At 71.1% G+C, this 57,048-nt stretch carries 48 protein-coding genes and 1 pseudogene; 24 read left to right on the top strand and 25 right to left on the bottom strand.

Annotated features, from left to right (window positions below; genetic code table 11):
• Positions 1-25 precede the first annotated feature (25 nt).
• From ACIP79_RS21185 to ACIP79_RS21170, 4 genes are all read right to left on the bottom strand, one after another.
• Entirely contained in the window at positions 26-295 is a 270-nt protein-coding gene (locus ACIP79_RS21185; protein ID WP_401225453.1) for a hypothetical protein, read from the bottom strand.
• Positions 288-647, bottom strand: a complete 360-nt coding sequence (locus ACIP79_RS21180; RefSeq protein ID WP_401225451.1) for a hypothetical protein — start codon at positions 645-647, stop codon at positions 288-290. Before ACIP79_RS21180 ends, ACIP79_RS21185 begins: the two co-directional genes overlap by 8 nt.
• A 132-nt stretch (positions 648-779) precedes the next feature.
• Positions 780-980 (bottom strand): DUF397 domain-containing protein, encoded by a 201-nt coding sequence (locus ACIP79_RS21175; RefSeq protein WP_401225449.1) that lies wholly within the window; start codon positions 978-980, stop codon positions 780-782.
• Positions 961-1,812: a helix-turn-helix domain-containing protein gene (locus ACIP79_RS21170; protein WP_401225446.1), complete on the bottom strand. Its 852-nt coding sequence runs from the start codon at positions 1,810-1,812 to the stop codon at positions 961-963. Before ACIP79_RS21170 ends, ACIP79_RS21175 begins: the two co-directional genes overlap by 20 nt.
• 239 nt (positions 1,813-2,051) lie before the next feature.
• On the opposite strand from ACIP79_RS21170, the gene ACIP79_RS21165 reads away from it, so the two are divergent.
• A complete protein-coding gene (locus ACIP79_RS21165) occupies positions 2,052-2,426 on the top strand; it encodes an ATP-binding protein (protein WP_401225444.1) in 375 nt (124 codons plus the stop codon).
• 152 nt (positions 2,427-2,578) lie between these two features.
• Here the strand turns inward: ACIP79_RS21165 and ACIP79_RS21160 are convergent, their stop codons facing one another.
• Together ACIP79_RS21160 and ACIP79_RS21155 are read right to left on the bottom strand one after the other, a co-directional pair.
• The gene (locus ACIP79_RS21160) at positions 2,579-2,755 is read right to left on the bottom strand and encodes a hypothetical protein (RefSeq protein ID WP_383678164.1); all 177 of its coding nucleotides are present in this window, start codon (positions 2,753-2,755) and stop codon (positions 2,579-2,581) included.
• Positions 2,756-2,970: 215 nt separating this feature from the next.
• Entirely contained in the window at positions 2,971-5,925 is a 2,955-nt protein-coding gene (locus ACIP79_RS21155) for a BTAD domain-containing putative transcriptional regulator (RefSeq protein ID WP_401225442.1), read from the bottom strand.
• 202 nt (positions 5,926-6,127) lie between these two features.
• Between ACIP79_RS21155 and ACIP79_RS21150 the strand changes: the two genes are divergently transcribed.
• A complete protein-coding gene (locus tag ACIP79_RS21150) occupies positions 6,128-7,354 on the top strand; it encodes an amidohydrolase family protein (protein WP_401225439.1) in 1,227 nt (408 codons plus the stop codon).
• A 441-nt stretch (positions 7,355-7,795) separates the two neighbouring features.
• Here ACIP79_RS21150 and ACIP79_RS21145 read toward each other — a convergent pair whose 3' ends face one another.
• Positions 7,796-8,734, bottom strand: a complete 939-nt coding sequence (locus ACIP79_RS21145; protein WP_401225437.1) for a hypothetical protein — start codon at positions 8,732-8,734, stop codon at positions 7,796-7,798.
• A gap of 315 nt (positions 8,735-9,049) precedes the next feature.
• Here ACIP79_RS21145 and ACIP79_RS21140 point away from each other — a divergent pair, with 315 nt between their 5' ends.
• The 9 genes from ACIP79_RS21140 to ACIP79_RS21100 all read left to right on the top strand — a co-directional run bounded on the left by ACIP79_RS21140 (position 9,050) and on the right by ACIP79_RS21100 (position 18,902).
• The gene (locus ACIP79_RS21140; protein ID WP_401225435.1) at positions 9,050-9,991 is read left to right on the top strand and encodes an LLM class F420-dependent oxidoreductase; all 942 of its coding nucleotides are present in this window, start codon (positions 9,050-9,052) and stop codon (positions 9,989-9,991) included.
• Between the two features lie 9 nt (positions 9,992-10,000).
• Positions 10,001-10,786, top strand: a complete 786-nt coding sequence (locus tag ACIP79_RS21135; RefSeq protein ID WP_401225432.1) for an SDR family NAD(P)-dependent oxidoreductase — start codon at positions 10,001-10,003, stop codon at positions 10,784-10,786.
• 152 nt (positions 10,787-10,938) lie between these two features.
• Positions 10,939-12,060, top strand: coding sequence for an LLM class flavin-dependent oxidoreductase (locus tag ACIP79_RS21130; protein WP_401225430.1), 1,122 nt, complete (start codon positions 10,939-10,941; stop codon positions 12,058-12,060).
• A gap of 14 nt (positions 12,061-12,074) precedes the next feature.
• On the top strand, positions 12,075-13,808 hold the full coding sequence (locus tag ACIP79_RS21125) for an amidohydrolase family protein (protein ID WP_401225429.1): 1,734 nt from the start codon (positions 12,075-12,077) through the stop codon (positions 13,806-13,808).
• Positions 13,805-15,268: an aldehyde dehydrogenase family protein gene (locus tag ACIP79_RS21120; protein WP_401225428.1), complete on the top strand. Its 1,464-nt coding sequence runs from the start codon at positions 13,805-13,807 to the stop codon at positions 15,266-15,268. The genes ACIP79_RS21125 and ACIP79_RS21120 overlap by 4 nt, the downstream gene beginning before the upstream one ends.
• 203 nt (positions 15,269-15,471) lie before the next feature.
• Positions 15,472-16,224, top strand: coding sequence for an SDR family oxidoreductase (locus tag ACIP79_RS21115; protein WP_401225425.1), 753 nt, complete (start codon positions 15,472-15,474; stop codon positions 16,222-16,224).
• Between the two features lie 48 nt (positions 16,225-16,272).
• The gene (locus ACIP79_RS21110) at positions 16,273-17,205 is read left to right on the top strand and encodes an SDR family NAD(P)-dependent oxidoreductase (RefSeq protein WP_401225423.1); all 933 of its coding nucleotides are present in this window, start codon (positions 16,273-16,275) and stop codon (positions 17,203-17,205) included.
• 28 nt (positions 17,206-17,233) lie between these two features.
• Complete coding sequence (locus ACIP79_RS21105) at positions 17,234-18,007, top strand: TetR/AcrR family transcriptional regulator (protein WP_401225422.1); 774 nt, start codon at positions 17,234-17,236, stop codon at positions 18,005-18,007.
• A 22-nt stretch (positions 18,008-18,029) separates the two neighbouring features.
• Positions 18,030-18,902: an aldo/keto reductase gene (locus ACIP79_RS21100; RefSeq protein WP_401225419.1), complete on the top strand. Its 873-nt coding sequence runs from the start codon at positions 18,030-18,032 to the stop codon at positions 18,900-18,902.
• A gap of 177 nt (positions 18,903-19,079) precedes the next feature.
• On the opposite strand, the gene ACIP79_RS21095 is transcribed toward ACIP79_RS21100, so the two are convergent.
• Genes ACIP79_RS21095 through ACIP79_RS21085 form a run of 3 tightly spaced genes read right to left on the bottom strand, consistent with a single transcriptional unit; the run spans position 19,080 to position 20,578 of the window.
• Positions 19,080-19,496, bottom strand: a complete 417-nt coding sequence (locus ACIP79_RS21095; protein WP_401225417.1) for a nitroreductase/quinone reductase family protein — start codon at positions 19,494-19,496, stop codon at positions 19,080-19,082.
• A gap of 36 nt (positions 19,497-19,532) precedes the next feature.
• The gene (locus ACIP79_RS21090; RefSeq protein ID WP_401225415.1) at positions 19,533-19,715 is read right to left on the bottom strand and encodes a DUF397 domain-containing protein; all 183 of its coding nucleotides are present in this window, start codon (positions 19,713-19,715) and stop codon (positions 19,533-19,535) included.
• A gap of 11 nt (positions 19,716-19,726) precedes the next feature.
• Positions 19,727-20,578, bottom strand: coding sequence for a helix-turn-helix domain-containing protein (locus tag ACIP79_RS21085; protein WP_401225412.1), 852 nt, complete (start codon positions 20,576-20,578; stop codon positions 19,727-19,729).
• A 212-nt stretch (positions 20,579-20,790) separates the two neighbouring features.
• Here ACIP79_RS21085 and ACIP79_RS21080 point away from each other — a divergent pair, with 212 nt between their 5' ends.
• Entirely contained in the window at positions 20,791-21,228 is a 438-nt protein-coding gene (locus ACIP79_RS21080) for an ATP-binding protein (RefSeq protein ID WP_401225410.1), read from the top strand.
• 176 nt (positions 21,229-21,404) lie between these two features.
• On the opposite strand, the gene ACIP79_RS21075 is transcribed toward ACIP79_RS21080, so the two are convergent.
• Positions 21,405-22,937, bottom strand: coding sequence for a CehA/McbA family metallohydrolase (locus ACIP79_RS21075; protein ID WP_401225409.1), 1,533 nt, complete (start codon positions 22,935-22,937; stop codon positions 21,405-21,407).
• Between the two features lie 588 nt (positions 22,938-23,525).
• On the opposite strand from ACIP79_RS21075, the gene ACIP79_RS21070 reads away from it, so the two are divergent.
• Entirely contained in the window at positions 23,526-26,111 is a 2,586-nt protein-coding gene (locus tag ACIP79_RS21070; protein ID WP_401225407.1) for a bifunctional FO biosynthesis protein CofGH, read from the top strand.
• A 22-nt stretch (positions 26,112-26,133) separates the two neighbouring features.
• Here the strand turns inward: ACIP79_RS21070 and ACIP79_RS21065 are convergent, their stop codons facing one another.
• On the bottom strand, positions 26,134-27,159 hold the full coding sequence (locus ACIP79_RS21065) for a saccharopine dehydrogenase family protein (protein WP_401225405.1): 1,026 nt from the start codon (positions 27,157-27,159) through the stop codon (positions 26,134-26,136).
• Between the two features lie 52 nt (positions 27,160-27,211).
• On the opposite strand from ACIP79_RS21065, the gene ACIP79_RS21060 reads away from it, so the two are divergent.
• Positions 27,212-28,186, top strand: a complete 975-nt coding sequence (locus ACIP79_RS21060; RefSeq protein WP_401225404.1) for a helix-turn-helix domain-containing protein — start codon at positions 27,212-27,214, stop codon at positions 28,184-28,186.
• A gap of 34 nt (positions 28,187-28,220) precedes the next feature.
• Here ACIP79_RS21060 and ACIP79_RS21055 read toward each other — a convergent pair whose 3' ends face one another.
• Positions 28,221-28,745 (bottom strand): DUF2165 domain-containing protein, encoded by a 525-nt coding sequence (locus ACIP79_RS21055; RefSeq protein ID WP_401225401.1) that lies wholly within the window; start codon positions 28,743-28,745, stop codon positions 28,221-28,223.
• Positions 28,746-28,851: 106 nt separating this feature from the next.
• On the opposite strand from ACIP79_RS21055, the gene ACIP79_RS21050 reads away from it, so the two are divergent.
• Together ACIP79_RS21050 and ACIP79_RS21045 are read left to right on the top strand one after the other, a co-directional pair.
• On the top strand, positions 28,852-31,482 hold the full coding sequence (locus ACIP79_RS21050; RefSeq protein WP_401225399.1) for a tetratricopeptide repeat protein: 2,631 nt from the start codon (positions 28,852-28,854) through the stop codon (positions 31,480-31,482).
• A 206-nt stretch (positions 31,483-31,688) separates the two neighbouring features.
• Positions 31,689-32,804, top strand: a complete 1,116-nt coding sequence (locus ACIP79_RS21045; protein ID WP_401225397.1) for an ADP-ribosylglycohydrolase family protein — start codon at positions 31,689-31,691, stop codon at positions 32,802-32,804.
• A gap of 110 nt (positions 32,805-32,914) precedes the next feature.
• Here ACIP79_RS21045 and ACIP79_RS21040 read toward each other — a convergent pair whose 3' ends face one another.
• Together ACIP79_RS21040 and ACIP79_RS21035 are read right to left on the bottom strand one after the other, a co-directional pair.
• Complete coding sequence (locus ACIP79_RS21040) at positions 32,915-34,471, bottom strand: sodium:solute symporter family protein (protein WP_401225394.1); 1,557 nt, start codon at positions 34,469-34,471, stop codon at positions 32,915-32,917.
• Positions 34,472-34,680: 209 nt separating this feature from the next.
• Positions 34,681-35,469 carry an SDR family oxidoreductase gene (locus ACIP79_RS21035; RefSeq protein WP_401225392.1) on the bottom strand — a complete coding sequence of 263 codons (789 nt, stop codon included), beginning with the start codon at positions 35,467-35,469 and terminating at the stop codon, positions 34,681-34,683.
• 81 nt (positions 35,470-35,550) lie between these two features.
• Between ACIP79_RS21035 and ACIP79_RS21030 the strand changes: the two genes are divergently transcribed.
• Positions 35,551-36,390, top strand: coding sequence for a hypothetical protein (locus ACIP79_RS21030; RefSeq protein WP_401225389.1), 840 nt, complete (start codon positions 35,551-35,553; stop codon positions 36,388-36,390).
• A 133-nt stretch (positions 36,391-36,523) separates the two neighbouring features.
• Here the strand turns inward: ACIP79_RS21030 and ACIP79_RS21025 are convergent, their stop codons facing one another.
• The 3 genes from ACIP79_RS21025 to ACIP79_RS21015 all read right to left on the bottom strand — a co-directional run bounded on the left by ACIP79_RS21025 (position 36,524) and on the right by ACIP79_RS21015 (position 39,178).
• The gene (locus ACIP79_RS21025; RefSeq protein WP_401225386.1) at positions 36,524-36,733 is read right to left on the bottom strand and encodes a DUF397 domain-containing protein; all 210 of its coding nucleotides are present in this window, start codon (positions 36,731-36,733) and stop codon (positions 36,524-36,526) included.
• A 248-nt stretch (positions 36,734-36,981) separates the two neighbouring features.
• Complete coding sequence (locus tag ACIP79_RS21020) at positions 36,982-37,839, bottom strand: helix-turn-helix domain-containing protein (protein ID WP_383678215.1); 858 nt, start codon at positions 37,837-37,839, stop codon at positions 36,982-36,984.
• A gap of 583 nt (positions 37,840-38,422) precedes the next feature.
• A complete protein-coding gene (locus ACIP79_RS21015; RefSeq protein ID WP_383678217.1) occupies positions 38,423-39,178 on the bottom strand; it encodes a GPP34 family phosphoprotein in 756 nt (251 codons plus the stop codon).
• A gap of 239 nt (positions 39,179-39,417) precedes the next feature.
• Here ACIP79_RS21015 and ACIP79_RS21010 point away from each other — a divergent pair, with 239 nt between their 5' ends.
• Both ACIP79_RS21010 and ACIP79_RS21005 read left to right on the top strand, forming a co-directional pair.
• Positions 39,418-42,159: a serine hydrolase gene (locus tag ACIP79_RS21010; protein WP_401225383.1), complete on the top strand. Its 2,742-nt coding sequence runs from the start codon at positions 39,418-39,420 to the stop codon at positions 42,157-42,159.
• Between the two features lie 195 nt (positions 42,160-42,354).
• Entirely contained in the window at positions 42,355-44,211 is a 1,857-nt protein-coding gene (locus ACIP79_RS21005) for an MFS transporter (RefSeq protein ID WP_401225382.1), read from the top strand.
• A 155-nt stretch (positions 44,212-44,366) separates the two neighbouring features.
• On the opposite strand, the gene ACIP79_RS21000 is transcribed toward ACIP79_RS21005, so the two are convergent.
• From ACIP79_RS21000 to ACIP79_RS20990, 3 genes are all read right to left on the bottom strand, one after another.
• A complete protein-coding gene (locus ACIP79_RS21000; protein ID WP_401225379.1) occupies positions 44,367-45,215 on the bottom strand; it encodes a MerR family transcriptional regulator in 849 nt (282 codons plus the stop codon).
• A 109-nt stretch (positions 45,216-45,324) separates the two neighbouring features.
• On the bottom strand, positions 45,325-45,825 hold the full coding sequence (locus tag ACIP79_RS20995) for a glutathione peroxidase (RefSeq protein WP_401225376.1): 501 nt from the start codon (positions 45,823-45,825) through the stop codon (positions 45,325-45,327).
• A 10-nt stretch (positions 45,826-45,835) separates the two neighbouring features.
• Positions 45,836-46,840, bottom strand: a complete 1,005-nt coding sequence (locus ACIP79_RS20990; protein ID WP_401225374.1) for an ArsR family transcriptional regulator — start codon at positions 46,838-46,840, stop codon at positions 45,836-45,838.
• A 116-nt stretch (positions 46,841-46,956) separates the two neighbouring features.
• On the opposite strand from ACIP79_RS20990, the gene ACIP79_RS20985 reads away from it, so the two are divergent.
• Positions 46,957-48,198, top strand: coding sequence for an MFS transporter (locus ACIP79_RS20985; RefSeq protein WP_401225372.1), 1,242 nt, complete (start codon positions 46,957-46,959; stop codon positions 48,196-48,198).
• Here the strand turns inward: ACIP79_RS20985 and ACIP79_RS20980 are convergent.
• From ACIP79_RS20980 to ACIP79_RS20970, 3 genes and pseudogenes are all read right to left on the bottom strand, one after another.
• Positions 48,091-48,366: a DUF397 domain-containing protein gene (locus ACIP79_RS20980; protein ID WP_401225657.1), complete on the bottom strand. Its 276-nt coding sequence runs from the start codon at positions 48,364-48,366 to the stop codon at positions 48,091-48,093. The two genes, ACIP79_RS20985 and ACIP79_RS20980, sit on opposite strands and share 108 nt — an antisense overlap.
• A pseudogene (locus ACIP79_RS20975) lies at positions 48,270-49,053 on the bottom strand (helix-turn-helix domain-containing protein). Before ACIP79_RS20975 ends, ACIP79_RS20980 begins: the two are co-directional and overlap by 97 nt.
• A 130-nt stretch (positions 49,054-49,183) precedes the next feature.
• On the bottom strand, positions 49,184-51,253 hold the full coding sequence (locus tag ACIP79_RS20970) for a glycosyltransferase family 39 protein (RefSeq protein WP_401225371.1): 2,070 nt from the start codon (positions 51,251-51,253) through the stop codon (positions 49,184-49,186).
• A 248-nt stretch (positions 51,254-51,501) separates the two neighbouring features.
• Between ACIP79_RS20970 and ACIP79_RS20965 the strand changes: the two genes are divergently transcribed.
• The 4 genes from ACIP79_RS20965 to ACIP79_RS20950 all read left to right on the top strand — a co-directional run bounded on the left by ACIP79_RS20965 (position 51,502) and on the right by ACIP79_RS20950 (position 55,900).
• Positions 51,502-52,050, top strand: a complete 549-nt coding sequence (locus ACIP79_RS20965) for an isochorismatase family protein (RefSeq protein WP_401225368.1) — start codon at positions 51,502-51,504, stop codon at positions 52,048-52,050.
• A 232-nt stretch (positions 52,051-52,282) separates the two neighbouring features.
• A complete protein-coding gene (locus tag ACIP79_RS20960; RefSeq protein WP_401225366.1) occupies positions 52,283-53,500 on the top strand; it encodes a GNAT family N-acetyltransferase in 1,218 nt (405 codons plus the stop codon).
• A gap of 138 nt (positions 53,501-53,638) precedes the next feature.
• A complete protein-coding gene (locus ACIP79_RS20955) occupies positions 53,639-54,847 on the top strand; it encodes a DegT/DnrJ/EryC1/StrS family aminotransferase (protein ID WP_401225363.1) in 1,209 nt (402 codons plus the stop codon).
• 141 nt (positions 54,848-54,988) lie between these two features.
• On the top strand, positions 54,989-55,900 hold the full coding sequence (locus tag ACIP79_RS20950) for a MerR family transcriptional regulator (protein ID WP_401225360.1): 912 nt from the start codon (positions 54,989-54,991) through the stop codon (positions 55,898-55,900).
• A gap of 26 nt (positions 55,901-55,926) precedes the next feature.
• Here the strand turns inward: ACIP79_RS20950 and ACIP79_RS20945 are convergent, their stop codons facing one another.
• A complete protein-coding gene (locus ACIP79_RS20945; protein ID WP_401225358.1) occupies positions 55,927-56,862 on the bottom strand; it encodes a pentapeptide repeat-containing protein in 936 nt (311 codons plus the stop codon).
• Positions 56,863-57,048 lie beyond the last annotated feature (186 nt).

The following is a 57,048-nucleotide window of genomic DNA, read 5'->3' as shown; positions in this document are numbered from 1 at the left end:
GAGGAGATCGATGAGACTCTGGCGGTCAGGCCGACCAGGGGGTGACCTGAAGGACGTACACGCACTCGTGGCGGGCGATCGTGAGGTACAGAAACATCCCGCCAGGCACATACGCGGTCTGCACACCTTCGCCTGTGCCTTGGTACCTGGTGCCGTCGAGGTGTAGGGCCTCGGAGGCCCGCACGATCTCGTCGGCGTGCTTCTCCACTTCGGCGACAAATGCGGGCGCTGCCGGGGTGTCACCGCCGATGACGTGAGTTTCGTCGGGGTCGTACTCCCCGTGCCAGTTACTCACGAGTGAGTGACTCCTGTGCGGAGGAGTGAAGGGTGCGGATTTCGTCCATCGCGCCCCGCCATGCGGGGTCTTCCGGTCCGAGGGTCTGCGCCGTGTACTCCGCTGCCCGCAGTCGGGCGGCTGCGGACGGAATCCTGGCGATCTCGATCGTTACAGCCCACGTTTCGAGAAACTGCGTGATCGGTCCGAGGCTGCCCGTGCGAGCTGCGAGAGTGATGGCCTCGTCCTTCTGCCGTTCCATCTCGGCCAGCCGATGGGGGGCGACCTGGGCCAGGGCCACGCGGAGTGCGCCAGGAGTTCGCTCGGGCCGCCGGATGAGGGGTCCGCCGGGCTCGATGTGCTGTGCGGTCATCCTGATCCTTTCCTGGGGCCGTGCCATGCTCACGATACGGCAGGAATCTCCGGTGACGCAGGGTGTTCAGGCGGAACGTCTGGGTAGGCTCCGCTGCTCCGGCCTTCCCGTGGGGAGTGGACCAGCCGACGGTCAGCGCCGCAGGTCGGACACGAAGGCTGCCCAGGCAGTGGCTCGGATCACCAGGACGGGGCCGTCCTGCACCTTTGAGTCGCGGACGGGGATGACTCCGGGGACGCCGGGGGCTACCTCGACGCAATCACCGCCGGTGCCGTTGCTGTAGCTGCTCTTGCGCCACTTCGCGGCGCTCAAGTCAGTCTCGTGGCTTGCCATTTCGATAGTCCTCTGCCGCTGCCTCGATCATGGTGAGGGACGCCTCAGGCGACAGTGCGGCGGCCCTGAGCAGATCGTACGACTCCCGGTACTGCTTCACGAGCGCCGGATAGTCGATGAGTTGTCCGCTGTGCAGACTCTCGGCGTACATCACCGGAGGGGCGTCCGCGAAGGTCATGAACTTGGTCATGCCCATCATGAACGGATGGGCGGCGGCGGTTTCCGGAACGATCTGCAGAATGGAGCGCGTGGTCCTGACCAGCTCCGCGATGTGCTCCAGCAGCTCCGCCATCCGCTCGTTCGTGAGGGCCGGGCGACGGATCAGCGATTCGTCGAGGATCGCCCAGAACCTCGGCGGGTTCTCCGAGCCGAAGAGTTCCGCCCGCGCCATCCGGGCACTCACCTTCTTCTCGACCTCCTCGTCCGAGGCCCGTGGCATGGCCGCTCGTACGATCGCCCGCGCATACGCCGCTGTTTGCAGCAGCCCAGGCACCAGCATCGGCGCCCATTCCTCAACCGACTCCGCATGCCGCTCCATCTCGGCGACATCCGCGAAGTACTCCGCATGCCCCGACTGCTTCGCCCTGCGCGCATCTTCACAGCGGCGCTCGAAAAAGCCGTCCGTGCCGAGCTTCTCGTCGACGTGTCGGGCCAGATCCATCGGCATACGCCGCTCCCCCCGCTCGATCTGGCTCAGGAACGGGACACCACGGAAGCTTCCCTCGGCCAGCTGTTCGAGGGTCAGGCCCGCAAGCTCCCGCTGGTAGCGCAACTCGGCGCCGTAGAAGGAGGGAACGTTCGCCGACGCGTCGGGATCCTTGCGAGAGGGCATAACTCATCACCGCCATTTGCCGATTGCCGTGCGCAACCCAAACCCCTTTCACGGTACGCAACTTCGCGTCAGCGTGTGACTGAATCATCACGGAACGTACGGACGCACGCACCGGAGGCGTACCCCATGCAGGACCCCCGACCCGCCGATCCCCCCACCGCCGACGACGTGGAACTCCGCGTGGACGAACTCCGCGCCGCGCGCAGGCTCACCGCCGTGCTCCGGACGGCGGCCGGACAGTGAACGCACCGGAGCAACTTGAGGTCGAGCTGCTCGCCTTCCCCAAGGCGGTGCCGGACTTGCGACGGGCCGCGCGTCAGCACCTCGGCGCACCCTGCGCGGACGTTCAGCTCTGTGCCACCGAGCTGGTCGCCAACGTCATCCGGCACGTGGGCGAGGGCACTCCCGTCCGGGTGAGGGTTGCCCGCAGCGGTGGCCGTACCCGGGTCGAGGTCACCGATCCCGACCCTCGCGCTCTTCCCGTTCTCCTGCAAGCCGCGGGCGACGACGAGTCGGGGCGGGGGCTGGCCCTGCTCGACGCGGTGGCGCTTCGGTGGGGCGTGGACCAGGGGGCGGCGGGCAAGACGGTGTGGTGCGAGCTGGGGGAGCGGTAGCGGCGGTGCTTCTGTCGTCTGCGAGAGGGCGCTTGTCCGAGGGGGTCGAACGCTTCCCGCCGGGAATCGCCCGCACCTTGGACAGAACGCACGACGGCCGCGACGGCTCCCCCTCCGCGCCGTCGCGGCCGATCCCCGTGCGGTGTTACGTACTAGACGGGCTCACCCGTGGCGTGGACGTTGTCCGTGGTCGCCTCGCCGGTGTCCTCACCGGGAGCGATCGGGGTCTTCTTCGGCTTGAGCGGCTCGCTGGTGGCGTGCACGTTCTCGGTGCCGTCGACGGGCTCGTCGGTGGCGTGGACGTTCTCGGTGCTGTTCTCGTCAGTCATGACTGGCTCCCCTGGCAGTTTTCGATGCACTAGCGATATGTCGGGGAAGGACTCGCCCGGCGACTCCCCCGAGGGTCGCCGGGCGGGCACTCCTGGGCCGGTACACCCTAGAGGTGCGGCCAACCGCCATCCCGTCTGCCCCCCGACGCGACGGATTGACAAGACGAGAGTGACGCGCGGCGATAAACGAATGATGAACGCCCGTCCGCTTCGGCTCAGGCGACGGCGAGCGGGTTGAGCAGGGCCCGTACCTCGGAGCTCTCGGGGGCGTCCAGCGACTCGAAGACGTCCAGCGCCTCGTGCCAGCAGACCTGCGCGCGACCGCTCTGCCCGATCCCGCTCAGGGCCCGGCCGAGCACGGTGAGGACGTTGGCGCGGCGCCAGTCCCCGCCGATCCCGCGGAGCACGGTCAGGGCCAGTTCGGCGTTGGCGGCGGCCTGCGCGGGCTTGCGGGCGGCGAGGTCGGCCTCCGCGAGGCGGAACAACGTCATGCCCTCCCACAGCCGTTGGCGGCTGTCCCGGAACACCTCAAGGGCCTCCTCCAGACGGTCCACGGCCTCGGAGAGCCGGCCGCTCTCGGTGAGCGCCAGCCCGAGGGCGTACCTGCCGTTGGCACCCTTCAGCGCGTGGTCCATGTCGTCGTACATGTCCGTGCCCTGCTGGGCCAGGGCGACCGCGCTCTGGGTGCGGCCGGTGGCCAGGTGGATCCGCGAGAGGTTGCACAGCGCGCTCGCCTCGCCTGGCCGGTCCTCGCACGCGCGGAAGTTCTCGATGGCCCGCGTCAGGTGGGCCTCGCCGTCCTCGTGCCGGTTCTGGTAGAGCGCGATCACGCCCAGGATGTTGGAGGACCAGCAGCTCGTCAGCGGATCGTCCGCGGCCAGGGCCAGTTCGAGCGCGCGGGCCGCCGCCTGGTCCGCCGGATCGAAGCGGCCGGTGATGTGGTTCACGAAGGCAAGCGTCGTCAGCGCCCGTGCCTCGGCGCGGATGGCGCCGGTCTCCCGCGCGGCGGAGCGCGCGGCGGCGGCGATGGTCTCGTACTCCTTCGAGTTGGCCCCGGACTCGGCCAGGTCGCACGCCGCCCACAGCAGGTCGACGGCGCGCGGCAGGGTGTCGGGACCCGTCGACTGCCGTACGCAGGCCAGGGTGCTGACGGCCTCCGCGTACAGCCAGTCCTGCGCCTGGTGCCGGTCCGCGAAGGTGAGACCGGGGTACTGGGTGGTCTCCAGGTGGTCGACCAGCCGGTCTCCGGGCCGGTCGATCGCGTACACCCCGGCCGTGGTGGCCAGGTAGAAGTCCAGCAGCCTGGACAGCGCCCCGGCCCGCAGGCTGGTCGGCTGCTCGTCGCGCTCCGCACATGCGCGCGCGTAGAGGCGTACGAGGTCGTGGTAGCGGTAGCGGCCGGGAGCCGCCGACTCCAGCAACGAGGTGTCGACCAGGGACTCCAGGAGGTCCTCGGTGGCCTCGACCGGCAGGTCGATGACCGCGGCGGCGGCCGCCAGGGAGATGTCGGGGCCGTCGGCCAGGCCCAGCAGGCGGAAGGCGCGGGCCTGGGCGGGCTCCAGCTGGCCGTAGCCGAGCTCGAAGGTCGCCTTCACCGCGAGGTCGCCCGCCTGGAGTTCGTCGAGGCGGCGGCGTTCGTCGCCGAGCTTGGCGGCCAGCACGGACACCGTCCAGGTGCGGCGCGCGGACAGCCGGGAGGCCGCGATGCGGATCGCCAGGGGCAGGAACCCGCAGGCCGCCACCACGTCGAGCGCGGCCTCGCGCTCCGACTCGACCCGCTCGCGGCCCACGATCCTCGTGAAGAGCTGGAGGGCCTCCTCCGGGGACATCACGTCCAGGTCGATCAGATGCGCGCCGGCCAGGTCCACCATCCGCACCCGGGAGGTGACCAGCGCGGCGCAGCCCTCCGTGCCGGGGAGCAGCGGACGCACCTGGGCAGCGTCGCGGGCGTTGTCCAGCAGCACCAGCACCCTGCGTCCGTCCAGCACCGACCGGTACAGCGCCGAGCGCTCCTCCAGGGAGTCCGGAATGGCCGAATCGGCCGTCCCGAGGGCGCGCAGGAACGCGCCGAGCACCGTCTGCGGCTCGGCCGACCGCGCTCCGGCCCCCTGGAGGTCGACGTACAGCTGCCCGTCGGGGAAGGCGGCGCGGGCCTGGTGCGCCACGTGCACGGCGAGCGTGGTCTTCCCCACGCCCCCGATGCCCGCCAGCGCGGAGACGGCCATGACCCGGCCGGTGTCCGAGGAGGCGGCGGCGAGGACGTCGCTCAGTTCGTTCACGAAGGAGAGCCGGCCGGTGAAGTCGGTGACCGTGGCCGGAAGTTGGTGGGGGCGCACCGGTGCCGTGGCGGGCTCGGCGGCCGGCGCGGACGGTTCGGCCAGGCCCGGGTCCGCCTGGAGGATCCGCTGCTGGAGTTCCTTCAGGCCCGCTCGCGGGTCCACGCCCAGCTCGTCGGCGAGCAGGCGCCGGGTGTCGGCGTAGACGGCGAGGGCCTCGGCCTGCCGCCCGCTGCGGTACAGCGCGAGCATCAGCAGCTCGCGCAGCCGCTCCCGCAGCGGATGCGCCGCCGTGAGCGCGGTCAGCTCGGACACCGCCTCCGCGTGGCAGCCCTGCTCCAGGTCCATGTCCAGGCAGGATTCGAGGAGTTGGAGCCTGAACTCCTCAAGGCGGGCGCGCTGGGTGTCCGCGGAGGGGCCCGGCATGTTCGCCAGCGGTTCCCCCTCCCACAGGTCCAGCGCCCGCCTCAGCACATCGCGGGCGTGGCACAGGTCACCGGCGCCGCGGGCCTTCTCGGCGTCGGAGGCGAGTTCCTGGGCGACGGTGACGTCGAGCGTTCCGCCGCCGCCGGACAGCCGGATCGCGTAGCCGCCCGCTTCGCTGACCAGGATCTCCGGGCCCAGCGTCTTCCTGAGCCGGGACGCGTACGTACGGACGGTGGCCAGCGCCTGCGCCGGGGGCTCGTCGCCCCACAGGGCGTCGATCAGCTCCCCGGCCGTGGCCGTCCGGCCCTCGCGCAGCAACAGGACCGCCAGCAGGGCTCGTTGCTGCGGAGACCCCGCGGGCAGGGGTTCCTCCCCGCGCCAGGCGCGCACCGGGCCGAGCACAGCGAAGCGCAACGCCGCCGATTTGGCGCGGCCCCCCTGCTCCGGTACTCGCGGCACACCGTCCATCGCTGTCCCCCTGCCGAACCGTTGGTACTAGGACGCCAGTTTGCCTTGTTCACGGCGGATGCGTCAGCTGTGGGAGACAGCCATCACAGGCCACGTTGCGGAGCCTCGCGGACTCTCACAGGGCCCACACGCGCTCCCCGCAATCGTACGGGCTCCGACCAGGTAGCTGACGGACCGTCAGTTCGGCGCTACCGTACAGAACATGGAGACCTTCCCGAAGATCATCTCGGTGGACGACCACACGGTGGAGCCCCCCAACGTCTGGCGGGACCGGCTCCCGTCGAAGTACCAGGACCGAGGCCCGCGCATTCTGCGGGCACCGCTGAGGGAGATGACCTTCCTCGGCGGCAAGTTCGCACCCGTCATGGGCAACCCGGGCGACGACGGACCGATCGGCGACTGGTGGGTGTACGAGGACCTGCACCGGCCCCTCACCCGCCTCGACACCGCGGTCGGCTACGACAGGGACGAGATCAAGCTCGAGGTCATCACCTACGAGCAGATGCGGCCCGGTTCGTACGACGTGCCGCAGCGACTCGCGGACATGGACGTCAACCACGTCCAGTCCGCCCTCTGTTTCCCCACCTTCCCCCGCTTCTGCGGACAGACCTTCACCGAGGCCAAGGACCACGATCTGGGCCTGTTGTGCGTGCGGGCCTACAACGACTGGACGGTGGAGGAGTGGTGCGGTCCCGCCGCCGAGGGGCGCCTGATACCGCTCACCCTCATCCCGCTGTGGGATCCGGAGCTGGCGGCGGCCGAGGTGCGCCGCAACGCCGCCCGCGGGGTACGGGCGGTCGCCTTCTCCGAGATCCCCCCGCACCTGGGTCTGCCGTCCGTCCACACCGACGCCTGGGACCCCTTCCTCGCCGCCTGCGACGAGACCGGCACGGTCGTCGCCATGCACATCGGGTCCAGCAGCCGGATGCCGTCCACCTCCGCCGACGCGCCGCCCGCCGTCGGCTCCACCATCACCTTCGCCAACTGCTGTTTCTCGATGGTGGACTGGCTGATGAGCGGAAAGTTCGAGCGCTTCCCGAACCTGAAGGTCATGTACGCCGAGGGCCAGATCGGCTGGATCCCGTACATCCTCGAACGCGCCGACGTCGTGTGGGAGGAGAACCGAGGGTGGGGCGGGGTCGCCGACAAGGTCCACCGTCCGCCGTCCGAACTCTTCACCGAGCACGTCTACGGCTGCTTCTTCGACGACGCCTTCGGGCTCAGGAACCTCGACGACATCGGGGTGGGCAACGTCCTGTACGAGACCGACTATCCGCACTCCGACTCCACCTGGCCCAAGTCCCGTGAGGTCGGCGAGGCCCAGATGGGACACCTGGACGCGGACGTGGTGGAGCAGATCGTGCGACGGAACGCGATCGACCTGCTGGGCCTCACGGACGAGGGGCTGTGGGCGGGGGAGGGCGGGTAGGCACGACCGGGGAGGGCGGGCCGGACACGACGGGCCGGACACGGCGGGGGCCGTGCTCCCCAGCCGGGGGGAGCACGGCCTTGCGGCACCGTTTCCTGCGGGGGTGCGGCCCGGCGACACCGTTTCCTGCGGGGCGCGGCCTTGCGGCACCGTTTCCCGCAGGGGTGCGGCCTGGGACACCGTTTCCCGCGGGGGCACGGCCTTGCGACCCCGCTTCCCGCGGAGGTACGGCCTGCGGCACCGTTTCCTGTGGGGGCGCGGCCTGGGACACCGTTTCCCGCGGGGGTGCGGCCCGGCGGCACCGTTTCCCGCAGGGGCACGGCCCGGCGGCACCGCTGCCTGCGGGGGTGCGGCCTTGCGACCCCGCTCCCCGCGGGGGCACGGCCTGCGACACCGCTTCCTGCGGAGCACGGCCTTCAACACCGTTCCCCGCGAGGGGACTCAGCCGAAGAACACCGACGACACGTCGTTGTCGAAGCCGATCGTGCTCAGGTCCGCCACGTCACCGTCGATCACCTTGGACTGGCCCTCGCAGTCGGCCTCCGACCAGATCTTCAGGGAGCCCTCCGCCTGTATGGAGGAGGCGACGTCGTCGCGGAAGACGTTCTGGCAGCCCTCGCCCGCGAGGCCCTGGGAGCCGTTGTCGGCGAAGGCGGGGTCGTCGAAGAGGACGGCGCTGGTGGCGGCTTCGCCCTGGCCGTCACCCTGGTCGTCGCCCTCGTTCTCCCCCGGAGCGGCCGGCTCCTCGGAAGGTACGCCCGCCTTCTGGCCGTCGGGCGTCACGCCGAACCAGGTTCCGCCCACACCCTGCCCGTTGGTGTCACCCGGCTTGAGGTCCTTGCTGAAGCGGTAGACCGGCCAGCCGCCGAGCGTGACCTGGAGGGTGCCGTCGGTGCGCTCGACCACACCGACGTCGGACTTGTCCACGCCGTCGATGAAGATCCTGCCGCCGGGGGCGATGAGGACGGGCGGCCAGGTGGTGGCGCAGTCGCCGTCGCAGTTGGACCTGGAGGGGTCGGCGGTGTCCTTGTCGAAGCGGTAGAGGGTGAAGCCGGCGCCGTTGACGACCACCGGGTCGAGGGCGCCCGCGCGGGAGGCGCTGAGCTGTACCCACCTGCGCGCCACCGGCCTGGAGGCGGGCTTGCCGGGCGAGTTCGCCCAGTCACCGGTGCCGGGCTTGGCGCTGTTCTGCTCGGCGGTGCCGCTCAGGAGGTTCAGGCTGCGCGCGGCGGCGGCGGCGGCGCCCGCGACCTCCTTGCCCGTCGAGGTGGCGGCGTCGGTGCCGGTTCCGTCGCAGGCGGTCAGCAGCATGGCGCCGGCGGCGGCGGACGCGGCGATCATCGCGAAGCGGTTGCGGGTGCGGTTGCCGTTGCGGAACATCGGGCTCTCCTCGGGTCGTCGGCCCCGGACCCCCCGGAACCTTCACCGGGCAGTACGGGCCCCTCTCCGGGCCGCCCTCACCCGGTTACGCCCCTGGGACGCGACCGCGACGAGCCCCGGCAATTACGTGCCGGACGCGGACAGTCCGGAGGCCGTTGTGGAGGCCAGGACGGGATCCGGCCTGGTGACGGCGACGGCCCGGCCACTGCCTCCCCGCAGCCGACCCTTCCCCACCCCTTGTCTGATGCTCCGTCAGCTACGACTATGGCCGGTGTGTCCATGACTTGACGGACCGTCAGTATCCAAGGGGCGCCAATGCACGTACTGCCGGAAGGGCGACTCGCGTACGGGATGCAGCTCCCGATCCAGTCGCAGAGCACCATCTATGCCGAGCCGTGGGAGGCGGGCGCGGGCCCGCCGGACCTCGTCGAGATCGCCAGGGCCGCCGAGCAAGCGGGCTTCGCGTACCTGGCGAGCTGCGACCACGTCGCGATCCCGCGCCGGCTGGCCGACGCCATGAGCACCGTCTGGTACGACCCCGTGGCCACCCTCGCCCACCTCGCGGCCGTGACCGAGCGCGTACGGCTGCTCAGCCACGTCGCGATCGTCGGGCTGCGGCACCCGCTGGCCGCCGCCAAGCAGTACGCGACCCTGGACCACCTGAGCGGGGGGCGGCTGATCCTCGGCGTCGGGGCCGGGCACGTACCGGAGGAGTTCGAGGCGCTGGGGGTGGACTTCGCGCGGCGGGGGGCGGTCCTGGACGAGTCGATCGACGCGCTCAGGGCGGCGCTCGGACCGAACGAATACCCGGTGCACCACGGCAAGTTGTACGACTTCGAGGGGTTGGGCCAGCTTCCCCGGCCGGCACAGGAGCGCGTGCCCGTCTGGGTCGGCGGGTCCTCGCCCGCCGCCGTGCGCAGGGCCGCGCTGCGCGGTGACGGCTGGCTGCCGCAGGGCGATCCGCGCGACCGGCTGCCGGAGCAGATCGCCAAGCTGCACAGGATCAGGCGGGAGGCGGGCGTCACGGACCCCGTCACCGTCGGCGCCATCACGGAGCCGCTGTACGTCGGCACGCCCGGCTGGGGGGTCGGGCGGCGCACGCTGCACGGGTCGCCCGAGGCCCTCGCCGAGTCGCTGCGGGCGTACGGCGCGATGGGTGTGCACCAGATACAGGTGCGGTTCCGCAGCCGGGGGCGTACCGAACTCACCGACCAAATAACGGCGTTCGGCGCCGACGTCGCTCCGCTACTCGACTGAGGGAGAGCCATGGGCAAGCTGGACGGACGGGTCGTCCTCGTCACCGGGGCGGCGCGCGGGCAGGGTGAGCAGGAGGCGCGGCTCTTCGTGGCGGAGGGCGCCGAGGTCCTCGTCGCGGACGTGCTCGACGACCAGGGAGAGGCCCTGGCCAAGGAGATCGGCGCGCGGTACGTGCATCTCGACGTGAGCCTGGAGGAGGACTGGCTGGCCGCGGTCGCGGCCGCCACGAGCGCGTACGGGCGGATCGACGGGCTTGTCAACAACGCCGGGATCCTGCGCTTCAACGAGCTCGTCGACACCCCGCTGGAGGAGTTCCAGCGGGTCGTGCAGGTCAACCAGGTCGGCGTCTTCCTCGGCATCAAAACCCTCGCGCCCGAGATCGCCGCCGCGGGCGGCGGCACCATCGTCAACACCGCCTCCTACGCCGGGCTCACCGGAATGGCCATGGTGGGCGCCTACTCCGCGACCAAGCACGCCATCATCGGGCTGACCAGGGTCGCGGCCCTCGAACTCGCCGCGAAGGGCATCCGGGTCAACGCCGTCTGTCCTGGCGCCATCGACACCGCCATGAGCAACCCGGCGCGACTGGACCCGGGCGCGGACCCCGCCGACGGCGCGGCGGCCTCGGAGGCGCTCGACGGGCTGTACCGCAAGCTCGTGCCGCTCGGCAGGATCGGCAGGCCCCAGGAGGTGGCCCGGCTCGCCCTGTTCCTCACCGGCGAGGACTCCTCGTACATCACCGGGCAGCCTTTCGTGATCGACGGGGGGTGGCTGGCGGGGGTGAGCGTGCTGTGACCCCGGGCCGGCCGGCTGACGCGACGTCAGCTATTGACGCCTCACGGGCGCGGTGGAACAGTCGGCGGCAGATGAATCTGACGGTTCGTCAGATCATGGTGTCCGGCAGCGCTGCCGGGACGTCGACAAAGACGTGGGGACGGTGAACCTCCTTGGAATTCGGGCTCTTTGTACAGGGATACGTGGGCAAGCGGGCCGAGACCGATCCGCTCGCGGAGCACAAGGCGCTGATGGAGGAGACCGAGTACGTCATCCAGGCCGACAAGTCCAACTTCAAGTACGCCTGGGCCTCCGAGCACCACTTCCTGGAGGAGTACTCGCACCTCTCCGCCAACGACGTCTACCTCGGATACCTCGCGCACGCCACCGAGCGCATCCACCTCGGCTCCGGGATCTTCAACCCGCTCGCCCAGGTCAACCACCCCGTGAAGGTCGCCGAGAAGGTCGCCATGCTCGACCATCTCAGCGAGGGCCGCTTCGAGTTCGGCAGCGGCCGGGGCGCGGGCTCGCACGAGATCCTCGGCTTCATCCCCGGCGTCACCGACATGAACTACACCAAGGAGATCTGGGAAGAGACCATCGCCGAGTTCCCCAAGATGTGGCTCCAGGAGGAGTACCCGGGGTTCCAGGGCAAGCACTGGCAGCTCCCGCCGCGCAAGATCCTCCCCAAGCCGTACGGGAAGTCGCACCCCGCCATGTGGTACGCCGCCGGGTCGCCGCCCTCGTACGCCATGGCCGCCCGCAAGGGGCTCGGGGTCCTCGGCTTCAGTGTGCAGAAGGTCTCCGACATGGAGTGGGTCCTCGATCAGTACAAGACGGCGATCGTGGAGGCGCGGCCGGTCGGGGACTTCGTCAACGACAACGTGATGGTGACCTCGACGGCCATCTGCGCGCCGACGCACGCGGAGGCCGTGCGGATCGCGGCGAGCGGTGGGCTGCACTACCTCCAGTCGCTCGTCTTCCGCTACCACGACACCTTCCCGCGCCCCGAGGGCTTCCCGGTCTGGCCGGAGACGCTTCCCGAGTTCAACGAGGAGATCATCGAACTCCTCATCTCCGAGGAGCTGTTGATCTGCGGCGACCCGGCCGAGGTGCTCACCCAGTGCAAGCGCTGGGAGCAGGCGGGCGCCGACCAGCTCAGCTTCGGGATGCCGATCGGGATCTCCCGGGAGGACACCCTCCAGTCGATCAGGCTGATCGGCGAGCACGTGATTCCGAAGATCGACACCGATCCGGTGCACCGGACGACCAGGTTCCGTCAGGCTGCCGCATAGGGGGTTCCCGCGCGATGCTCGACCATCTGATCAGGGGCGTGACCGTCGTGGACGGCACGGGAGGCCCCGCTTACACCGCGGACGTGGGCATCCGGGACGGCCGTATCGCGGTGATCGACCGCGCGGTCACCGAGCCGTCCCGTACGAGCGAGGACGCCGCCGGGCTCGTCCTGGCTCCCGGCTTCGTCGACCCGCACACGCACTACGACGCCCAGCTCTTCTGGGACCCCTACGCCACCCCGTCCCTGAACCACGGGGTGACGACCGTCGCGGGCGGCAACTGCGGCTTCACGCTGGCCCCTCTGCACCCGGACCGGCCCGAGGACGCCGACTACACGCGCCGGATGATGTCCAAGGTCGAGGGCATGTCCCTGGTGGCTCTTGAGGAGGGCGCGCCCTGGAGCTGGCACGGCTTCGGGGAGTACCTGGACGCGCTGGAGGGCCGGATCGCCGTCAACGCGGGCTTCATGGTGGGGCATTGCGCGCTGCGGCGGTACGTCATGGGCGCGGACGCGGTCGGCGGGCAGCCCACCGAGGAGCAACTGGCCCAGATGCTCGCCCTGTTCCACGAGGCGATGGCCGCGGGAGCCTGGGGTTTCTCCACCACCCAGTCCTCCACGCACTCCGACGGCGACGGGAAACCGGTCGCCTCGCGGCACGCGGAACCCGCCGAACTGCTGGCCCTCTCCCGCGCGGTGGGCGAACACGAGGGCACGCAGATCGAGGCGATCGTCGCGGGCTGCCTCGACCAGTTCAGCGACGCCGAGATCGATCTGTTCGTCGGGATGAGCGCGGCGGCGGGCCGCCCCCTCAACTGGAACGTGCTGACGATCGACGCCGCCGTCCCCGAGCGCGTCCCGCGCCAGCTGGAGGCGAGTGAGCGCGCCCGCAGGTCCGGCGGCCGGATCATCGCGCTCACCATGCCGATCCTCACCCCCATGAACATGTCGCTCGGCACCTTCTGCGCGCTGAACCTCATCCCCGGCTGGGGCGAGGTGCTCGCCCTCCCCGTGCCCGAACGGATCGCCCGGCTGAGGGATCCGGACGTACGCGCCGAGATGCTGCGCAGGGCCACCAGCAAGGAGGCGGGCGTCTTCCGGCGCCTCGCCGACTTCGGCCGGTACGTCATCGGGGACACCTACAGCGCCGCGAACGAGGGTCTGACCGGGCGGGTCGTCGACGACATCGCGGCCGAGCGCGGCCAGGAGCCCTTCGAGTGCCTGGTGGAGATCTGCGCGGCCGACGACATGCGCACCGTGCTCTGGCCGATGCCGGCCGACAACGACCCCGGCTCGTGGGCCCTGCGGCAGGAGACCTGGCACCACGAGGACGTCATGCTCGGCGGCTCCGACGCGGGCGCCCACCTGGACCGCATGTGCGGAGCCCCGTACACGACCCGCTTCATCGGCGACTGTCTGCGCGGGCGGAAACTCCTCACGCTGGAGCAGGCCGTGAAGATGCTGACCGACGACCCGGCGCGGCTCTTCGGGCTGCGTGAGCGTGGCCGCGTGGAGGTGGGCTGGCATGCGGACCTGGTGCTCTTCGACCCGGAGCGGATCGACGCCGGCAAGGCCACCCTGGTGCACGACCTGCCGGGTGACAGTCCGCGTCTGGACTCCAAGGCGATCGGCGTAACGGCCGTGTGGGTCAACGGCGTCGAGGCCATACGCCGTGACGTGACGACCGGGGCCGTGCCGGGGAAGGTGCTGCGCTCGGGTCGGGACACCGAGACGGTGAGCACCAGGTGAGCGGTGAAGTGCCCGCGGAACAGCGGCTGTTCGTCGGCGGCTCGTGGGTGGCGCCCGAGCACGGGTTCCACGAGGTGACCGACCCGGCGACCGAACAGGTCGTCGGGCGGGCCCCGGAGGCCTCGCGGGACCAGGTGCACGCCGCCGCCGCGGCGGCCCGCGAGGCCTTCGGGCCGTGGTCGCGCACCCCCGCCGAGGAGCGTGCCGCGGTGCTCGGCCGGGCGGCCGGCATCATCAGGCGCAACCTCCTCCCGTACGCCGAACTCGCGCAGGCCGAGAGCGGCGCCACGACCGGCACCGCGCGGGCGATGCAGGTGGGCGTCGGCATGGCCCGCTTCCGCCGGTACGCGCGCACCGAACCCGTCGAGCAGCCGCTCCCGCCGCAGATCAACGAGGCCGGGCCGTTCGGCGGGGCGGCCGTCATGGGCGCCCTCGCGGTGCGCCAGCCCGTCGGCGTCGTCACCTGCATCACCTCGTACAACAACCCCTGGGCCAACCCGGCGGGCAAGATCGCCCCCGCCCTCGCCATGGGCAACACGGTGGTCGTGAAGCCCGCCCCGCAGGACCCCCTCTCCGTCTACCGGATGGCGGAGGCCCTGGAGGCGGCGGGCGTCCCGCCGGGCGTCGTGAACGTGGTCGGCGGGACCGGCGCCGAGGTCGGCGAGGCGGCGGTCGACTCCCCGGACGTGGACATGGTCAGCTTCACCGGCTCGACCGCCGTCGGGCAGCGCATCGCCGAGGTGTGCGGGCGCGGGATGAAGCGCCAGCTGATGGAGCTGGGCGGCAAGGGCGCGGCGGTCGTCTTCGACGACGCGGACCTGGAGTCGGCGGTGTCGGGGATCGGCACCACGTTCTCCTTCTACAGCGGCCAGATCTGCACGGCGCCGACCCGGGTACTGGTCCAGCGCGGCCTGCACGACCGGCTCGTCGAGCGACTGGCGTCGTACGCCTCCCGGTTGACGGTCGGGGACCCGCGCGAGCCGGGGACGGTGGTCGGGCCGGTGATCTCCGCCGCCCATCGCGACCGGATCGAGTCGTACGTCGAACTCGGCCGGAAGGAGGGCGCGCGGGTGGTCACTGGCGGCGTACGGCCGCCTCTCGACCGCGGCTTCTACGTGGCGCCCACCCTGCTCGCCGACTGCACCCCGGACATGCGGGTGGTCCGCGAGGAGATCTTCGGCCCCGTCGTCGTGGTCCTCCCCTTCGACGACGAGGAGGAGGGCATAGCCCTCGCCAACGACAGTGACTACGGCCTCATCGACTACGTCTGGTCCGGCGACGTGGCCCGCGCCTTCCGCGTCGCCCGGCAGCTCCGCGCGGGCGGCGTCGGCGTCAACACCGTCGGCCGCAACATGGAGGCCCCGTTCGGCGGGTTCAAGAAGAGCGGCGTGGGCCGGGACGTGGGCTCCTACGCCCTGCACGCGTACAGCGAGGTGCAGTCGATCGTGTGGCAGGGGTGAGGGGTGAGGGGTGAGGGCTCCGGATACGGGGTTTCTGCTCGGCTCCGGTGGCCTTTTCCGCAGGTCGGGGTGGTGTGAGCCAGCCGTTACGCCTGTGAGCGTAGCAACGCTACGTTCTGGGGTAGCGTCGATACGGTTCCGGTGGTAGCGTTGCTTCTGTCGGGGAGCGGAAGTCGCTACCCCACCAGGACAAGGAGCACCCCATGAGTGAGCAGCCCAGCACCTCCGCCCGTCGCGTCGCGATCGTCACCGGAGGGTCCCGCGGGATCGGCCGGGAGACCGCCGAGCGGCTGGCCTCCGACGGATTCGCGGTCGTCGTCAACTACGCGGGCAACGAGGCCGAGGCAGACAAGGCCGTCGCCGCGATCACCGGGGCGGGCGGAGAGGCGATCGCCGTCCGCGCCGACGTCGCCGACGAGACCCAGGTCGCCGCCCTCTTCGACACCGCGGAGAGCACGTACGGCGGGGTCGATGTCGTCGTCCACGCGGCCGGTGTCATGGCACTGGCCCCGCTCGTGGACCTCGACCTCGACTCCCTCGACCGGATGCACCGCACCAACATCCGCGGCACGTTCGTCGTCGACCAGCAGGCCGCGCGCCGGCTCCGCGAGGGCGGCGCGATCATCAACTTCTCCAGCTCCGTACTGGCGCTGGCGATCCCCGGCTACACCGCGTACGCCGCCACCAAGGGCGCCGTCGAGGCCGTCACCCTGATCCTCGCCCGCGAGATGCGCGGCCGGGACATCACCGTGAACGCCGTCGCCCCCGGCCCCACCGCCACCGCCCTGTTCCTGGACGGCAAGGACGAGGAGACCATCGCGCGGATGGCAGCCCAGCCGCCGCTGGAGCGCCTCGGCACCCCGCGGGACATCGCCGGGGTCGTCTCCTTCCTCGCCGGTCCCGCGGGCCGCTGGGTCAACGGCCAGGTGCTCCGCGCCAACGGCGGCATCGCGTAAGCGCAACCCCCCGCGATCAACCCCCCTCGATCTACCAGGAGTTCAGCCATGCCCACCGCCACAGGCAGCACCACAGGCAGGACCATCGTCATCACCGGGGCCGGTTCCGGCTTCGGCGCCATATCCGCCCGAGCGCTCGCCCGCGCCGGGCACACCGTCTACGCCGCGATGCGTGACGTCACCGGCCGCAACGCCGACCGGGTCGCCGAGGCCGCCGCCTACGCAGCCGAACACCAGGTGGACCTGCGTACGGTCGAACTGGACGTCCTCTCCCAGGAGTCGGCGGACGCCGCGGTCGCCACGATCCTGGCCGAGGCCGGCGCGCTCGACGTGGTCGTGCACAACGCGGGCCACATGGTGACCGGCCCGGCGGAGGCCTTCACCCCGGAGGAACTGGCCGCGGTGTACGACACGAACGTGCTGGGCACCCAGCGGGTCAACCGGGCCGCGCTGCCGCACCTTCGCGCCCGGGGCCACGGCCTGGTGCTGTGGGTCGGCTCCACCTCGACACGCGGCGGCACCCCGCCGTATCTGGCGCCGTACTTCGCCGCGAAGGCCGCGATGGACGCCCTCGCGGTGTCGTACGCCGCCGAACTGGCCCGCTTCGACATCGAGACGACCATCGTCGTGCCGGGCTCCTTCACCTCCGGCACCAACCACTTCGCCACCGGCGGCCACCCCGCCGAGCAGACCGTGATCCCGGCGTACGAGGAGCGCTACGCGGGCCTGATGGACCAGGTCTCGCAGCGCCTCGCCGCCCTCGCGCCCGCCGACGCCGACGTGTCCCAGGTGGCCGACGCGATCGTCGAGGTCGTCGGCGCCCCGCACGGCACGCGTCCGTTCCGGGTGCACGTCGACCCGGCGAACGACGGCTCGGAGGAGGTCAGCCTCGTCGCGGACCGGATCCGCACCGAGTTCCTGGAGCGCATCGGCCTGGCGGACCTGCTGGTCCCGCACCTCGCCGACCGGCGGGAGAGCTGACGCCGTGACGTCCGTTAACGTCGCTGTCGTGAGTACGAAAGCGCGCATACTCGAAGTGGCGGCCAGGCTGGTCGCGGAGTCCCCGGACGGTGATGTCTCGACCCGGGCGGTCTGTGAGGCCGCCGGGGTCGGTGCCCCCGCGCTCTACCGTCACTTCGGGGACAAGGAAGGCCTGTTGTCGGCGGTCGTCGACCACGGCTGGGACAAGTACCTGGCCACCAAACGCGACCGCGCCCCCGGCACGGACCCCGTCCAGGACCTGCGCGAAGGCTGGGACAGCCACACCGAGTTCGCCCTCCAGAACCCGAACCTCTACCGCCTGATGAACTCCCCGGCGATGCGCACACCCCCGGCGGCGGCCCTGGAGTCCCACCAGATCCTCACCTCCGACCTCCGACGGGCCGCCGAACAGGGCAAGTTGCGCCTCGCCCCGGAACTCGCCGCGCAGATGATCATGTCCGCGAACGTCGGCGTCGCCCTGATGCTGGTCTCGCGCCCGGCGACCTTCACGGACGCGACGGTGGCACGGCGGGTACGGGACGCGGTGCACGCGGTGGTCTTCACACCGGACGCGTTGGACTCCCGTACGGCAGCGGCGCAGGCACCATCGGCCCCGGCCCCGGCGGCAGGGGCACTTGCTCCGGTTCCGGTTCCGGCACCGGCTCCCGACGCTGAGAGGACGCACGTCCCCGTCACGGCCGCCCGTCTCAACGCCCTCCTGCACCAGTCCACGCCTGCGACTCTCACCCCTGCCGAGACGACGCTCCTGACAGAGTGGCTGAACCGCCTCTCGAACGAGTGACGGTGAGGGGGAGGGGAAGCGGATGACACAGCCCACGTTCCGTATCGGCGGTGACCTGGCCGTGGGGCGGCTCGGGTTCGGAGCCATGCGGCTGCCGACCGAACCGGGACCGGACCGCGAGGCCGCCATCGGGGTGGCCCGGCGCGCCGTCGAACTGGGCGTCACGCTGATCGACACCGCCCACATGTACGGCTGGGGAGCCAACGAGGAACTCCTCGCCGAGGCCCTCCACCCCTACCCGGACGGGCTGTTGATCACCACCAAGGTCGGTGTCGCGCGCTCGGACTCGACGGGGGAGTGGGGGCTCGACGCCCGCCCCGCCGTACTGCGCGCCCAGGTCGACCTGGCCCTTCGCCGGTTACGCGTCGACCGGATCGAACTGCTCCAGCTCCACCGCATCGATCCGGAGACCCCGCTCGCCGACCAGCTCGGCACGCTGCGGGAGCTCCGGGACGAGGGCAAGGTGGGCCGGATCGGCCTCTCCGAGGTGACCGTCTCCGAACTCGGCCGGTCACGGGAGATCGTCGACATCGCCAGCGTCCAGAACCGCTACAACCTGCTCGACCGCGAGTACGAGCCGGTTCTCGCGGCCTGCGAGGCGGCGGGCATCGCGTTCCTGCCGTGGCGGCCGGTCGCGGCGGGTGACTTCGGCGCGAGGGCCGAGGTCGCCGCCGTCGCCGCCGAACTCGACGCCACCCCCACCCAGGTCTCCCTGGCCTGGCTCCTGGCCCACTCGCCGGTCATCCTCCCGATCCCGGGCACGGCGAGCACGGACCACCTGGAGGAGAACCTCGCGGCCGTCCACCTCGAACCGTCGCCCGCGCAACTGGCCCGCCTGGACGGGCTGTCCGGACCGTCCGGCCTGGTCGAGCGGGGAGAACGACGAGAGGGCTGACGGCACCGCCCGCCGTCCGGGTGCCGGGAGGCGTGGCCCAGCCGTGCCCGGCCTTTGAGCCAGTTCACCAGCTCCGTGTGCTTGGTCAGCGGCGGACCGGTGGGCGCGGCCGGGATCATCGGCCGGTGGGAGTGTGCCGCGTCACACCTCGACTCCGATACTCCGACCGGCGGGTGCTCAAGCGGGGCGATCGGGTGCGCCGTCCGTCAGATCCACCCGCACCGTCAGCAGGTTGGTGCCGACCGCGCGTACCGCCGTGCTGTTCAGCCGGGGCAGGGACCTGAGCCGGGCGCGGGCGTCGTCCTGGGGCAGCAGGTGGGCCGTCCCCTCGTGCCAGTGTCCCTTGACGCGGACCCGGACGCGCGGGTCCGCCTTGATGTTCCGCACGTACTGCGACTTCTCCCCGTACTCCGACACGATCCAGAACTCCCGCCCGATCCGCCGCCCACCGACCGGAGTACGGCGCGCCAGCCCCGACTTCCGCCCCGTGGTCTCCAACAGCGTCTGGAACGGCAGCAGTTTCATGACCGGATTGCCGACCCACCGCTGAAGCGACGTGACGACCCGGAACTTGAGCTCGTGGTGGCGGGGCATGGGGGGCTCTTTCGTCGGTGACGGCTACGGGTCGGTTCAGTCGTGGTTCTCCCGGAGCGCTCTGAGAAGAGCGCCGAAGGTGTCTCGGTCGGTCGAAAGTATGGACTGGGCCGGGTCGCCGCTTTCGGTGAGATGGACCGTTTCAGCGGTGGCGGCGACGTGGACGCAGGACTCGCCCTGGGCGCAGTAGGACGACTTCTGCCAGGTGTAGGCGGGCATGGGGATCCCCTTCACAGTTCGGTGGAAAGGCTGTGGATGAAGTCCCTGGATCTTTCCGGCGGGAGCGCGACCGACTCCATGCGGTTGAGCAGGTTCCGGTAGGTGTCCAGTTCGGCTTCGGCGTCGACCTGGGCGGGCCCGTGCGACTGATCCAGTGAAACCGTGTCGAGCCGGGGGACCGTTCCGTGGATGTACAGGAACGTCTGTCCGGAGCCTGGGTGGGCGCCGATGGCGAACGGGATGACCTGGATGGTGATGTGCGCGCGTTCGCTCTGTGTCAGCAGGTGGTTCAACTGCCGCTTCACGACGGGCGGGCCGCCGACGGGAACGCGCAGGGCGGCCTCGTGGATCAACGCCTGGTACGGCACGGGGGTGCCCTCTTCCAGGAGCGCTTGGCGTTGGAGCCGGTGGCTCACCCGGTGCTCGATCTCCCTGCGGCTGAACTCGGGAACAGCCTGCTCGTAAATGGCGCGGGCGTGGTCGGCGATCTGCAACAGGCCGGGGATGTGCGCCGTGTTGGCGGCTCGCAGCCTGACCGCGTGGTGCTCGACCTCGGCCAGGTCGAGCAGGCCGGCGGGCAGTACTTCCCGGAACGTCTCCCACCAGTTCCCCTTCCGCTCCGTGGCCAACTCGATCAGCGCCTCGACGTACGACGTGTCGGAGCAGCGGTAGATGCGGGCCAGCGCGCGCAGCCGGTCAGGGCTCACGCCGAACCGGCTGGCCTCGATGTTGCTGAGCTGAGCCTGACTGACCCCTAGTTGGCGTGCGCCCTCGGTGACGGTCAGCCCCGCTCGCTCGCGCAGTCGCCGCAACTCCGTGCCGAGACGCAGCCGACGGGCGGTGGTGGCGGTCCTGGGCGCCATGACTCAACTCTCCTAGCTCAGACGAACGTTGGAGTCACCCACACGAGAGAAATACTAATGCGATTGCCAAAATGGGAAATGTATTAGGTGTCAAGCCGCTAGCTTACTGACTCGGGCGCCTCGCCCAGAAGCACCCCGCTCGACGGAGCGACCGCGGTCACTGGGCACCCGGAAACGAAGATCCCAACTCCCTCTCGTGATCGGAAACTTCCATGGCAACCGTATCGCCGCCCTGGTCCTACACCCTGCAACTTCCGCACGATCCCCGGGCTCCGGGCATCGCCCGGTCCACCCTCCGGACCGTCCTCGCCGCCCACGACCTCACCGAATTCGTCCCCACCGCCGAACTCCTGGCCTCCGAGCTGCTCACCAACGCCCACCTGCACACCCTGGGCCCCTACGCGCTCCGCGTTCTCTCGGAGAACCCGGACCGACTCAGGGTCGCCGTCTGGGACACGGACCCAAGAGTTCCCCCCGGCTTCCGCGAAGCCGCCCCCGTATCCCCGGAAACCGCCGAACACGGCCGCGGCCTGTACCTCGTACGGGCCTGCGCCGCCGCGTGGGGCGTGTCCGTGCTGAGGGAGCTGGGCGCGTCCAGGGGCGGCAAGGTGCTGTGGGCGGAGTGCGGCAGGGAGAGGGCGGGAGGGTGACCCCGCGGGCGTGGCCGTGGTCGTAAGGCATACCGGCATCGGCCGGAATCCGGCGGTCGGTCGCGAGATCCCCGGTCGGCGCCGTCCCTCAGTGGAGTACACGTACACCCGGTCCGGGCGTGACTGTCGTGTACTAATTTCGCGACCCGCAGGTCGTGGGTCGGGGCTGAGGCTGATCAGCGGCCCAGGAAGATCGGGTTCGTGAACGCCGCCAGTGCCCCCGGCAGCGGGGGGAGCAGGACCGCGTGGCGGACCTCGGCCCGTGCGTACGCCGCGTACGAAGCCGTCGTGGGCCACTCGACCGTGCCGGAGCCGTCCGACGGTAGCGGGGCGCTGGTGAACAGTACGCCCTGGTCGGTGATGAAGCGGACCGTGCAGCCCGGTGCGCCGGTGACTTCCAGGCGGACCGTGACCGGGGTGTCCCGGCCGACCCTCAGCCGCTCCCCGATACCCGCGTGCTCGCCCTTGGACCCGGACGCCGTGAAGGCGAGCGACACCGACTTCGACTCCGCCACGTACGAGCGGCCCGCCCGGATGCCCGCCTGGATGTCCTGGCGGGTCAGGTCGTCGGCGAGGACGACCGTCTGCGGGGTGCCGACCGGGTCGGGGTCACGGTGGGCGTCGCTGTTGCCCATCGCCGGGATCCAGCCACGGCCCTCCCGCACCGACGCCACCAGCATGCCGTCCCAGTCCGCGAGGGCGATCTCGTCGTCGGCGGTGTACGCGCCGTTCCACACCTCGACCGCGTCCGCCTCCCCGAAGCCGAACTTCCAGTTGCAGCCGATGCAGGTGGCGTGCGGGTGGGCGGGGACGACCAGGCCGCCGGAGCGGCGGATCTCCCGGGCGTACCTGCCGAACCGGTTGTCGCGGGCGCGGTAGCGCCAGTCGATGAGGGTGCCGGGGTCGGTGCCGAGGGCCAGGACGTGTCCGTTGCGCGTCGTGACCTCCTCGCCGACCATGACCAGCAGGTCGTCACCCGCCTCCTCGGCCCAGTGGGCGTGCCCGGAGTGGGTGTTGTGCTCGGAGGTGTTGATGAAGTCCAGGCCGGCGGCGCGGGCGAGGTCCGCGATCTCGGCGGGGGTGCGGCGGCCGTCCGAGTACCAGGAGTGCAGGTGGCAGTCCCCGCGGTACCAGGCGCGGCCCCTGCCCCTGGCACGCGAGGGCGGATACACCGGCCTCACGACGGCGCCGGGCTCCCCGTACGTCAGCGTGATCGTGATCACGTACGGCAGCCCCTGCGGCGACACCGTGTACGGGCCGAGGGCGATGTACCAGGTGCCCGGCCGGACCGGTCCTGGGATGTAGCCCGGCGTCGCCTCGTCCGCGCGGATGAAGAACTCCGAGCGGGCGCCGCCCGACCAGCCGCGGAAGCCCCTGCCGCCGAGCTCGGTGCCGCGCTCGTCGAAGACGCCGATGTCGAGGGCGTTGCCCTGGGTGCCGGCCGGGACCGACGGCCTCTCGTAGCTGTACGCGACCTTGAACTCCCGCACACCGGCCGGGATTTCGACCGGCAGATACACGAAGTCCGGCGAGCCGGTGGGCAGCGTGCCGCGCACCGTCCTCGTCTCCTGGTCGCTCGCCGCCTCCGCGTCGTATCCCGGTGAGAAGGTCACGCTCCCCAACGTAAGCGCGGCGGCCGTTCCCGTCACGATCAGGGCGCGTCTGCCCATGCCGTCGTTTCCGTCCGTGCCGTGGTCGTCCTCACACATGCTGCTGCTCCCAAGACGTCGTGAATGACATGCGAGGTGGGGGGTGGGGCGGTGGTGCCGTACGGGTGGCACGTACAAGGGTCGGGTCCGGCTGTGAACTGCGGTGCACGGGAAAGGGATCCACACCTTTCGCCCAGACGCAGAGGACGTGCCCGGTGCGGGGCTTTGTGCGGGGGGTGTGACTGGTGTGGCAGCTGGTGTGCCTGGGGTGGGGCGGGTGGCGCGCAGCGCGTGGGGGTGGGGCGGGCCGCGGCGGAAGCCGTCGGCGATCGCCCGCGCGGACAGCGGCCTACGGTTAGCCATGCCCGTACCGAGGGGCGGCTATCCCCGCCCCTCGGGGGCCGGCGACAAGCGACGGCCGCCCGGCCCGTAGTCGTACCGGGGAGCCTCCGCCGGGCCCGGCGGGCGGCGGCCGGGGCGGGTCGGTGCCGTCAGCGGTCGGCGACGGCCCGGCGCACCGGAAAGCCCACGGCACCCCGCCGGACGCCATTCCCCGCCGGACGCCATTCCCCGCCGGACGCCATTCCGCGCCGGAGGAATACCCCCGCACACGGCAGCCCCTGATCACCGCGATCGTATGCTCGAAGGATGACGACTTCCGCGACCTCTGGAACCGGCCCGACCGAGAACTCCATGCGTCGCGCCCTCAAACGTGCCCGTGACGGCGTCGCCCTCGACGTCACCGAGGCCGCGGTGCTGCTCCAGGCCCGCGGCGCCGACCTCGACGACCTCACCGCGTCCGCCGCCCGGGTGCGGGACGCGGGCCTGGCGGCGGCGGGCCGCCCCGGCGTCATCACGTACTCCAAGAGCGTCTTCATCCCGCTCACCCGCCTGTGCCGGGACAAATGCCACTACTGCACCTTCGTCACCGTCCCCGGCAAGCTGCGCCGGGCCGGCCACGGGATGTTCATGTCCCCGGACGAGGTCCTCGACATCGCCCGGCGCGGCGCCGCCCTCGGCTGCAAGGAAGCGCTGATCACCCTCGGCGACAAGCCGGAGGACCGCTGGCCCGAGGCGCGCGAGTGGCTGGACGCGCACGGGTACGACGACACGATCGCGTACGTACGGGCCATCTCGATCCGCATCCTGGAGGAGACGGGCCTGCTGCCCCACCTCAACCCGGGGGTCATGTCCTGGACCGACTTCCAGCGCCTCAAGCCGGTCGCGCCGTCGATGGGCATGATGCTGGAGACGACGGCCACCCGCCTGTGGTCCGAGCCGGGCGGCCCGCACCACGGCTCGCCGGACAAGGAGCCCGCCGTACGGCTGCGGGTGCTGGAGGACGCCGGCCGCTCCTCCGTCCCCTTCACCAGCGGGATCCTGATCGGGATCGGCGAGTCGTACGAGGAGCGCGCCGACTCCCTCTTCGCGCTCAGGCGGGTGTCGAGGGCGTATCACGGCATCCAGGAACTGATCATCCAGAACTTCCGCGCCAAGCCGGACACGGCGATGCGCGGCATGCCGGACGCGGAGCTGGACGAACTGGTCGCCACGGTCGCCGTGGCCCGGCACATCATGGGCCCCGCCGCCTGCCTCCAGGCGCCGCCGAACCTGGTGGACTCGGAGTACACGCGGCTGATCGGCGCGGGGATCGACGACTGGGGCGGGGTCTCGCCGCTGACGATCGACCACGTGAATCCGGAGCGCCCGTGGCCGAAGATCGACCTGCTGCGCGAGCAGTCCGCACAGGCGGGCTTCGAACTCCGCGAACGCCTCTGCGTGTACCCGGAGTTCGTGCAGCGCGGCGAGCCGTGGCTGGACCCGCGGCTGCTGCCGCACGTACGGGCGCTGGCCGACCCGGAGACGGGGCTGGCGCGGGCGGACGCCGTCGTCGAGGGGCACCCGTGGCAGGAGCCCGAGGAGGCGTTCACCTCGTCGGGGCGTACGGACCTGCACGTGTCGATCGACACCGAGGGCCGCACCGGGGACCGCCGCGAGGACTACGACCACGTCTACGGCGACTGGGAGGCGCTGCGGGAGGCGGCGGCGCCCGGAATGGTGCCGTCCCGCATCGACACGGACGTACGGGCCGCGCTTGCCACGGCCGCCGACGACCCGACCCGGCTGAGCGACGACGAGGCGCTGGCGCTGCTGCACGCGGACGGGCCCGCCCTCGACGCCCTCTGCCGCATCGCGGACGACGTCCGCAAATCGGCGGTCGGCGACGACGTCACCTACATCGTCACCCGCAACATCAACTTCACCAACGTCTGCTACACCGGCTGCCGCTTCTGCGCCTTCGCCCAGCGCCGCACGGACGCCGACGCCTACACCCTCTCCCTGGACCAGGTCGCCGACCGCGCCCAACAGGCCTGGGACGTCGGGGCCGTAGAGGTCTGCATGCAGGGCGGGATCCACCCCGACCTCCCCGGCACCGCCTACTTCGACATCGCCCGCGCGGTGAAGGAACGCGTACCCGGCATGCACGTGCACGCCTTCTCCCCGATGGAGGTGGTGAACGGCGCGACCCGCACCGGCATGTCCATCCGCGAGTGGCTGTCGGCGGCGAAGGAGGCCGGCCTCGACTCCATCCCCGGCACCGCCGCCGAGATCCTCGACGACGAGGTCCGCTGGGTTCTGACGAAGGGCAAGCTCCCCACGGCGACGTGGATCGAGGTCGTCACGACGGCCCACGAACTGGGCATCCGCTCCTCCTCCACGATGATGTACGGCCATGTGGACCAGCCTCGGCACTGGCTCGGCCACTTCCGCACGCTCTCCCGCATCCAGCAACGGACCGGCGGCTTCACCGAGTTCGTCACCCTCCCCTTCATCCACACCAACGCGCCCGTCTACCTCGCCGGAATCGCCCGCCCCGGCCCCACCATGAGGGACAACCGCGCGGTCATCGCCATGGCCCGCCTGCTCCTGCACCCCCACATCCCCAACATCCAGACCAGTTGGGTCAAGCTCGGCACCGAGGGCGCCGCCGAGATGCTCCGCTCCGGCGCCAACGACCTCGGCGGCACCCTGATGGAAGAGACCATCTCCCGCATGGCGGGCTCCAGTTACGGCTCCTACAAATCCGTCAAGGAGCTCCAGGCGGTAGCCGAAGCAGCAGGCCGCCCGTCCCGCCCCCGCACCACCTTCTACGGCGAGGTCCCCGAGGAACGCCGCACGACAGCCACCGCCTCCGACGGCCATCTCCCGGAACTGCTACCGGTGTTGGACTGAGAGTGGGAGGGCCGTTCCGGAACTAAGGCGTGGCGAACGTCAGGTGCACCGGATCCAGGGACCGTAGGAAGTCCCGGGAGTCGAAGAGTTCGGCTGCGGTGGCCACGCCGGTTCTTCGGGTGTGGCCGTCGAGGATTCGTTCGGTGGCCTCGATGACGATGGGGGCGGTGACGGCGTAGATGTCGTGGCCGGAGGCGGTGGCGCGGCGGCGGGTGCCGCCCCGGTGGGCGACCGCCTCGACGAGGAAGGTCTGGGACGAGCGGCCGTCGGCGTCCACCGGGGTGGGCGGGGGAGTCGCGGGGTCGCTCAGGTCGCGCAGCGGGGCCAGGGTCATGCAGACCCGGATCTCCGGTACCCGCAGATGGCGGGAGACGGTGACCTGGTCCGCGGTGGACAGCTCGGTGACCTGCTGGTCGCCCAGCGGGCCGGGGAACCGCCAGGTGTACGTCCGCGCCGGCCCCGTCGGCGGGGTGAGGCGGTTGCCGGTGAAGACCAGGTGGCGGCCGGCGTTGCGCCGCACGGTCCTGCGGGTGCCCTCGGTCGGCCGCCAGCTGTCGAGGGCGATCGCGATCGTGAGGTCGTCGGCGTCCGGCCAGTCGCCCATCGCCGCGTCGGCCAGCAGGTCGCCGAGACCGCCGTAGAACGCCATGGCCGGGGCGACCACCACCCCCGCGTCCCGGGCCCGGCCGGCACGCCGCTCGAAGGTCTCCAGGACCGTCGCCTGTTCCGCGGCCACGTCCAGATAGGGGATGCGGGCGCGCAGCGCCGCGTCGAGGACGGGGAGCGCGGTGTCGGCGAACGGGCCGGCGCAGTTGACCACCGCCTCCGCGCCCGCCAGCGCGCGGTCCAGGACGGACGGGTCCGGATCGGTGAGGGAGACGACCCGGGTCTCCGCCCCGTCGTGGGTCCGTGCGGCGGAGCGGAGCCTTTCGGCGTCCCGGCCGACGAGGAGAGGGGTGTGGCCGCGTCGGCGCAGCTCCCCGACGACGAAGGCGGCCGTGTGCCCGTACGCGCCGACGACCGCGACCGTCCGCTGGTGTGTGTGCATACCGCCAGCATCACGGCCGTGCATCCCACGGACGAGTGGCCGAAACGACGAGATGCGTACACTTTCGGACGTGAGGTCTGTGTCTGTGATGCTCGCGGTCTACGACGGGGCCATGCTGTTCGAGGCCGCCGCGGCCTGCGAGGTGTTCGGCGTCGACCGCGAACTGACCGACGGCTGGTACGACTTCAGGGTCTGCGCGCCGCCCCGGGCCCGGCTGACCGGCGGCTGGCTGCGGGTCGACACCCCGTACGGGTTCGAGGCGCTCGCCGACGCGGACACCGTCATCGTCCCGGCCTGCGGCGACGTCGAGGCCGAGCCGCCCGCAGACCTGGTGGACGCGGTGCGCGCGGCCCATGACCGAGGGGCCCGGCTCGTTTCCCTGTGCACCGGGGCGTTCGTGCTGGCCGCCGCGGGTGTGCTGGACGGCCGCCGCGCCACCACGCACTGGGAGCACACCGCCGCGCTCGCTGCCCGCCATCCCCGCGTCCGGGTCGATCCGGACGTCCTCTACATCGACGAGGGGACCGTGCTGACCTCGGCGGGAAAGGCCGCCGGAATGGATCTGTGCCTGCACATCGTCACCGCCGACCACGGCGCCGCGGTGGCCAACGAGCTGGCCCGCCGGCTGGTGGTCCCGGCCCGGCGCGCGGGCGGCCAGGCCCAGTTCATCGCCGTACCCGCGGTCGACGACACCGGCCACGCGTTCGCGGAGCTGCTGCACTGGGTGAGCGGGCGCCTGCACGAGCCGCTGACCGTGCCCGACCTGGCCCGCGAGGTGAACATGAGCACCCGGAACCTGACCCGTCGCTTCGCCGCGGTCACCGGCACCACTCCGCTGCGCTGGCTGCACACCCAGCGCGTCCACCGGGCCCAGGAACTCCTCGAAACCACCGACGACAGCGTCGAACTCATCGCCGCCCGCACCGGCATGGGCACTGCGGCCACCCTGCGCCGGCATTTCAACCGGGCCCTCGGCGTGCCCCCGGACGTCTACCGGCGTACCTTCCGCAGCCACCCGGCGGGCTGACACCCGCGGGGCGGCCACGGCCAGGGGGCGTACGTCACCCGGCGGCGGCCGAATCGGTCGCGCGCCGCCCCGCCGGCAGATGGATGACCAGCAGCACGATCCCGCTCAGCACGAACACCCGCATCGCGGCGTCCAGACCGTTCCAGTCGCCCGACTGCCACATGGCGAACCACTCCCCGCCGACGCCCACGAAACCGGCGCCGAACAGCAGCATCAGCATGAGCAGCCCGACGGTGGACAGGGAGCGGGCCCGGGTGTCGTCGCGCCGGGCCCACAGATAGGTCCCGGCGATGAGCACGAACGCGGCGAGCGTCTCCCAGACGATGATCGCGACGTACACCACGTCCTGCCACGCGTGCGAGGTGATCGACCGCCACATCAGGTCGTCGTCCTTGAACGTCGTGTCCATCGCGAGCACATGGCGGACGAACTGCTGGTTGGTGCCGAAGTCCGTGATGTTCCCGAAGGCGACAAGGGTGATGTAGAGGGCGACCGTGGCCGTCAGGAGGGTGGAGGTGAGGTGGAGGACGGTGGAGTGAGAGGTTCTGGAGAGCGGCATGTGCCCACTATGGCCGACACCCCGCACACCCAACACCCGGCCGTTTTCCGGTGTTTGGGACAGACTGGAGCCCGGTCCAGGCAGGCGAGGCGGAGGAGTCGGGCGGATGGTGCGGGCACGGCCGTCGATGCGGGAACTGATCAGGGACCGCGGCCGACGCGGTTTCGTCGGCCGGGGAGCGGAACGCGCCGCCTTCCGCGAGAACCTCGACCTTCCCCCGGAGGACGAACGCCACCGTTTCCTGTTCCACGTGCACGGCAACGCGGGGGTCGGGAAGACCTTTCTCGTACGGGAGTTGGAGCAGGTCGCGCGGGAGCGCGGCGCGCTGACCGCGTACGTCGACGAGAGCGTGGGCAGCGTGCCCGAGGCGATGGCGGCCGTCAGCGACCGCTTCGCCCGGCAGGGACACCGCTTCAAGGAACTGGACCGGCTGCTGGCCACCCATCGCGAGCGCCGGCACGAGGCCGAGTCCACCGTCGTGGAGACCCTCGGGCCCGAGCCGTCCGCCGCGAGCATGACCGCCGCCCGCGCGGGCCTCGCCGGGCTGGGACTCGTGCCCGGCGTCGGCGCGCTCGCCGGCGCCATCGATCCGGCTCAACTCGTGCAGGGCGCCGACCGCCTGCGCGCGGGGCTGAGCGCACGCTTCCGCAACCAGGAGGACGTGCAGCTGGTGCTGGCGCCCGAGCGTGTCCTCACCCCCGTCCTGCTCACCGAACTCGCCGACGCCGCCGAGCAAGTGCCCTGGCTCGTCCTGTTCCTGGACACCTACGAGCGCACCGGCTCCTTTCTGGACGGCTGGCTGTACGACGTGATGACCACGGACCGGCACGGCGGCTCAATGCCGGCCAACACCGTGGTCGTGACGGCGGGCCGGCGGCCCTTCGACACCGCCCGCTGGGGCGGCTTCGCCGACTTCGTCACGGACCTGCCGCTGGGGCCGTTCACGGAGGCGGAGGCGCGGGGACTGCTGGCCGGCAAGGGCGTGGTCGCCGAGTCGGTCGTCGCGGAGGTGCTGAGGCTCACCGGCGGGCTGCCGGTGCTGGTGTCCACGCTGGCCGAGGCGCGGCCGGCCGGCCCGGACGACGTGGGCGACCCCAGCGCCGACGCGGTGGAACACTTCCTCAAGTGGGAGCAGGACCCGGTGCACCGCGCCGCCGCACTCGCCTGCGCGCTGCCCCGGCGGTTGGACGCGGACGTCTTCCGGGCCGCCGTGGACTGCCCGGCGGAGGAGGCGGACGCGCTGTTCGGCTGGCTGCGGGAGCTGCCCTTCGTCAGCGACCGCGGGGACCGGCTTCAGTACCACGACGTCGTACGCGCCCCGATGCTCCGGCTCCAGCGGCGCAACTCCCCACGCGGGTGGGCCGAGCGGCACACCCGGCTCGCGGAGACGTTCGGGCGCTGGCGGGCGGAGACCGAAGCGCAGGTGGACAGCGGGGAGTTGTGGGCGGACGACGGCTGGCGGGAGCTGCGGCTCGCGGAGTCCTACCACCTGCTGTGCGCGGGGGCGCGGACCGCGCTGCCGGTCGTGCTGCGCGAGGTCGTCGACGCCTGCAACAGAGGGGACGCGCCCGCCCGGCGCTGGGCACGGGCCCTGCTGGACGCGGGGCAGGACTCGGACGCGGAGACGGTGACACGGTGGGGGCGTGACCTGACGGCGGCGTTCGAGGACGGGGGCCTGGCCGCCGGGCTCGAACTGCTCCTGAACCGGGCGGGGTTCGACGATGCCGCCCAGGCGTTCGCCCGGACCGTGCGGGGCAGCGTCCTGAGCCACGGCGGGGCACACCGGCAGGCGGTGGCCGAGTTCGACCGGGCCATCGCACTCGATCCGGGCCTGGCACGGGCCTACCGGAGCAGAGCCATGAGCCGCGCCGAACTGGGCGACTACCCGGCCGGGATCGGCGACCTGGACCGCGCCATCGACCTGACACCGGACGACGCCCGGTCGTTCTCGCTCCGGGGCGAGTACCACCGCATCCTCGGGGACCACGACGCGGCCATCCGGGACCTGGACAAGGGCATCCGGCTGGATTCGACACGTGACTTCGCCTGGGCGTCCCGGGGAGCGAGCCGGCTGAGCCGCGGAGAGCTCGACGAGGCGCTGGTGGACCTGGGCCGGGCGCTGGAACTCGAACCGGGCTATGCCTGGGCGCTGGCCCGCCGGGCCCGGGTCTGGCGAGCCCGCGGGGAGTACGAGCGCCAACTGGCGGACCTGGAGCGGGCGGCCGCCCTGCAACCCGGCTGGGCCTGGCCCGTCTGTGAGCGAGGAGACGCCTTCCGTGCCGCGGGCCGCCACGAGGAGGCGCTGGCCGACTACGACCGTGCCATCGAACTCGACGACGAGTACGCGTCGGCGTACGCGAGCCGGGGTGTCTGCCGCGGCGAACTGGGCCGGCTCGACGAAGGGCTCGCGGACCTCGACCGGGCCGTCGCGCTCCGGCCCGGGTACGCCTGGGCCCTGCGCAAGAGGGCGGAGATCCACCTCCAACGGCATGACTACGAGCGGGCGTTGGCCGACACCGACCGGGCGGAAACCCTCCGCGGCGACGACGCGGAGATATTCGTATGCCGTGCTCGCGCGCTGATCGGTCTGGGGCGGACCGCCGAGGCCCTCGCCGACCTGGACCGCGCCGCCGGGCTCGTGCGGTCCGCGCCGGCGGTGGACGGAGCCGGTCCCGCTCCGCTGCTGGACCGGATCGACGCGGTGCGCGTGACCGCCCGCGAGCGGGATGCGCGGTAGCCCGGGAGCGGGACGCGCGACAGGCCGGGAGCGGGACGCGCGACAGCCCCGGCGGACGGACGAACCCCACCGAACGCCTGTCAAAAGCTCGCCAATAGTGACCAGAGGGGCGACATTTCGCATACCGTTCCGGCCCTCAACCGACCGTTCCCGTTCGATTACAGTGCTGAGCAGTCGGACGTACGGACGGTGGCTGGGAGGTCTCGGTGGGTGCGACAGCCGGTGCCGTCTGGGGCCGTGCGGAACAGCAGGACTTCCGTAGCCGGGTGCGGGGAACGCTGCTGGGTACGGCCGTCGGCGACGCGCTGGGTGCGCCCCTCGACGTGCTCACGCTGGAGGAGATCCGGGAGGCCTACGGCGCCGGGGGTCTCACCGACCTGGCGTTCGGGCACGGCAGGCGGGGATCGGTCACCCACCTCACCCAGCTCACGCTGTTCACCCTCGACGGACTGATCCGCGCCCAGGTACGCCGGGACACCGGCGCCTGGCACCCGCCCACCGACCTGCACCGGGCCTACCGCCGCTGGGCCGCGACCCAGAGCGACTGGGGCCCCGACGAGCGCCGCAAGGACGACGGCTGGCTGGCCCGCGAGGAGTGGCTGTACGCCCGCCGCGACCCCGCCCGCTCCTGCCTGCTCGGTCTCGGCGACGACACGATGGGCACGCTGGAGGCCCCCAAGAACCCGGCCGAGCCCGGCCCCGAGGCCGCCGCCCGCTCCGCGCCCTTCGGGCTGCTCGTCGGCTGGGAGCCGCAGCTCGTGATGCAGCTCGCCGTCGAGTGCGCCGCGCAGACCCACGGGCACGTCACGGCGTACCTCTCGGCGGGCGCGTACGCCGTCATCGTGCACGGACTGGCCCGCGGCGAGAACCTCGACGGCGCCGTGCAGCGCGCCCTGGGGATGCTCGCGGCACGCCCGGGGCACCAGCCCGTCACGGAGGCCCTCCAGCACGCGCTGGGCGCCGTACGGCAGGGCATGCCCACGCCGTCGCGGGTCGAGGAACTCGCGGGGGACGGGGCGGGCGAGGGGCTGCTCGCCGTCGCCGTCTACTGCGCCCTGGTCGGCGAGGACATCCGGCACGGACTGTGCCTCGCGGTGAACCACGGTGGGCCCTCGGGGGCGGCGGGCGCGCTCACCGGGGGGCTGCTCGGCGCCCTGCACGGCGAGACGGCCCTCCCGCCGGCCTGGCTGGCCGAGTTGGAGGGCCGTCCCACGATGCTCGTCCTGGCGGACGACTTCGCGATGGAGATGACGCAGGGGCCCGCCCTGCACGGGCCCGGCGGGTCCTCTCCCGGGTGGCTCGCCCGGTATCCGCGGGCGTGAGGGTTCCCGCGGGCTGGGGGCGGAGGTTTTTCGCCCCCTCCGCCCCTTCCCGTCCCGTTCCTGGGGGCTGCGCCCCCAGACCCCCGCTGTCGGCCTGGACGGCCTCGTCCTCAAACGCCGGACGGGCTGGTGGTGTCCGCCTGCTTCGGGATGGTCGCCGCCGCCGAACCGGAGCCGCCGTCATCGCTGTTGATCTTCGCGATGAGTTCGTCCCGTTCCGGGGTGTCCTCCGGCTTGATGTATCCGATCAGGATGTAGAGGACGAGTGAGACCGCGAGCGGGATCGACACCTGGTACTGCAACGGCACGCCGCCGTCGACGTTCCAGTTGATCGGGTAGTTGACCAGCCAGAAGGTGACCAGGCCGACGCCCCAGCTGATCAGGGCGGCGGTGGGACCGCTCTTGCGGAACCAGGGCAGCAGGCCCAGCATCAGCGGGATCGCGATCGGGCCCATCAGCCCGGCGACCCACTTGATGACCACCGTGATGATGTCGCCGAAGAAGTCGGAGTTGACCTGCGTCGCGATGGACATCGAAAGGCCGAGGAAGAGCAACGTGGTCAGGCGCGCGGCCAGCAGCCCGGCCCGGGTGTCCCACTCGCGCGCCTTCTTCGACACGGCGGGCATGATGTCGCGCGTCACGACGGCGGAGATCGCGTTGGCGTCGGAGGAGCACATCGCCATCGTGTGCGAGAAGAAGCCGACGATGACGAGCCCCAACAGCCCGTGCGGCAGCAGCTTCTCGGCCATCAGCGCGTACGAGTCCGCCGGCACGTCCGTCTTGATGATCAGCGGCGCCACCCACATGGGGAAGAACAGCACCAGCGGCCAGATCAGCCAGAGCGAGGCGGACAGCACGCCCGAACGGGTCGCGGACTTCGCGGAGTCGGTGGCCATGTAGCGCTGGGCCTGGTTCCACATGCCGCCGTTGTACTCGAAGGTCTTGATGAAGAGGTAGGCGATCAGGAAGACCATCATGTACGGGCCGGCCAGCGGCTTGGTGTGGCCGTCGAGCGCGGGGGCGTCCCAGACGCCCCACAGCTGGCTGAAGCCGCCGAGTTCGGCGAGGACCGCGACGAGCATCGCGATACCGGCGATGAACTGGATGACGAACTGGCCGAGTTCGGTCAGCGCGTCGGCCCAGAGCCCGCCGACCGTGCAGTAGACGGCCGTCACCGCACCGGTGATGAGGATGCCCATGTTCAGCGAGACGCCGGTGAACACCGAGAGCAGGGTCGCGATGGCGGCCCACTTCGCGCCGACGTCCACGATCTTCAGCAGCACACCGGACCAGGCGAGGGCCTGTTGGGTGGGCAGGTTGTAGCGGTTCTTCAGGTACTCCAGCGGCGAGGCCACGTGCAGTCGTGAGCGCACCCGGTTGAGCCGGGGGGCGAAGGTCTTCGCGCCGATCGCGATACCGATGGCGATGGGGAAGGACCAGGTGACGTACGAGGTGACGCCGTAGGTGTAGGCGATCGCCGCGTAGCCGGTGAACATCACCGCGCTGTAGCCGGACATGTGGTGGGAGATGCCGGACAGCCACCACGGCATCTTCCCTCCGGCCGTGAAGAAGTCGCTGACGTCGTCCACCCGCTTGTGGGACCAGATTCCGATCGCGACCATCACACCGAAGTAACCGATGAGCACGGCCCAGTCGAGACTGTTCATATGCCCCCTCCCAGGGTCCGCCTTGTGAACTGCGATGACATGCACGGCACTTCGCCGACGCAGCCCAAGGAGGCCGCGAAGTGCCCGCTCATCGTGAGTTCGGTGGCATGGCGGCGACAACAGCCCGTATGGTCAAGAGGGAGTAAAAATGTTCTGGTTGTTGACCTCGGTTCACATGGATGGACGGCGAGGGGGTGTCACATCGGCGGCTACCGCATCAATTCGCCCGCGTTCACCAGCAGCGACTGTCCGGTGATCGCCCGCGCCCGGTCCGACGCCAGGAACACCACGGCATCCGCGACGTCCCCGTCCGTGGCCAGCTCGGGCAGCGCCATCCGCTCGGTGAGCCGCTTCAGTACATCGGCCTCAGGCACGCCCTCGGTGTGCGCGGTGAACTGCACGTAGGCCTGGACCGGCGGGCCCCACATCCAGCCCGGCAGCACGGTGTTGACCCGTATCCGGTACGGGCCGAGCTCCCGGGCGAGCGAGTACATGGCACTCGTCAGCGCGCCCTTGGACGCCGCGTACGCCGCCTGCCACACCTGGGAGGGCGCGGCCACCGCCGACTGCGTCCCGATGACGACGACGGAGCCGCCGCCCGCCTTCAGCGCGGGCAGGCAGGCGCGGGTCATCCGCAGGGTCCCGAGCAGGTTGACGTCGATGACCGACCGCCAGGTGGTGAAATCGGCGTCCTGGAGACCGCCGAAGTAGCTGTCCCACGCGGCCACATGGACCACCCCGTCGATCCGCCCGAACCGCTCCACCGCGAGCGCGGCCAGGTCCTCGCACTGCCCCTCGTCCGTGATGTCCGTGGCCCGGAAGGCCGTGTGCGCCCCGTCCGGGTCGAGTTCGGCCGCGCACTTGGCGAGATTCGCCTCCGTGCGCGCCCCGAGCACCGCGTTGCCGCCGTCCCGCACCACGGCCGCCGCGACCTGATGGCCGAGCCCGGCCCCGACCCCCGACACGACGATGGTCCTGCCCGCGAGCAGTGCTGACATCGGAGGCCTCCCCGGCTATGGCACATTCCCTGACGGGGCGTCAGAGTATGGGCGTCCAACGGAGGAAGGAAGGGGAGCGACGTGAGCGAGGAGACCCGCGACGAGGTGTACGCGGAGCTGGCGGCCGTCGGACCGTACGGCGTCCGTCCGGGCCACGCCCTGATCACCATGGTCGAACCGCACCCGGGCCATGAGTACGCGTACAACCGCTGGTACGAGGACGATCACTACTACGCGGGCGCGATGGCGATGCCCTGGATGTACGCGGGCCGCCGCTGGGTCGCCACCCGCGACCTCCAACTCCTGCGCCTTCCGGAGAAGTCGGCGGTCGCCCAGCCCGTCACGGCCGGCTGCTACCTCTCCACGTACTGGGTCACCGAGGGCCGCTACGACGAGCACATGAAGTGGACCGTCGGCATCAACAAGCGGCTCAACCGCGACGGGCGCGTCTACCAGGACCGCACCCACGTGTTCACGGCGTTCCAGGACCACGAGGCCACCGTCTACCGGGACGGAGCCGCGGGGCCCCGGGACTTCCACGCCCTGGACCACCCGTACGCCGGCCTGGTCCTTGAGGTGATCGACGCCGAATCACCGCAGACGTGCGCCGAGTTGCTGGAATGGCTGCGCTCCCGGCACCTCCCCGAGCGGCTGGCCGGATCCTCGTCGGCCCTGGTCACGATCTTCCGCCCGACCCCGCTCCCCGGCGACCGGATGACGTACGTCAAGCAGGTCGAGGGCGTGGACACGCGCCTCACGCTGCTGTGGTTCCTGGAGGCGGATCCGCGGGACTGCTGGGAGGGGTACTTCACGGAGCTGGACACGGCGGTCGCCGAAGCCGGCCTGGGGAAGGTGGAGTTGCTCGCGCCGTTCGTTCCCACGGTGCCCGGGACGGACCGGTACGTGGACCGGCTCCGCTAGCGCGGGGAATTGGCCGAGCCCCCTCGGCCAGGACGGCGGGCCAGTCGAGAGGGCTCTGTCGGTGCTGCTATGCGGTTCGGTTTGGCGGTTGTGGTCCTGCGGTGGTGAGGAAGGTGAAGGTGGGATCCGCGCATCAGGCGAGGGCGGAGGACTCCCGGCTCACCTCGGTCACGAAGGCGTTCCACGAGTTCGTGGGAAACGCCAGCGTGGGGCCCGCGGGGACCTTGGAGTCCCGTACGGCCATCGCCTCGAGAACGGGGGACTTGACCTCGACACATGCGCCGTTGCCGGTGGAGTACGAGGACTTGGTCCAGGTGTTCTGGGCGCCTTGCTGGATTGCCATGATCGCTCCGGTAGCCAGTTGTTGAGTTGCTGTCACCGCGCGCCGGATTCCTCACGGAACCCGTCGTTCGGTTTGCGCCAACGTTGTTGCTCGTTGGCGTGATCGACGCTACTCGCCAACCTCGGCAGGCGACTGAAGTATTCACTCGACCGGATGGCATATTCCAATGGAGCTTCCGCTCCGGTGTGGCAAAGGTGTAGAGTCCGGCACCCTCGCGACGCAGGGTGCCGCTGGGAGCCCCGTGAGCCTCAGCGTGCGTACTCCTTCGCGATGTCCGCGATGAACTGCCGCGACTGCTCCACGTTCAGCGCCTGGGCCCGCAGATGCTCGTACATCACGCTGTACTTCTGGACGTCGTTCGCCTTCTCCAGGTACAGGTCGCTGGTGACGCCCTCGATGTAGACGACGCTGGAGTCCGCCGCGTCGGGGAACTCCAGGATCGCGTACTGCCCGTTCAGGCCAGGATGCGCGCCCATCTCGAAGGGGATCACCTGCACGGTGACGTGCGGGAGCTGCGACTGCTCCACGAGGTGCTCCAACTGGTCCCGCATCAGCGAGCGGTTGCCGACGACCCGGCGCAGGGCCGACTCGTCCAGGACGGTCCACAGGCGGAGCGGGTTCTCCGGGGCGGAGATACGTTCCTGTCGGCGCAGCCGCACCTGGACACGCTTCTCGATCTCGCCGGTGGCGGTCTCCGGCAGCGCGCCGGCGATCAGCGCCTCCGCGTACGGCCGGGTCTGCAACAGCCCGGGGACGACCTGGGGGTCGTACACGCGCAGGCTGGCGGCGTCCGTCTCCAGGCCGATGTAGACGCTGTACGGGATGTCGCCGAAGGAGTGCCACCAGCCCTGCTGGCGTGAGTCCTTCGCCATCTGCATCAGGGAGTCGACGATGCGGACGTCCTCGACCTCGTACACCCCGCACAGGTCGCGGACGTCGCGCTGGCTGATACTGCGCCGTCCGTTCTCCAGGCGGCTGATCTTCGACTGCGAGACCAGCAGCCGCTCGGCCACCTCTTCGGCCGTCATGCCCTTGAGCTCGCGGAGCCGGCGCAGCTCCTGGCCCAGTCGACGTCGCCGGACAGTGGGATTGACACTAGACGCCACGGGACGTGCACCTCCGGCTGCGAACCTCTACTTTGCGTATCTGCTGTTGAGCAGACTGCCACCAAGGTGCTTTCTACCGCTGGGAAACAGTGGATATGCGCTGCGTAGGCGCCAGTTCGGGGATCTGGCCGGTAAGAGCGCCCCGGCCGGAGGACGTTCGCGCGACGGAACACGCGCGCACGCGCGCGGTTGGTGTGTGCGGCTGTGCGCGAGTCTGCGGGAACGCCCTGGACGGCCGACCGGACGCGGACGCAGGCGATCTCGTGAACGCCCCGTCCGTCGGACCGGGTAGCGGCGGTGTGTACGCCTGTCCGTCCCGCTTGGTGCGCGGCCGCCTGAACGCTCGTCCGCGCGCCCGCGTATGCGTGTGCATGAACGCCTGCGCGCAGCCCGGACGTACGTCCTTACATGCGGCCGCGCGGGGCGGTGGGGCCGTGTCGTCGTCCGGACGTACGGTCTCATCGCCCCGCGCGAGCCAGCGGCTCCCGAACCGGATCCTGGGGACTGCGGTGCGGCGCTGGTGGTGCGGTCGTACGGGTCCTGCGGTGCTGCGGTTCCGCTGTCGTGCCGTGGGTACTGCGGCTCAGTGGGCCACGGCACGCGCCATGGAACCGTGGCGCGGTTGCATCGGAACACCGCGGGCGGGTTCCGGTGCGGGCCTGACTCCGGCGCCGGCCGGACGGCCTGCCGGTGCCGGGCTACGGCGTGGCTGTGCGGCCACACCGTTCTGGACGTCCATGACCGCGTGGGCCACGAGGCCGCCCATGGGGTCGTGCCTGATCAGATCCCGTAGCCGGGAGCGGGACGAACGTCCCTCATTACCCGGATACAGGTGCTTGCCGAGTCCGACCGCGTGGGCCAGTGCGGCGAGCGCCGCGGTCCGTGGGTCCGGCGGAACGCCGGTACGGATCGCGCTGTCCAGCCGGGCCTTGATCTCCCGGCTGATCTCCGTGTCCGTCGCTTGGTAGCGAGTCGTCGGAAGCACCCCGCACATCTGGCCGGCCACGGCATGGACCATGCCGCACCTCTCCAGATGCGAGAGATAGGTCTGGCGCAGCCCCAGGCGGGGTCCGCCAATCCAGTTCACTGCGCGTACGGGTGCTCCGCGTCGGCGAAGCAGTTCCAACGCACAGTCCAGTGTTGGATCTCCAGTCGGCCGTGGTACGACCACGGCGATACGATCCCCGTCCGGGGCTATCCGTCCGGCCAGCGCCAGCTCCACTAGCTGTGCTCCGGCCAGACCGAGGTCGAGCGACTGCGGCTGTGCGGTGGTACCCGTGGTCGGGTCCAGCGCCAGCAGAAGAAGCTCTTCCGGAATTGATCTGCGGCTCCTGCCCATCCATGCCTCCCCGCGTGGATGAATGACAGGGTGACCCCTCTCACATTCATCTGTCGAGAGGGCGTGACCGCTTCGTAGTGGAACCAGTAGGTATGTCGTTCTCGTCTACCGCAGGGGACAAGCCCCCACACAGGACACTGGTACATGGTTCGGACAGCGGTGTCCGGGCGGCGGTTCAAGGGTTTAACGGGTTTTTGCGGTTACACGGTTCGGATGGGCGCACGGCGGGCGTGCGGCGCATGGAGGAGGCATCGGTGGCGGGCGAGTCCCCCGACAGGTCGAAGCAACACGAGTCGTCGGCGTCGTCGGGAGAACCGACGACGGGGACGGCGGCCGTGGTTCCGGGTCCGACGCGGGGAGTGAAGCCGGCATCGGCTCCGGTCGACCCGCGCCTCGCGGTGGCGCGGGCGGCCACCGTGCGGGTCGATCAGGCTACGGCGGTGTTCTCGACGCGGGATCTGCGGGACGGGGCGGACGGAGCGGGCTCCGACGCCGGTCCGGAGGGCACCGGCGACGGGCCCCCCGGCGACGCGCGACTCCGGGCGGCTGTCGCCGCGTGGGTCGCGACGGCGGACGACGGTGACGCCGAGGCCGGGGAGGCCGCGGGGGAGACCTCCGGAGGGCCTGCGGAGGCCGCCGGGGGGACCAACGCGTCCGGCACGTCCGGTGGGACCGGCTCGGCCGGTGAGAGGTCCACGCCGGGCGCGGACAGCGCCGACGTGCAGCCGGACGCCGGGAGCGACGGCTCCGCCGCCGGGGAGGCGACGGACGCGGATGCCGACGCGCGCGATGACGCCGATGAGGTGTCGGAAGACGAGGTCCGGCCTGAGGTAGTTGCTAAAGCGAAGGTTTCCAGCGGGGCTGCGGATGCAGGTACGAAGGGTGCCGCCGAGTCCGGTGACACCGTGTCCGACGCCCACGCGGAGCCTGGGGGCAGCGACAGCGACAGTGACCGCCGCAGCAACGCCACCAGCACCGGCGCTGAGCCCGTCGCGGTAGCCACCGAGCCCTCGACGGACGCCGAGCCCGAGCCCGGCACCGAATCCGAGGCCAGGCCCAGGGCTTCCGCCGAGACGGACGCCAAGGCCAAGCCCAAGGCCTCCGCCAAGACGGACGCCGACCCCGAGCCCGACGCCACACCCGAGGACAAGGCCGAAGCCCTCGCCGAGGCCGACCCCGACCCCGACCCCGACCCCCAGGACAAGGTCGAGGACAAGCGACCCACCCCCAAGGGCACCCCCAGGGCCGCTGTCACCGCCCCGGAGGACGCCCCCGAGGACGCCGCTCCCCAAGACGCCCCGAAGGACGCCTCCGAAGACGCGAAAGGCGCTCCCAAGGACGCCCCGACGGCCGCCCCGAAAGACGCACCCCCCGTAGACCACCCCACCGCCGTCTTCAAGGCCCCACGCCCCCCGGCACCGGCACCGGCCGTGGACCAGCCCACCACCATGCTCAAGCTGGGCGACGTAAAGCCGCCCGCTCCCGCCGCCGCCAAGGCTCCCGCCCCGGCGCCCACCCCCGCCCCCAAGCCCGAGACCCCCGCCGAACGCACCAGCAAGTTCGTCGCTCTCAAGCCCCTCGACGAACCCGGTACGGAGAAGCCGAAGGCGGCCCCGGTGGCCGCGGACGGCACGGCCGTGGTTCCGCAGGTCGGCCCGGAGCGCACCACCCAGCAGCCGCTGCCGCCCAAGCCGCCGCTGGACCTGCTGGCGGAGCTGACGAACACCCCGCCGCCCCGGCAGACGCCGGTGCGGACGATCGTGCGGCGGGTCAAGATCTGGACGCCGCTGGTCGTGCTGCTCGCGGTGATCTTCGCGGTGGCCCAGGCCGTACGCCCGCTCCCGGCGGCGGCCCTCACGCTCACCGCCGACTCGACCTACACGTTCGAGGGCGGCACCCTCGACCTGCCCTGGCCCGGTCAGGGCCAGTCGGCGATCGAGGTCGAGGGCGTCGGCAGTCTCGGCACCGACGGCAAGCAGACCGCCACACCCATCGCGAGCGTCGCGAAGATCATGACGGCGTACGTGATCCTCCAGGAGCACCCGCTGAAGGGGGACGCCGGCGGCGAGAAGATCACCGTCGACCAGCAGGCCGAGGACGAGTCGAAGAACGTGGACGAGTCGACGGCGGCCATGACGAAGGGGCAGCAGTTCACCGAGCGGCAGATGCTCCAGCTGCTGATGATCCCCTCGGGCAACAACGCGGCCCGGCTGCTGGCCCGCTGGGACTCCGACAACAAGACCTTTGTCGGCAAGATGAACGCCGCCGCCGAGGAGCTCGGCATGACGAACACGACGTACACGGACCCGAGCGGTCTGGAGAAGACGACGGTGAGCACCGCCACCGACCAGCTCAAGCTGGCCAAGAAGGTCATGCAGAACCCCGTGTTCGCCGGCATCGTCGGAATGGCCAGCGCGAAGATCCCCGGGCTCGACGGGACCATCTACAACAACAACGACCTGCTCGTGAAGCAGGTCGGCGTGACCGGTCTCAAGACGGGTTCCTCCACGCCGGCGGGCGGCAACCTCGTGTGGGCCGCGACCAAGACCGTGAAGGGCAAGACGCAGACCGTCTACGGCGCCGTCCTCGGCCAGAACGCGGGCACGGGCAAGGTCTGGGACAGCCTCCAGCTGGCGCTCACCAACAGCCAGAAGCTGATCGACAAGGTCCAGCAGGGCCTGACGTCGGCGACGGTGGTGAAGAAGGGCGACGTCGTCGGGTACGTGGACGACGGACTCGGCGGACAGACCCCGGTCGTCGCCACCAAGGACATGACCGCGGTGGGCTGGCCCGGTCTGAAGACGAAGCTCTCGATCGGCGCCGCCGACGGCGAGACGGTTCCGCACACCGGCAGCGCGGGCACGACCGTCGGCGAGCTGACGGTCGGCGACGGTTCCGACCACGCCGTGAAGATCCCCGTGGCCCTGCGGTCGGAGCTCGCCGAGCCCGGATTCGGCGCGAAGCTGACCCGGGTCGCCTGAGCGGGCGTACGCCGGGGTGCGCGACGAACGTCGCGAACACCTGGTGAACGCCCTCCGAACGCCCCGCACCCCGCTGATGACGCCCCACCCGGGCGCTCACCGGCGGGGTGCGTGCTAGCGTCGCGAGATCGGGGCTGGTCGCGGGCCACGGGTCCCGGCCGAGAACGGAAAACGGGATACCGGGAGTGCCTAGCAGTGGCGACAGCGGAGCCGACACACGCCGACGACGCCGATCCGGGCAGCCCAGGATCGGGCACCCGAATACCTCCGCCCGCGATCGCCCACGACCCTGAACCCGATTCGCGCGACAGACCGACCGCCCCCCGCGCGACGCCGCTGACCCGTCTCACCGGGCAGCTCCTGCGGCACCCCGTCCTCCTCATGACAGCCTTGTCCGGCGTGCTCCACGTCGTCTGGTTCTTCACGTTCGCGAACAGTGGCGGGGACCTCGCGGCGCAGGACGCGTGGGCCGAGTTCGTCGGACAGCACCCGGACTCGGCGTACAACCTCGCCTGGTACGGCGGGATGCACCCGGTGTCGTACAGCGTGGTGTCGCCGTATCTGATGTCGGTGCTCGGCGTCCGTACGACGATGATGATCGCGGGGACGCTCTCGGCGGGCCTGCTCACGCTGATCCTGATCCGCAGCCGGGCCGTCCGGCAGCCGCTGTGGCCGGCCCTCGCGGGCGTGTTCGCCCTCCTCTGCAACGCCGCCTCGGGCCGGGTGACGTACGGCCTGGGCATGGTGTTCGGCCTCGCCGCGGCCGCCGTCGTCTTCTGCTGGCCCTACCGCTGGCGCTACAAACGCTGGGCGAAGGCCCTGTGCGCCGCGCCCCTCGCCGCGCTCGCCACGGCCTCCTCGCCGGTGGCGGGCCTGTTCGTCGGCCTGGTCGCGGTCGCCCTCTTCCTCCAGAAACGCCGGCCGGGCGCGTACGCCCTCGGGATCGCGCCGGCCGTCGTGGTGGCCCTGTCGGCCTGGCTGTTCCCCTTCTCCGGCACCCAGCCGATGGCCGTCGGCTCGGCCTCACTGCCCTTCGCGTCCGCCGTCGCCGTCTTCCTCCTCGTCCCCAAGGAGTGGAAGACGGTACGGATCACGTCGGCGGTGTACGGCCTCGCGGTGCTGCTCGTCTGGCTGATCAGCTCCCAGATCGGCTCCAACATCACGCGCCTGGCGATGCTGTTCGCGGGCGTCGCGCTGATGGCCGCCCTGCCGTTCACGGTGCCGCGCTCGCGCAAGTGGTACGCCACGGTGCTGGCCTTCGTCGGATTCACCGGGTGGATCGGCTTCAAGTCGGTCGACGACGTCGTGCACACGACCCCGGCGGCGTCCTGGGCGCGCGAACTCGCCCCCCTGGTCAACGAACTCCAGGTCGTCGACGCCGAGAAGGGCCGGGTGGAGGTCGTCCCCTCCCGCTCCCACCGCGAGGCCTCCGCTCTCGCCCCGTACGTCAACCTCGCCCGTGGCTGGAACCGTCAGGCCGACATGGAGCGCAACCCCCTCTTCTACGACGACACCCTCAACTCCGCGAACTACCACGAGTGGCTCCAGCGCTGGGCCGTGCACTACGTGGTGCTGCCGAAGGGGGAGCTGGACGGCGACGGCGGGGAGCGTGAGCGGGAGCTCGTCCAGCGCGGGATGCCGTACCTCAGGCAGATCTGGGGCGACGCCAACTGGCAGCTCTTCACCGTCACCGACCCCGCCCCGCTCGCCGAGCCCAACGCCGTCGTCGACCGGGCCGAACAGGGCGAGATGACCCTTGAGGTGAAGAAGGCGGGCCGGATCCTCATCCGCATCCCGTACTCCCCGTGGCTGAGCATCGTCGACGCCGAGGGCAAGAGCCTTGAGCCCCCGCAGGAGACCGAGGCCTCCAAGGACCGCGCCGAAGGCACCCCGAAGACCTACGAGAACGTCAACGGCTGCCTGACCCAGGCCGAGGAGAACGCCTCCGGCGACACCTGGACAGAACTCCTGGCCCCGGCACCGGGCACCTACCGCCTTGCGGCGCCCTACCAGCTCCCCCGGGGAACCCCGTGCCCGGAGGAGCTGAGGTAAGCACTCTCAGCCCTCCGGCGTCTGAGGAGCGGGGTCTGAGGAGCGGGGTCTGGGGCGGAGCCCCAGGAATGGGACGGGAAGGGGCGGAGGGGGCGAAAAACTCACCCCCCGACCCCCCACCGCCGTCACCTCACCTCACCTCACGTCACCTCACCTCACCTCACCGGAAACGCCACATCGCACACCGCGTCCTCCGGCCCCGCCGAGTCCCAGTCCGTGAAGTACACCTCCCGGCAGGGACCGTCGAGCGTCAGCCCCTGCTCCGCGACCCACGCCTCGACCGCCTCGAACGCGGCCAGGATCTGCGGATGGGCGACCTGCGCCTTGGTGATCCGGGTGTAGGCGAGCCGCCGGGCGGGTTCGACCCGCACGCGCGTCTCCCGGGCCCGCCCCGGGCCGTCGGCCCACGCCCGCGCGGCCGCCCCGTCGGCGACGGGCACGCACGACTCGGCGGGCCCGTCGCTCTCCTGGGACACCTCGGAGTGGTAGACGACGAAGGGCGCCGCGCTCACCCCGCCACAGGCCCGCGCCCCCTCCTCCAGCCGCCCGAGCGACGCCGGAATCCACGCCGGCAACTCGGCGGCGAGGGTGTGCCGCGTCTCCGTCAGCACCACAACCTCGGGCACCTCGACCGTCTCGACCACGAACTTCCCGTACATCTCGGAGCTCCTTCCCGAAAGCCGTCCACGGAGGAACTCGGCGAGCGTCCGCTGCGAGGCGAACCGAGCCTCCGCGTCCGCCCAGTACGCCGTGAGGAGCGCGGCGGCCGAGGAACCCTCGGCCGCCACGACCTCGGCGATACGCGCCAGGGGCATGTCGAGTTGGCGCAGCAGCGCGACCGTACGGGCGCGTTCGGCCTGGTCGGCGCGGTAGTAGCGGTAGCCACTGACCTCGTCGACGTACGCCGGGGCCAGCAGCCCGAGCCGGTCGTACAGCCGCAGCGCCTTGGGCGAGAGCCGCGAACGGGCGGCGAACGCGCCGATCGTGAGCAGGTTCTGGTCCACTGGCCCATCCTCCGTCACCGGGCGCCTTCCGCCCGGTGACAAGGACGATGGCCCCTGCCCCAAGGGCAAGGTCAACGCGACGGCCGCAGGCCTCCGTGGACGACAGGCCCTAGCGCAGGACGGCCTTCTCCACCGCGGCGACGACCTCCGCCGACTCCGGCTCGGTCTGCGGCGAGAAGCGCGCAAGTACCGTGCCGTCGCGTCCGACGAGGAACTTCTCGAAGTTCCAGCGGATGTCCCCGCTGTGCCCCTCGGCGTCCTCGGTGGTCACCAGCCGCTCGTAGAGCCCGTGCCGCGCGTCCCCGTTCACGTCGACCTTTTCGGTCAGCGGGAAGGTCACGCCGTACGTCGCCGAGCAGAACTCGGCGATCTCCTCGGAGGTCCCGGGCTCCTGGCCCATGAACTGGTTGCAGGGCACCCCGAGGACGGTGAAGCCCTGGGCGGCGTACCGCTCCTGGAGCCGTTCGAGGCCCGCGTACTGCGGGGTCAGGCCGCACTTGGAGGCCACGTTCACGATGAGTACCGCCTTGTCCCGGTACTGCGCGAGGTCCGCGGAACCACCCTGGAGGGAATCGATCTCGACATCGAGCACGGAGTTGTCAGTAGTCATGAAACGGAGCCTAACTCCGGTGGGTGAAGGGCTCCCCCGTCCGCTCGCCCCGCTGGGCTGTGACGAGCACCTCACCGGTGGCCGTCCGCGAGTACAGCACCGACCGTCCCGCCCGCCGCCGCTCCACGAGCCGCGCGTCCAGCAGCACCCTCAGGTGCCGCCCGACGGACCCCAGCCGCTGCCCGGTCACGGCGACCAGCTGGGTGGTGGACAGCGGGGAGTCGAGGAGTACGAGGACGGCCGCGCGGGCCGGCCCCAGCAGCGCGCCCAGGCTCGCGGGCACCGCCGCCTCGCCCGGATCGCCGGCCAGCGCGCCCGCGCACGGGTAGATCACCGCGTACCGGTGCGGCTCCTCCCAGGAGACCCACCCGACGCGCTGCGGAGTGACCGGCACGAAGAAGAGCCGCGCCCCGGAGATCTCACGGGGCGGGTACTCGTGGGCGTTCACCTGGAGCCGGTTGTCGCCGAGCCACCGCATCCCCGGCCGCAGCGCGTCGAGCGCCGCCGCCCAGCCGCCCTGGCTCAACTGCGCGGTGCGCGCGACGACATCGGCCTCCAGGACGCGCCGCCGCCGGGCCCAGTACGGGCGTACGGCGTCCTCCCACACGTGGGTGAGGAGGTCCGCGGCGCGCTCCGGGAGGTCGTCGCGGTCCAGGCGGGCGGGGAGCGGGCCGCGCAGGGAGAGCGTGAGGTGGGCCCGCGACTCAGCGGGGGAGACCGCGCGCACCCGCGCCACCTCGTCCTCGAAGGCGGTCGGTTCCTCGTGCGGGGTCGGCGTGAGGAAGTCGGCGATCCAGTCCCGGCCGAGCCCGGAGCGGATGAGCAGCGCGGTGACGGGCTCGGCGGCCAAGTACCGCCGGTAGGAAGGGAGATGGGCACGCAGCCAGGCCTGTTCGCCGGGGTGCGAGGCGGCTGCCGCGTGCAGCAGCTTCAGGCTCGCGAAGGTCTCGGCGAGCGGCGACAGCACGAAGCGGCTCCCGGCGAGCGTGTCGGCGTTGACCTGCCACCAGCCCACGCGAACGCCCCCCTCCCACCTCTCGATGTTCCGCTTCCGCGACGCCAACCCGCCTGACGTTTCGCTCCTGCGCGAAACAATAACGACCGCCGCGCACCGCACCCCAGACTCCGCGCATGCGCAGCTACTCCGACCTCTTCCGCACCCGGGAGTTCACTCCTCTCTTCCTCTCCTCCTCGCTGCACTCGGCGGCGTCCACGATCGGCGCGCTGGCCATCGGGACACTGGTGTTCAGGGCGACCGAGTCGCCTCTGCTGTCCGCGGTGAGCATGTTCGGGCCGCAGCTGGCCCAGGTGGTCGGCGCGACCACGCTGCTGTCGGCGGCGGACCGGCTGCCGCCCCGCTCGACGATGACGGGCATCGCCCTGTCCTTCGCCGTCGGTACGGCGGTGATGGCGATGCCCGGCCTGCCCCTGTGGGCGCTCTTCGCCGTCATCGCGCTGCTCGGCCTGATCTCCTCGCTCGGCGGCGGCGTCCGCTGGGGCCTGCTGAACGAGATCCTGTCCAAGGACGGCTATCTGCTGGGCCGTTCGGTCTTCAACATGGCGAACGGCCTCACCCAGATCGCGGGCTTCGCGACCGGCGGCGCGCTGATGGCGGTGCTGTCACCGAGGGCCACACTGGCGGTCGCGGTCGCTCTGTACGTGGCCGCCGCCCTGGTCACCCGGCTCGGCCTGACCAGGCGCCCGCCACGCGCCGAGGGCCGCCCGTCCGTCGCGCAGACCTGGCGTACGAACGCCCTGCTGTGGTCCTCGCCCCCGCGCCGCACGACGTACCTGCTCCTGTGGATCCCGAACGGCCTCGTCGTCGGCTGCGAGTCCCTGTACGTGTCCTACGCCCCCGACCGGGCGGGCCTGCTCTTCGCCTGCGGCGCGTTCGGGATGTTCGTGGGCGACGTGACGACGGGCCGCTTCCTGCCGCCGCCGGTCCGCCGCCGGCTGGGCATCCCGTTCCTGCTGCTCCTGGCCGGGCCCTACCTGCTCTTCGCCCTCCGCCCCGGTACGGCGATCGCGGCGGCCTGCGTCGCCCTCGCCTCCGTCGGCTTCGGCGCGAGCCTGATCCAGCAGGAACGCCTGATGGCCCTCACCCCCGAGAAGCTGAGCGGCCACGCCCTGGGCCTGCACTCCTCAGGAATGCTCACCATGCAGGGCGTGAGCGCGGCGCTGGCGGGGTCGGTGGCTCAACTCACCTCGCCGGGAACGGCGATGACCCTGATGGCGGCGACATCCCTCGCGGTGACCGCGACGCTCTCAGCCGCGGGCAAGCGTCAGGAACGCCGTCCAGCTGGCGGGGGCGACGGCGAGGGCGGGGCCGCCGTCGGCGTTCTTGGAGTCCCGGACGTGGACGGCGTGCGGTGAGGAGGCGACCTCTAGGCAGTCACCGCCCTGCTCGGTGCTGTAGCTGGACTTGAACCACTGCAATGCGGTGCTCATTGCTCTCCTAGCAAACGGCCCAACAGGCTCTTGGTCTCCTGAGGGTTGAGAGCCTGTGTCCGCAGCATCGCATACTTGCGTTCGAGGACGGATACCTCGTCGGGGTCGGCAATGAGCCTGCCGTTGAGCTGCCCTTCGACGTAGGCGACGCGCTGATGGTCCGCGGTCTCGACGAGCACGAACGGACCGGAGAGCCCGGCATGGAAATCGCGTCCCAGCGGCATGACCTGGACCGTGACTCCGGGCAGACCCGCCCACTCGTGGAGGCGGAGAAGCTGCTCGGCGTAGACCTCGTCGCCGCCGAGCCGGTCTTTGAGCGCCGCCTCGGAGATGACGAAGCTGGCAGTCGTCGGGCTCTCTCGGCGCAGGACCTCCTGCCGCTCCATTCGCGCGGCGGCTCGCTGCTCGATCTCGTCCCCGGAGAGAACGGGGACATCGTTCCGGAAGACCGCGCGGGCGTACTCCTTGGTCTGAAGAAGCCCCGGAAGGGCCTGGTTCTGGTACGAGGACAGCGCGAGCGCCTCCCGCTCCAGGTCGATGTACTCCTCGGCCCACCGGGGAAACAGATCCACCTCGGGCATGTTGGCCACGGCCACGGACAACCCCCTTGGTGTCGAGAAGTTCGTCGAGGAACTCGGCGTACTCCGCTCTCAGGGACCGTCTGCCCTGCTCGATGGAGGCGAGGGTCTGCTCGTCCACCATCAGCCGCTCGGCCAGCTCCCGCTGGGTGTACCCGGCCGTCCGCCGGAACACCCCGATCAGCGCCCCCACCATCTTCATGGCTGACGCGTTCTTCCTACGGCCCTTGCCGCTCCCGCTGTTCACGGTGACGAACTCCCCACTCGGGGGCGTACGTTCACCCCAGCACACCCGTACAACGGAATCCGTACGGGTGAACCGGGCGGGCCGCTCAGCCGACGTCGGAGGCGTCCAGGCGGTAGAGACCGCTACTGGAACCGGCGTCGACGGCGGTGCCGTGCGCCTCGACCCAGGTGGTGATCTCGGAGTCCGTGCCCTGGCCGCCGCCGTCGCCGCTGATGACGATGTAGTGCAACTGGCCGGACTTCACCAGGGACTTGAGCTTGGCGAGGGTCATGGCTTCGTCCGTGCCCGACCAGCCGCCCATGGAGATGACGGGCTCGCCGGACTCCAGGATGATCGAGGCCGCCGTCTGGTCGGTGGCCACCGCGACCAGCCAGGTGGCGCCGTCCTGGTTCTCCTCCAGATACGTGATCATCTCGGAGTCGACCTCGGTATCGCCGCCACCCGTACCGCCACTTGTACCGCCACCAGTGCCGCCGCCCGTCGGCGGGTTGCCGGTGGGCGCGCTGCCGCTCTTGCCGGCGGTGTCGGGACCGGTGCTGGTGCCGGTGCCGGTGGGCGCGCCGCCACCCGGCCCGCCACCCGTGCTCGGACCGGCCGTCGGGTTGGTGCCGTTGCTGGAGGTGCTCGTGGCCGCGGCGAGGGAGTACGCCGTCGGACCGGCCAGCAGGGCGACCACCGCCGTCAGCGCCGCGAGGCCCAGCAGCCGCCGCCGACGGGTGAACCGGCCGACGAGCAGCCCGAGTACGGAGGCAGCACCCGTGATTCCGGCCACGAACTCGGCGACGGTGTAGAGCGTCCCGGAGCCCGACACCCGCTGGAGCAGGACGACCGCCCAGACCGTGCTGACCGCGACGGCCAGCGGCAGCACCCAGCCCCACTTCGCCGCCGGGCCGTCACGGAACGCCCGGTAGAGCATCACCCCGCCGATACCGGCCAGGGCCGCGATGCCGGGTGCCATGGCGGTGACGTAGTACGGATGGAAGGTGCCCTCCGCGAGGGCGAAGGTCAGGTAGTGCAGGACGGACCAGCCGCCCCACAGGAGCAGCGCCGCACGCTTGGCGTCGGTGCGCGGAGCCCGTCCGCGCAGCACCGGACCGCCGACGAGGGCGACGGCGGCGAAGGGGATGAGCCAGGAGATCTGGCCGCCCATGATGTCGTTGAACAGGCGCAGCACGGAGGCGGATCCGCCGAAACTCGCGCCGTTCCCCGCGCCGCCCGTCGACGAACTCGCCCCGAAGACACGGCCGAAGCCGTTGTAGCCGATGACGAGGTCCCAGACGGTGTTGTCGGTCGAACCGCCGATGTAGGGGCGCGAGGACGCGGGCCACAGGTCGACGACCACCATCCACCAGGCACTGGAGACGACGAGCGCGACCGAGGCGACGGCGAGGTTGCGGATCCGCCTGCCCAGCGGGGCGTCGGCGGCCCAGAGGTAGGTGAGGAGGAAGACCGGCAGGACGACGTACGCCTGCATCATCTTCGTGTTGAACGCGAACCCGATCGCGACCGCCGACCACACAAGTGGCGCCGGCCGCCCGCCCCGTACGGCCTTCATCAGCCCGGCCGCGCCGAGGAGCATCAGGAGGACGAGGACCGGGTCGGGGTTGGTGTCCCGGTTGATGGCGACCGTGATCGGCGTCAGCGTGAGCGCCAGCGCGGCGACGGTCGCCGCCATCGCGCCGAAGTCCCGCTTGACCATGCGGTACAGGAGCGCCACCGATCCCGTGCCCGCCGCGACCATCGGCAGCGCCAACTGCCCGGCACCGAAGCCGAACACGCGAGCCGAGAGGCCCATCACCCACAGCGCGAACGGCGGCTTGTCGACGGTGATGAAACTGCCCGAGTCCAGGGCGCCGAAGAAAAACGCCTTCCAGCTCTTGGTGCCGCTGTAGACGGCGGCGTTGTAGAAGCTGTTGCCGGTGACGGAGGAGACGTTCCAGGCGTACAGCCCGACGGCCAGGACCAGGATCGCCCAGAGCGCGGGCCTGGCCCAGCGCGGATCGTCCGGCGGCCCGGTGAACAGCCTGCGCAGGCGGGGCCCGACACCTCCGTCGGCGGGCGGCCCGGCCCGGTGCGGGCGCCGTCGGCCCTCTTTGTCACAGGTTGGCTCGTCAAGGGTCGGCTCGTCACGGGTCGGCGGGGCGAGGGTCGTCATGACACGCACTCCAGGGTTGGAGAGGGGGCGACTGGGAGACGAACGTCGCAACCCTGTCTGGGGCGTCGGTGAGCCCGTACTGAGGGAAGAGTGAGAATCAGGGAACTCACAGCGAGCGCACAGCGTGGTCACGCCGGAGCCCAAGGAGCCGCCGGGAACCGGGGCTCGGCCACGGTCGTTCGCGCGATCCCGGGCCGTTGTCAGTGGCCCGTCCTAGTGTGGTGGGACCAGCGAACGGAGAGGCTCCCATGACGACCCTGCCCGACAGGCCGAACACCGCGCTGCTCGTGATCGACGTGCAGAACGGCGCGATGACGGACGTCCACGACCGCGACGGCGTGATCGCGAACATCAACACCCTGCTCGACAAGGCCCGTTCGGAGGAGGTACCCGTGGTGTGGGTGCAGCACTCCGACGACCAGCTCAAGCGGGACAGCGAGAGCTGGCAGTACGTGGCGGAGCTGGTCCGGGCCGACGCGGAGCCGCTCGTCCACAAGCTCTACGGCGACTCCTTCGAGGACACCGAGCTGGAGACGCTGCTCGCCGAACGCGGTGTGGGCCGGCTCGTCGTCACGGGTGCCCAGACCGACGCGTGCATCCGCTCGACCCTGCACGGAGCCTTCGTCCGCGGTTATGACGTGACGCTGGTCGCCGACGCCCACACCACGGAAGACCTCACGGCGTACGGCGCACCGCCCCCGGCCCAGGTCATCGCCCACACCAACCTCTACTGGCAGGAACAGCGGGCACCGGGCCGGCTCGGGAGGACCACGGACACGGCGGAAGTGACTTTCTGAGGGCGGACCTTCCGGCTCTCCGACGAGAGGACTTCGCCGCCGGACCTGCCGGAAATGGGCGACCGTGCCACCCGATCCGCGTACTTCCGTTACGACAGGCACCCTTGACAGCGTGCGTACCTTTCGCGACGTTTGAGCCTCGCCGAACAGTTGGCAGCCGACCAGGGACGTGGCCAAGGAAGTGACAGGACGCGGACGGCGCGTCACGGGGGAATCGGGGGAGCGGTCGCCCATGCGATCCAGGCAATCCGCACGGTCAGGTCAGTCAGATCCGTCAGGCCGGAGTCGGTCAGGCAGCGCCGAGGGGACCGTCGAGGCGGCCCGGTCCGCTGCCACGGACATCACGGTCCACCGGCCCCAGGAGCTGAGCCCCTCGCTGATCCAGGCCTGGCACCGGGCGATGGAGGAGTCCCCCCACTACGCCAACCCGTTCCTGGCACCGGAGTTCGCGGCCGGAGTCGGCAGGCACCGCGGCGGCGCGCGGGTCGCGGTCCTGCACGAGCACGGGGAGCCCGTCGGCTTCCTCCCGTACGAGCGCAACGCCTTCGGCGTCGGCCGGGCCATCGGCCTCGGGCTCTCCGACTGCCAGGCCCTCGTGCACCGACCCGGAGTCACCTGGGACACCCAACGGCTGCTGAAGGCCTGCGGGTTGTCCGTCTTCGAGTTCGACCACCTGGTCGAGGAGCAGAGACCCTTCGGCAGATACGTGACGGGGACGTTCGCCTCACCGGTACTCGACCTGAAGGTCGGCGAGGGCGGCTACGCGGAGTGGCTGCGCGGCGCGTACCCGGGGCTGGCCAAGACGACCCTGAAGAAGGAACGCCGCCTGGGCCGGGACCTGGGCGAGATGCGGTTCGTCTTCGACGAGCGCGACCCGCGGATGCTGCGCCGGCTCATGGAGTGGAAGTCCGCCCAGTACCGCAGGACGGGACGGATGGACCGCTTCGCGCGGCCCTGGATCGTGGATCTGGTCGACCACTTCTTCCACGTCCGCGAGGAACACTTCACCGGCATGCTGTCCGTCGTCTACGCCGGTGACCGGCCGGTGGCCGCGCACTTCGGACCGGCCTCGCGCACGGTGTTCGCGGCCTGGTTCACGGCGTACGACCCCGAACTCCGCTACTACTCACCCGGGTTGATCATGCACCTCCGGATGGCCGAGGCGGCCGGCCGGCAGGGCGTGCGGCTCATGGACATGGGGCGCGGTGACAAGGAGTACAAGGACTGGCTCAAGACCCGCGAGCTGCGCGTGGGCGAGGGGTTCGCGACCCGCCCCAGCCCGGTGGCGGCGGCACACCGGATGTGGCGCAGACCGGTCCGCGGCCTGCGTAACACGGTCCTGGCCCATCCCAGGCTGCGCGAACCGGCCGACCGCCTGCTGAGAACGGCCGGCGCCCTGCGCACCTCGGCCCGCCCGGGAACGACCCGTACGGACCCCGGAGCCCGCTGACCCCGCTGAGCCCGCCGACGATCCCCCTTCATCTCCCTCCCCACCTCCCCACCTCACGTGGAACCCGTGGTAGCCCCATGGCACCGGTGATTCCCGACGGAACGACGGAACGACGGACGCGAACGGAACGGGGTGACGATGTCGTACGGAGCGCGGCTCGCCGAGACGATGTCACGGCGGCTCGGACGGGAATGCGTCTACACCCCGTCGGCCAGACTGGCCCTCTACCTGGCATTACGCCGCTGGTGCGCGCCCGGCGCACGGGTGCTGATGTCGCCGGTGAACGACGACGTGATCCTCTTCGTCGTCCTCGCCGCCGGACTGCGCCCGGTGCAGGCCCCGGTGTCGGTGTGGGACGGCAACATCGACCCGGCCGCCATACCGGAGTCGACCTGGCGGAACGTGGACGCCGTCCTGACCACCAACCTGTACGGGATCCCCGACCGGGTCGTGGAACTGCGGCGCCGCTGCGACGAGTTGGGCATCCCGCTGTTCGAGGACGCGGCGCACGCGATCGGCACGAGGGTGGACGGGCAGCCGATAGGGACGTTCGGGAAGGCCGCGGCGTTCAGCCTCTCCAAGCACGCGGCGTCGACAGCCGGTGGCTTCCTCGCCGTCGAAAACGCGGGCGCACGACGGGAGTTGGAGACCCTGCGCGACGAACTCCTGGCACCGCGCCGCCTCCGCGACGACCTCACCGCGACCCTTCGCCCCCTGGCGCGGTCCACCGTACGCACCCTCCACCTGGTGCGCCCCGTCTGGCGGACCCTGCAACGCCTGGGCCTGCTGGAACGCGACGCCTACCGCATGCCCCTGCACAGGCCACGCCTCTCCGCCCGCGGGCTCGAACCCCCGAGCCTCGACGCGTACGAACCCTGGGTGCGCGTGGACCTGCATGGCTTCCGGTCCCGCCACGGAGCCCTGGTCCGAGCCCAGTTGGAGCTGCGCATGGCCGCCCTCGACACCAACCTGACCAAACGCAGCGCCGGTGTGGCCCACCTCTCGGAGACCCCCTGGGCCTCCCCGGTACTACGCGACCGGATGCCGGTGGGCGACGCCCCGCTCCCTCTCTTCCGGGCCCCGCTCCTGGTCCGGGACCGCGACACCCTCATCACCCGGCTGATCCGCCACGGCGTGGTCACCGGCTACGTCTACGACCCTCCGCTCGACGACTACGCGGGCCCCGAGTTCGTAGAACCCTCCCCGTCCCCGGAAGCGGCCCGCTGGTTCGCCTCCCACGTACTCCCAGGGGACCCCCTCCTGGCCCAAAAACTCACCAAAGCCCTGACCAGCGAACAAACAACCCCAGCCCTCCCGACCCCGACACCGGCTCCTACTCAGTCCTGAGCCGTGCTCCAGGTTCGGATTCGGGTTCAGACCGCGGCGATTCGGGGTTGGCGCCGGGCGGTGTGTATGGGTTGCACCTTCCGTAGCGGCATGTGGTCCGGTGGACTTACGTCCCGGTCCCTCGGGGAAAGGTCCCTGCTCATGCATTCGTCCTTCATGCCACCCCGCCAGGTCAAGATCGGTGACGCGGCGGTCTTCGCCGGCACCACGCCGCGGGCGATTCGCCATTACCACGAGATCGGCCTGCTCCCCGAGCCCGAGCGCGGCGGCGACGACCGCCGCCGCTACGGGTACGAGGACATGATCCGACTTCTGTGGATTCGCAAGATGGCCGACGCCGGAATCACCCTGGACGACATCCGTGACGCCTTGACCACCGGCACGGCTTCCGCCGGTGCGGACGGCGGAGACGGTATCGCGGGCATCCTGGAGCGGTTGGAGGAAACCCTCGCCGAGCGGGAGGCGGAACTGCGGCGGCAGCGGACCGCTGTGCAGCGGATGCGCACCGAAGGCAGCCGGTTGGGCCTGCTCTCCGACTTCGTCACCGACCGTCTCAAGAGCCTGCCCGAGGACTCCCTGCGTCAGGCGGACCTGGACAGTCTGCTGGTCACTGAGCGGATCTTCGGCCCGCTCGGCGCGGCCGTCCAGACCAGCCGTTTCGTCGTCCTGGCCACGCATCCCGCTCTGCGGGAGGACTCCGACCGCATCGATGACGCCGAGGAGGCACTCGATGACAGCGTCGCCGTCGATGACCCACGGGTGGCTCAGGTGGCCGTCGAGCGGCACGCGTTCGAAAGCGCCCTGCAGGCGGTCATCGAGGATTCCGGACTGAGGAAGGACGACGATGCCCTCTTCGACGCCTGGGACACTTCGCACCCTGCTACCGCCGATGACGGCGAGGACGAGGCCGACCTCAGCTCCGGCAGGCGGGAGGCTGACTCCATGAGCGCGTTCGAAGCCACCGGCAAGATGCCCTACGACTTCTCCCCAGCCCGCCTGCGCTGTATGGAACTGGCCGAAGAACTGTCCGCCCGGGAGTCACCCGCTACCTGAAACACGGCCAACCGTGCACGAGGTCGTCAGGTGGCCCGACCGGATTCCGGCTCGGCCGTGATGCCGGGAGGCAGCTTCGTCGCCTCGTCGATCACGGCCGCCGCCCCGACCTGCTCCGCCGTACAGCCCCGCGCCGTCGCCAGATCTGTCCCGATCAGCCTGGCGTTCGACAGATCGGCGTCCACGAGACTGGCCCCTCGCAGGTCGGCCGCGCGCAGATTGGCCTCGCCCAGGTACGCCCGGTCCAGCCAGACGCCTTCGAGGCAGGTCTCCTGCAACCAGGCGTCCTCCAGCCGCGCCTCGGTGAGATCCGAGCCGTTCAACTCCGCGCTGCCCAGCCGGATCCGGTCCAGCCGGGCCTGCTTGAGGTCGGCGCCCCTCAGATCGGTCTGCCGCAGATCGATGCGGAAGGGTTCGTGCGTCACCGGGCGCCGCCCCAGCACGGTCAACGCGGCCTGCACGTACTCCGTCGGATGTGGGTCGGTCCGAACCCGCGCTTCTCCCTCCGTGCCCAGGAGCGTGTGCTCCCTGATGAACGCCGCGAGCACCTCGACGACCGTCAGGTGATCCTTGGGGGAGTCGCGCATGATGCGTTCGAGGGCGTATATGCCGCCCAGGCGCTCAACCGTACGATCCGACGCCAGCAGCTTGATGGCCTCGACGTAGCGGTCGTTCACCTGCGCCTCTCGCGAGAGCTCCGCCTGCTCGCGGTCCCGCTCCCGCGTGTGCCGCAAGCTGCGGTCCGTGTAGTAGAGACCGGCCGCCGCGACCGCTCCCGCCCCCAGAGCGACGAGAGCCGTACGAACACCCGTCACGACGACAGCGTCCGCGGGTTCCAGATCCTCGGTCCGCAGATGCCGCCCGTCCAGCCACCAGGGCCCTTGCCAAAGCAGCAGAAAGTAACCACACACCACCAGGACGAGCCCGGTCACCAGTCCCGCGCGCTTCCATCGCGGCCGCATGGGGGTGAGGGTGCCCGACGGGGGGACGGGCTAAGCGCGTACTCGGCTACCTGTCGAGCAACCTCCGACGCGCTACTGAACGCGGCGGTGTGGCGGGGGCGCCCCCGGCGGCGGGGCCCCCGGGGTAAAGCGGGAACACGGGGGGGGGGGGTGGGGGGGGCGGGTGGGGGTGTTGGTTGTGGGGGT

Origin of the sequence: Streptomyces sp. NPDC088747, from assembly GCF_044751025.1 — a bacterium.
Classification (GTDB): Bacteria; Actinomycetota; Actinomycetes; order Streptomycetales; family Streptomycetaceae; genus Streptomyces.
This window is presented reverse-complemented; position numbering and strand designations above follow the sequence as displayed.

Bases quoted from the DNA above. Each gene is read 5' to 3' on its own strand.
- ACIP79_RS21180 (WP_401225451.1), bottom strand. From the start codon at position 647: ATGACCGCACAGCACATCGAGCCCGGCGGACCCCTCATCCGGCGGCCC.
- ACIP79_RS21175 (WP_401225449.1), bottom strand. From the start codon at position 980: ATGGCAAGCCACGAGACTGACTTGAGCGCCGCGAAGTGGCGCAAGAGC.
- ACIP79_RS21170 (WP_401225446.1), bottom strand. From the start codon at position 1,812: ATGCCCTCTCGCAAGGATCCCGACGCGTCGGCGAACGTTCCCTCCTTC.
- ACIP79_RS21160 (WP_383678164.1), bottom strand. From the start codon at position 2,755: ATGACTGACGAGAACAGCACCGAGAACGTCCACGCCACCGACGAGCCC.
- ACIP79_RS21155 (WP_401225442.1), bottom strand. From the start codon at position 5,925: ATGGACGGTGTGCCGCGAGTACCGGAGCAGGGGGGCCGCGCCAAATCG.
- ACIP79_RS21150 (WP_401225439.1), top strand. From the start codon at position 6,128: ATGGAGACCTTCCCGAAGATCATCTCGGTGGACGACCACACGGTGGAG.
- ACIP79_RS21145 (WP_401225437.1), bottom strand. From the start codon at position 8,734: ATGTTCCGCAACGGCAACCGCACCCGCAACCGCTTCGCGATGATCGCC.
- ACIP79_RS21140 (WP_401225435.1), top strand. From the start codon at position 9,050: ATGCACGTACTGCCGGAAGGGCGACTCGCGTACGGGATGCAGCTCCCG.
- ACIP79_RS21135 (WP_401225432.1), top strand. From the start codon at position 10,001: ATGGGCAAGCTGGACGGACGGGTCGTCCTCGTCACCGGGGCGGCGCGC.
- ACIP79_RS21125 (WP_401225429.1), top strand. From the start codon at position 12,075: ATGCTCGACCATCTGATCAGGGGCGTGACCGTCGTGGACGGCACGGGA.
- ACIP79_RS21115 (WP_401225425.1), top strand. From the start codon at position 15,472: ATGAGTGAGCAGCCCAGCACCTCCGCCCGTCGCGTCGCGATCGTCACC.
- ACIP79_RS21110 (WP_401225423.1), top strand. From the start codon at position 16,273: ATGCCCACCGCCACAGGCAGCACCACAGGCAGGACCATCGTCATCACC.
- ACIP79_RS21100 (WP_401225419.1), top strand. From the start codon at position 18,030: ATGACACAGCCCACGTTCCGTATCGGCGGTGACCTGGCCGTGGGGCGG.
- ACIP79_RS21095 (WP_401225417.1), bottom strand. From the start codon at position 19,496: ATGCCCCGCCACCACGAGCTCAAGTTCCGGGTCGTCACGTCGCTTCAG.
- ACIP79_RS21090 (WP_401225415.1), bottom strand. From the start codon at position 19,715: ATGCCCGCCTACACCTGGCAGAAGTCGTCCTACTGCGCCCAGGGCGAG.
- ACIP79_RS21085 (WP_401225412.1), bottom strand. From the start codon at position 20,578: ATGGCGCCCAGGACCGCCACCACCGCCCGTCGGCTGCGTCTCGGCACG.
- ACIP79_RS21080 (WP_401225410.1), top strand. From the start codon at position 20,791: ATGGCAACCGTATCGCCGCCCTGGTCCTACACCCTGCAACTTCCGCAC.
- ACIP79_RS21075 (WP_401225409.1), bottom strand. From the start codon at position 22,937: ATGTGTGAGGACGACCACGGCACGGACGGAAACGACGGCATGGGCAGA.
- ACIP79_RS21070 (WP_401225407.1), top strand. From the start codon at position 23,526: ATGACGACTTCCGCGACCTCTGGAACCGGCCCGACCGAGAACTCCATG.
- ACIP79_RS21065 (WP_401225405.1), bottom strand. From the start codon at position 27,159: ATGCACACACACCAGCGGACGGTCGCGGTCGTCGGCGCGTACGGGCAC.
- ACIP79_RS21060 (WP_401225404.1), top strand. From the start codon at position 27,212: ATGCGTACACTTTCGGACGTGAGGTCTGTGTCTGTGATGCTCGCGGTC.
- ACIP79_RS21055 (WP_401225401.1), bottom strand. From the start codon at position 28,745: ATGCCGCTCTCCAGAACCTCTCACTCCACCGTCCTCCACCTCACCTCC.
- ACIP79_RS21050 (WP_401225399.1), top strand. From the start codon at position 28,852: ATGGTGCGGGCACGGCCGTCGATGCGGGAACTGATCAGGGACCGCGGC.
- ACIP79_RS21040 (WP_401225394.1), bottom strand. From the start codon at position 34,471: ATGAACAGTCTCGACTGGGCCGTGCTCATCGGTTACTTCGGTGTGATG.
- ACIP79_RS21035 (WP_401225392.1), bottom strand. From the start codon at position 35,469: ATGTCAGCACTGCTCGCGGGCAGGACCATCGTCGTGTCGGGGGTCGGG.
- ACIP79_RS21025 (WP_401225386.1), bottom strand. From the start codon at position 36,733: ATGGCAATCCAGCAAGGCGCCCAGAACACCTGGACCAAGTCCTCGTAC.
- ACIP79_RS21015 (WP_383678217.1), bottom strand. From the start codon at position 39,178: ATGGGCAGGAGCCGCAGATCAATTCCGGAAGAGCTTCTTCTGCTGGCG.
- ACIP79_RS21010 (WP_401225383.1), top strand. From the start codon at position 39,418: ATGGAGGAGGCATCGGTGGCGGGCGAGTCCCCCGACAGGTCGAAGCAA.
- ACIP79_RS20995 (WP_401225376.1), bottom strand. From the start codon at position 45,825: ATGACTACTGACAACTCCGTGCTCGATGTCGAGATCGATTCCCTCCAG.
- ACIP79_RS20985 (WP_401225372.1), top strand. From the start codon at position 46,957: ATGCGCAGCTACTCCGACCTCTTCCGCACCCGGGAGTTCACTCCTCTC.
- ACIP79_RS20970 (WP_401225371.1), bottom strand. From the start codon at position 51,253: ATGACGACCCTCGCCCCGCCGACCCGTGACGAGCCGACCCTTGACGAG.
- ACIP79_RS20965 (WP_401225368.1), top strand. From the start codon at position 51,502: ATGACGACCCTGCCCGACAGGCCGAACACCGCGCTGCTCGTGATCGAC.
- ACIP79_RS20960 (WP_401225366.1), top strand. From the start codon at position 52,283: ATGCGATCCAGGCAATCCGCACGGTCAGGTCAGTCAGATCCGTCAGGC.
- ACIP79_RS20955 (WP_401225363.1), top strand. From the start codon at position 53,639: ATGTCGTACGGAGCGCGGCTCGCCGAGACGATGTCACGGCGGCTCGGA.
- ACIP79_RS20950 (WP_401225360.1), top strand. From the start codon at position 54,989: ATGCATTCGTCCTTCATGCCACCCCGCCAGGTCAAGATCGGTGACGCG.
- ACIP79_RS20945 (WP_401225358.1), bottom strand. From the start codon at position 56,862: ATGCGGCCGCGATGGAAGCGCGCGGGACTGGTGACCGGGCTCGTCCTG.